General features: G+C 60.7%; 50 protein-coding genes (1 of these 50 only partly in view). 21 read left to right on the forward strand and 29 right to left on the reverse strand.

Annotated elements, in window-relative coordinates; genetic code table 11:
* The first annotated feature begins 25 nt into the window (after positions 1-25).
* The gene (locus JFT66_RS01605) at positions 26-292 is read left to right on the forward strand and encodes a DUF4404 family protein (RefSeq protein ID WP_103733543.1); all 267 of its coding nucleotides are present in this window, start codon (positions 26-28) and stop codon (positions 290-292) included.
* 138 nt (positions 293-430) lie between these two features.
* On the opposite strand, the gene queF is transcribed toward JFT66_RS01605, so the two are convergent.
* A complete protein-coding gene (gene queF / locus JFT66_RS01610; RefSeq protein ID WP_034118706.1) occupies positions 431-1,261 on the reverse strand; it encodes an NADPH-dependent 7-cyano-7-deazaguanine reductase QueF in 831 nt (276 codons plus the stop codon).
* 66 nt (positions 1,262-1,327) lie between these two features.
* Positions 1,328-1,849, reverse strand: a complete 522-nt coding sequence (copI, locus tag JFT66_RS01615; RefSeq protein ID WP_034118705.1) for a copper-resistant cuproprotein CopI — start codon at positions 1,847-1,849, stop codon at positions 1,328-1,330.
* A 156-nt stretch (positions 1,850-2,005) separates the two neighbouring features.
* Between copI and JFT66_RS01620 the strand changes: the two genes are divergently transcribed.
* Both JFT66_RS01620 and JFT66_RS01625 read left to right on the forward strand, forming a co-directional pair.
* Complete coding sequence (locus JFT66_RS01620; RefSeq protein WP_034118704.1) at positions 2,006-2,686, forward strand: heavy metal response regulator transcription factor; 681 nt, start codon at positions 2,006-2,008, stop codon at positions 2,684-2,686.
* The gene (locus JFT66_RS01625) at positions 2,683-4,038 is read left to right on the forward strand and encodes a heavy metal sensor histidine kinase (RefSeq protein ID WP_198858685.1); all 1,356 of its coding nucleotides are present in this window, start codon (positions 2,683-2,685) and stop codon (positions 4,036-4,038) included. Before JFT66_RS01620 ends, JFT66_RS01625 begins: the two co-directional genes overlap by 4 nt.
* A 99-nt stretch (positions 4,039-4,137) precedes the next feature.
* Here the strand turns inward: JFT66_RS01625 and JFT66_RS01630 are convergent, their stop codons facing one another.
* The 3 genes from JFT66_RS01630 to JFT66_RS01640 all read right to left on the reverse strand — a co-directional run bounded on the left by JFT66_RS01630 (position 4,138) and on the right by JFT66_RS01640 (position 7,386).
* Positions 4,138-5,382: a lipoprotein-releasing ABC transporter permease subunit gene (locus tag JFT66_RS01630; RefSeq protein WP_014717521.1), complete on the reverse strand. Its 1,245-nt coding sequence runs from the start codon at positions 5,380-5,382 to the stop codon at positions 4,138-4,140.
* A gap of 62 nt (positions 5,383-5,444) precedes the next feature.
* Positions 5,445-6,128 (reverse strand): lipoprotein-releasing ABC transporter ATP-binding protein LolD, encoded by a 684-nt coding sequence (gene lolD, locus JFT66_RS01635; protein ID WP_019818240.1) that lies wholly within the window; start codon positions 6,126-6,128, stop codon positions 5,445-5,447.
* 7 nt (positions 6,129-6,135) lie between these two features.
* Positions 6,136-7,386 carry a lipoprotein-releasing ABC transporter permease subunit gene (locus tag JFT66_RS01640; RefSeq protein ID WP_153837750.1) on the reverse strand — a complete coding sequence of 417 codons (1,251 nt, stop codon included), beginning with the start codon at positions 7,384-7,386 and terminating at the stop codon, positions 6,136-6,138.
* 94 nt (positions 7,387-7,480) lie between these two features.
* On the opposite strand from JFT66_RS01640, the gene JFT66_RS01645 reads away from it, so the two are divergent.
* Together JFT66_RS01645 and JFT66_RS01650 are read left to right on the forward strand one after the other, a co-directional pair.
* Positions 7,481-8,065 carry a PilZ domain-containing protein gene (locus JFT66_RS01645; RefSeq protein ID WP_153837749.1) on the forward strand — a complete coding sequence of 195 codons (585 nt, stop codon included), beginning with the start codon at positions 7,481-7,483 and terminating at the stop codon, positions 8,063-8,065.
* A gap of 43 nt (positions 8,066-8,108) precedes the next feature.
* A complete protein-coding gene (locus tag JFT66_RS01650; RefSeq protein WP_003172585.1) occupies positions 8,109-8,831 on the forward strand; it encodes a glycerophosphodiester phosphodiesterase in 723 nt (240 codons plus the stop codon).
* 42 nt (positions 8,832-8,873) lie between these two features.
* Here the strand turns inward: JFT66_RS01650 and sthA are convergent, their stop codons facing one another.
* On the reverse strand, positions 8,874-10,268 hold the full coding sequence (sthA, locus tag JFT66_RS01655) for a Si-specific NAD(P)(+) transhydrogenase (protein ID WP_005786183.1): 1,395 nt from the start codon (positions 10,266-10,268) through the stop codon (positions 8,874-8,876).
* Between the two features lie 213 nt (positions 10,269-10,481).
* Here sthA and JFT66_RS01660 point away from each other — a divergent pair, with 213 nt between their 5' ends.
* Positions 10,482-11,015, forward strand: a complete 534-nt coding sequence (locus tag JFT66_RS01660; RefSeq protein WP_034118700.1) for a chalcone isomerase family protein — start codon at positions 10,482-10,484, stop codon at positions 11,013-11,015.
* A gap of 179 nt (positions 11,016-11,194) precedes the next feature.
* Here the strand turns inward: JFT66_RS01660 and JFT66_RS01665 are convergent, their stop codons facing one another.
* The gene (locus JFT66_RS01665; RefSeq protein WP_153837748.1) at positions 11,195-12,658 is read right to left on the reverse strand and encodes a glyceraldehyde-3-phosphate dehydrogenase; all 1,464 of its coding nucleotides are present in this window, start codon (positions 12,656-12,658) and stop codon (positions 11,195-11,197) included.
* Positions 12,659-12,998: 340 nt separating this feature from the next.
* Between JFT66_RS01665 and mfd the strand changes: the two genes are divergently transcribed.
* Genes mfd through JFT66_RS01680 form a run of 3 tightly spaced genes read left to right on the forward strand, consistent with a single transcriptional unit; the run spans position 12,999 to position 19,729 of the window.
* Entirely contained in the window at positions 12,999-16,448 is a 3,450-nt protein-coding gene (mfd, locus tag JFT66_RS01670) for a transcription-repair coupling factor (protein ID WP_162524824.1), read from the forward strand.
* 11 nt (positions 16,449-16,459) lie between these two features.
* On the forward strand, positions 16,460-17,026 hold the full coding sequence (locus JFT66_RS01675) for a CsiV family protein (protein WP_153837747.1): 567 nt from the start codon (positions 16,460-16,462) through the stop codon (positions 17,024-17,026).
* A gap of 9 nt (positions 17,027-17,035) precedes the next feature.
* Positions 17,036-19,729, forward strand: coding sequence for a DEAD/DEAH box helicase (locus JFT66_RS01680; protein ID WP_034118696.1), 2,694 nt, complete (start codon positions 17,036-17,038; stop codon positions 19,727-19,729).
* A gap of 105 nt (positions 19,730-19,834) precedes the next feature.
* On the opposite strand, the gene nagZ is transcribed toward JFT66_RS01680, so the two are convergent.
* Together nagZ and JFT66_RS01690 are read right to left on the reverse strand one after the other, a co-directional pair.
* Positions 19,835-20,833 carry a beta-N-acetylhexosaminidase gene (gene nagZ, locus JFT66_RS01685; protein ID WP_198858686.1) on the reverse strand — a complete coding sequence of 333 codons (999 nt, stop codon included), beginning with the start codon at positions 20,831-20,833 and terminating at the stop codon, positions 19,835-19,837.
* A 148-nt stretch (positions 20,834-20,981) separates the two neighbouring features.
* Positions 20,982-21,686, reverse strand: coding sequence for a TetR/AcrR family transcriptional regulator (locus JFT66_RS01690; protein WP_034118694.1), 705 nt, complete (start codon positions 21,684-21,686; stop codon positions 20,982-20,984).
* 263 nt (positions 21,687-21,949) lie between these two features.
* On the opposite strand from JFT66_RS01690, the gene lexA reads away from it, so the two are divergent.
* Together lexA and sulA are read left to right on the forward strand one after the other, a co-directional pair.
* Complete coding sequence (gene lexA / locus JFT66_RS01695) at positions 21,950-22,558, forward strand: transcriptional repressor LexA (protein ID WP_003172575.1); 609 nt, start codon at positions 21,950-21,952, stop codon at positions 22,556-22,558.
* Between the two features lie 10 nt (positions 22,559-22,568).
* Positions 22,569-23,042, forward strand: coding sequence for an SOS-induced cell division inhibitor SulA (gene sulA / locus JFT66_RS01700; RefSeq protein ID WP_034118693.1), 474 nt, complete (start codon positions 22,569-22,571; stop codon positions 23,040-23,042).
* A gap of 51 nt (positions 23,043-23,093) precedes the next feature.
* Here sulA and JFT66_RS01705 read toward each other — a convergent pair whose 3' ends face one another.
* The 7 genes from JFT66_RS01705 to JFT66_RS01735 form a co-directional block, all read right to left on the reverse strand.
* The gene (locus JFT66_RS01705) at positions 23,094-23,327 is read right to left on the reverse strand and encodes a hypothetical protein (protein ID WP_005786160.1); all 234 of its coding nucleotides are present in this window, start codon (positions 23,325-23,327) and stop codon (positions 23,094-23,096) included.
* 119 nt (positions 23,328-23,446) lie between these two features.
* Positions 23,447-23,968 (reverse strand): DUF6586 family protein, encoded by a 522-nt coding sequence (locus JFT66_RS01710; RefSeq protein ID WP_198858640.1) that lies wholly within the window; start codon positions 23,966-23,968, stop codon positions 23,447-23,449.
* 193 nt (positions 23,969-24,161) lie between these two features.
* Complete coding sequence (gene topA, locus JFT66_RS01715; RefSeq protein ID WP_198858641.1) at positions 24,162-26,780, reverse strand: type I DNA topoisomerase; 2,619 nt, start codon at positions 26,778-26,780, stop codon at positions 24,162-24,164.
* 114 nt (positions 26,781-26,894) lie between these two features.
* A complete protein-coding gene (locus JFT66_RS01720) occupies positions 26,895-27,131 on the reverse strand; it encodes a DUF1653 domain-containing protein (RefSeq protein WP_034118825.1) in 237 nt (78 codons plus the stop codon).
* Positions 27,132-27,229: 98 nt separating this feature from the next.
* Positions 27,230-28,405 (reverse strand): acetyl-CoA C-acyltransferase FadA, encoded by a 1,176-nt coding sequence (fadA, locus tag JFT66_RS01725; protein WP_016975260.1) that lies wholly within the window; start codon positions 28,403-28,405, stop codon positions 27,230-27,232.
* A 29-nt stretch (positions 28,406-28,434) separates the two neighbouring features.
* A complete protein-coding gene (gene fadB / locus JFT66_RS01730) occupies positions 28,435-30,582 on the reverse strand; it encodes a fatty acid oxidation complex subunit alpha FadB (RefSeq protein WP_034118690.1) in 2,148 nt (715 codons plus the stop codon).
* Between the two features lie 478 nt (positions 30,583-31,060).
* Positions 31,061-31,498: a type II secretion system protein gene (locus JFT66_RS01735; protein WP_153837745.1), complete on the reverse strand. Its 438-nt coding sequence runs from the start codon at positions 31,496-31,498 to the stop codon at positions 31,061-31,063.
* 106 nt (positions 31,499-31,604) lie between these two features.
* On the opposite strand from JFT66_RS01735, the gene JFT66_RS01740 reads away from it, so the two are divergent.
* Positions 31,605-32,045 (forward strand): universal stress protein, encoded by a 441-nt coding sequence (locus JFT66_RS01740; protein WP_049709433.1) that lies wholly within the window; start codon positions 31,605-31,607, stop codon positions 32,043-32,045.
* Between the two features lie 80 nt (positions 32,046-32,125).
* Here the strand turns inward: JFT66_RS01740 and JFT66_RS01745 are convergent, their stop codons facing one another.
* On the reverse strand, positions 32,126-34,045 hold the full coding sequence (locus tag JFT66_RS01745) for an ATP-binding cassette domain-containing protein (RefSeq protein ID WP_034118687.1): 1,920 nt from the start codon (positions 34,043-34,045) through the stop codon (positions 32,126-32,128).
* Between the two features lie 213 nt (positions 34,046-34,258).
* Here JFT66_RS01745 and JFT66_RS01750 point away from each other — a divergent pair, with 213 nt between their 5' ends.
* On the forward strand, positions 34,259-36,187 hold the full coding sequence (locus JFT66_RS01750; protein WP_198858642.1) for a transglycosylase SLT domain-containing protein: 1,929 nt from the start codon (positions 34,259-34,261) through the stop codon (positions 36,185-36,187).
* Between the two features lie 87 nt (positions 36,188-36,274).
* Here JFT66_RS01750 and JFT66_RS01755 read toward each other — a convergent pair whose 3' ends face one another.
* Positions 36,275-38,044 carry an ABC transporter transmembrane domain-containing protein gene (locus JFT66_RS01755; protein ID WP_233096982.1) on the reverse strand — a complete coding sequence of 590 codons (1,770 nt, stop codon included), beginning with the start codon at positions 38,042-38,044 and terminating at the stop codon, positions 36,275-36,277.
* Between the two features lie 245 nt (positions 38,045-38,289).
* Between JFT66_RS01755 and JFT66_RS01760 the strand changes: the two genes are divergently transcribed.
* Positions 38,290-38,463, forward strand: coding sequence for a PA1571 family protein (locus tag JFT66_RS01760; protein ID WP_043047507.1), 174 nt, complete (start codon positions 38,290-38,292; stop codon positions 38,461-38,463).
* A gap of 54 nt (positions 38,464-38,517) precedes the next feature.
* On the opposite strand, the gene pdxB is transcribed toward JFT66_RS01760, so the two are convergent.
* Positions 38,518-39,660, reverse strand: coding sequence for a 4-phosphoerythronate dehydrogenase PdxB (pdxB, locus tag JFT66_RS01765; protein ID WP_153837743.1), 1,143 nt, complete (start codon positions 39,658-39,660; stop codon positions 38,518-38,520).
* Positions 39,661-39,831: 171 nt separating this feature from the next.
* Here pdxB and JFT66_RS01770 point away from each other — a divergent pair, with 171 nt between their 5' ends.
* On the forward strand, positions 39,832-41,226 hold the full coding sequence (locus JFT66_RS01770) for an MATE family efflux transporter (RefSeq protein ID WP_034118682.1): 1,395 nt from the start codon (positions 39,832-39,834) through the stop codon (positions 41,224-41,226).
* Here JFT66_RS01770 and tusA read toward each other — a convergent pair.
* Together tusA and rlmM are read right to left on the reverse strand one after the other, a co-directional pair.
* On the reverse strand, positions 41,223-41,468 hold the full coding sequence (gene tusA / locus JFT66_RS01775) for a sulfurtransferase TusA (protein WP_153837742.1): 246 nt from the start codon (positions 41,466-41,468) through the stop codon (positions 41,223-41,225). The genes JFT66_RS01770 and tusA overlap by 4 nt on opposite strands.
* Positions 41,469-41,597: 129 nt before the next feature.
* Positions 41,598-42,674 carry a 23S rRNA (cytidine(2498)-2'-O)-methyltransferase RlmM gene (gene rlmM, locus JFT66_RS01780; protein ID WP_034118680.1) on the reverse strand — a complete coding sequence of 359 codons (1,077 nt, stop codon included), beginning with the start codon at positions 42,672-42,674 and terminating at the stop codon, positions 41,598-41,600.
* A gap of 196 nt (positions 42,675-42,870) precedes the next feature.
* Between rlmM and acnA the strand changes: the two genes are divergently transcribed.
* Positions 42,871-45,612 (forward strand): aconitate hydratase AcnA, encoded by a 2,742-nt coding sequence (gene acnA / locus JFT66_RS01785; protein ID WP_034118679.1) that lies wholly within the window; start codon positions 42,871-42,873, stop codon positions 45,610-45,612.
* 126 nt (positions 45,613-45,738) lie between these two features.
* Here the strand turns inward: acnA and JFT66_RS01790 are convergent, their stop codons facing one another.
* Together JFT66_RS01790 and cysK are read right to left on the reverse strand one after the other, a co-directional pair.
* Positions 45,739-46,677: an aspartyl/asparaginyl beta-hydroxylase domain-containing protein gene (locus JFT66_RS01790; RefSeq protein WP_034118678.1), complete on the reverse strand. Its 939-nt coding sequence runs from the start codon at positions 46,675-46,677 to the stop codon at positions 45,739-45,741.
* Between the two features lie 170 nt (positions 46,678-46,847).
* Complete coding sequence (cysK, locus tag JFT66_RS01795) at positions 46,848-47,822, reverse strand: cysteine synthase A (protein WP_034118677.1); 975 nt, start codon at positions 47,820-47,822, stop codon at positions 46,848-46,850.
* Positions 47,823-47,948: 126 nt separating this feature from the next.
* Here cysK and JFT66_RS01800 point away from each other — a divergent pair, with 126 nt between their 5' ends.
* The 3 genes from JFT66_RS01800 (at position 47,949) to JFT66_RS01810 (ending at position 51,197) form a co-directional block, all read left to right on the forward strand.
* Positions 47,949-49,025: a DUF748 domain-containing protein gene (locus tag JFT66_RS01800; RefSeq protein ID WP_034118676.1), complete on the forward strand. Its 1,077-nt coding sequence runs from the start codon at positions 47,949-47,951 to the stop codon at positions 49,023-49,025.
* 148 nt (positions 49,026-49,173) lie between these two features.
* The gene (locus tag JFT66_RS01805; RefSeq protein ID WP_034118675.1) at positions 49,174-50,019 is read left to right on the forward strand and encodes an AAA family ATPase; all 846 of its coding nucleotides are present in this window, start codon (positions 49,174-49,176) and stop codon (positions 50,017-50,019) included.
* Positions 50,019-51,197 carry a vWA domain-containing protein gene (locus JFT66_RS01810; RefSeq protein WP_153870473.1) on the forward strand — a complete coding sequence of 393 codons (1,179 nt, stop codon included), beginning with the start codon at positions 50,019-50,021 and terminating at the stop codon, positions 51,195-51,197. Before JFT66_RS01805 ends, JFT66_RS01810 begins: the two co-directional genes overlap by 1 nt.
* Before the next feature lie 108 nt (positions 51,198-51,305).
* On the opposite strand, the gene JFT66_RS01815 is transcribed toward JFT66_RS01810, so the two are convergent.
* Genes JFT66_RS01815 through JFT66_RS01825 form a run of 3 tightly spaced genes read right to left on the reverse strand, consistent with a single transcriptional unit; the run spans position 51,306 to position 53,658 of the window.
* Positions 51,306-52,220 (reverse strand): biotin-dependent carboxyltransferase family protein, encoded by a 915-nt coding sequence (locus JFT66_RS01815; protein WP_198858643.1) that lies wholly within the window; start codon positions 52,218-52,220, stop codon positions 51,306-51,308.
* Positions 52,217-52,921, reverse strand: coding sequence for a 5-oxoprolinase subunit B family protein (locus JFT66_RS01820; RefSeq protein ID WP_198858644.1), 705 nt, complete (start codon positions 52,919-52,921; stop codon positions 52,217-52,219). The genes JFT66_RS01815 and JFT66_RS01820 overlap by 4 nt, the downstream gene beginning before the upstream one ends.
* Complete coding sequence (locus tag JFT66_RS01825) at positions 52,918-53,658, reverse strand: 5-oxoprolinase subunit PxpA (RefSeq protein ID WP_198858645.1); 741 nt, start codon at positions 53,656-53,658, stop codon at positions 52,918-52,920. The genes JFT66_RS01820 and JFT66_RS01825 overlap by 4 nt, the downstream gene beginning before the upstream one ends.
* A 175-nt stretch (positions 53,659-53,833) precedes the next feature.
* Between JFT66_RS01825 and JFT66_RS01830 the strand changes: the two genes are divergently transcribed.
* On the forward strand, positions 53,834-54,748 hold the full coding sequence (locus tag JFT66_RS01830; RefSeq protein WP_034118670.1) for a LysR family transcriptional regulator: 915 nt from the start codon (positions 53,834-53,836) through the stop codon (positions 54,746-54,748).
* Between the two features lie 137 nt (positions 54,749-54,885).
* On the opposite strand, the gene JFT66_RS01835 is transcribed toward JFT66_RS01830, so the two are convergent.
* From JFT66_RS01835 to JFT66_RS01845, 3 genes are read right to left on the reverse strand one after another with little or no spacing between them, the layout of a single operon-like run.
* Positions 54,886-55,428 carry a DUF2937 family protein gene (locus JFT66_RS01835; protein WP_153837738.1) on the reverse strand — a complete coding sequence of 181 codons (543 nt, stop codon included), beginning with the start codon at positions 55,426-55,428 and terminating at the stop codon, positions 54,886-54,888.
* Positions 55,429-55,439: 11 nt separating this feature from the next.
* The gene (locus JFT66_RS01840; protein ID WP_003189615.1) at positions 55,440-56,216 is read right to left on the reverse strand and encodes a class II glutamine amidotransferase; all 777 of its coding nucleotides are present in this window, start codon (positions 56,214-56,216) and stop codon (positions 55,440-55,442) included.
* Between the two features lie 30 nt (positions 56,217-56,246).
* On the reverse strand, positions 56,247-56,774 hold the full coding sequence (locus JFT66_RS01845) for a hypothetical protein (RefSeq protein WP_034118668.1): 528 nt from the start codon (positions 56,772-56,774) through the stop codon (positions 56,247-56,249).
* Positions 56,775-56,798: 24 nt separating this feature from the next.
* On the opposite strand from JFT66_RS01845, the gene JFT66_RS01850 reads away from it, so the two are divergent.
* Positions 56,799-57,671, forward strand: the beginning of a protein-coding gene (locus JFT66_RS01850; protein ID WP_198858646.1) for a S9 family peptidase. 1,170 nt of this gene lie beyond the right edge of the window; only the first 873 of its 2,043 coding nucleotides appear in the window; it begins with the start codon at positions 56,799-56,801; its stop codon lies beyond the right edge, outside the window.

The raw sequence follows: 57,671 nt of genomic DNA on the forward strand, positions 1-57,671 counted from the left end.
ACTATCGATAAAAGGAAAGAACGTCATGCCTGATCGCAAAAAGCTGGAAGAACAGGTCGAGATCCTGCGCGGGCAGTTGGAACAGGACCCGCCGCTGTCGGAAGAGAAACGTGAAGCGCTGGAAGCCTTGATTGCCAAGTTTGAATTACAACTTGAACTTGAACCGGCGACTCAGACGCCCAGTATTTCCGACGATGTGAATCAAGCGGCCATAGAGTTCGATGCCGAACACCCAGTCATTTCCGGGACATTGCGCAATATCATGATCACCCTGGGCAATATCGGGATCTAACCTGCCCGCAAGCCAAGCACGAAACCAAAATGTGGGAGGGGGCTTGCCCCCGATAGCAGAGGTTCAGACACAGTTGCTGTGACTGACACTCCGCTATCGGGAGCAAGCCCCCTCCCACATTTGGTTTTGCGTGCAGGCTTACTGACGCGCCAGCCGCACGTTCAGAAACTGCGTGTTCTCAGTGCTGCGATACGGGTTGATATCCAACCCACCCCGGCGCACATACCGCGCATACACGGTCAACTTCTCCGGTTTGAGCAAGCGCTGCAAGTCCAGGAAGATCCGCTCCACACACTGCTCATGGAAGTCCGAGTGCTGGCGAAAGCTCACGATGTATTCCAGCAGGCTGGCATGATCCAGTGCCGCACCACGGTACTCCACCACCACACTGCCCCAGTCTGGCTGGCTGGTCACCGGGCAGTTGGATTTAAGCAGGTGGCTGTGCACGCTCTCCTCCACGACACGCGAGTCATCGCAACGCAGCAGTTCCGGGCGCGGGTGTTCGTAATTGCTGACGCTGATATCCAGGCCGTCAATGCACGCACCCGGCAACGCCATCACGCCTTCGGCCTCGATGTCGGCCAGGCTGCGGATGCGCACGTCCACCGGTTTGCCGGCGGCGGCGCTGAGGTCGGCACGCAGGGTGGCTTCCAGGCTGGGTGTATCGACAAACGCGGTCTGGTTCAGCGAATTGAGGTACAGCTTGAAGGACTTGGACTCGATGATGTTCGGCGAGTCGGCCGGAATGCTGAATTCACCGATGGCCACCACCGGCTTGCCCGAGGGCAGCAACCAGGACAATTCGAAGCAGTTCCAGAAATCCACGCCCTTGTACGGCAGGGTTTCGGCGCTCAGGCCCAGTTCGGCCCACTTGGCGGCGCGCGGAATCGGGAACAGCAACGATGGGGTATAGGTGGATATGTATTCACTGGACTTGCCCAGCGGCGAATGTTCGGCTGCGGGATGCATGGCGGAAACCTGGCTAAATAAACCGCGCCAGTCTACCAGCCTTTGCCCCCGCCCTTAACAAACGCCTCACTCAACGGTCAGTTTGCCGACCATGCCCGCCTGGTAATGGCCGGGAAGGTTGCAGGCGAACTCCAGGCCCGTGGCCTTGGTAAAGGTCCAGGTCAGTTCGGCAGTCTTGCCCGGTTCCACCAATACACTGTTGGGATCGTCGTGCTTCATGCCGCCCATATCACCGTGCCCCATGGCGCTGTGGTCCATCTTGCCCATGCCGGTGGCGGTGAGCATGCCGCTGGCTTGCATCTGCAACATCTCTTTCTGGTGCGCCGCATGCATCGCCGCGTCGCCCAGGTTGAATTCGTGGAGCAACTGGCCTTTGTTGACCAGTACAAAACGCACGGTTTCACCGGCCTTTACGTCCAGGGACTTGGGCGTAAAGGCAATGTCCTGCAGCGTGACTTCCACGGTACGCGTGGCTTTTTCAGCCGGTGCCGGTTGGCCGAACGCGTAAGTGTGAGCTGCATCCGCCAGTGCATTGAAACTCAACGCCAACAAACAGCCCGCTAATAACAGGGGGGTACGCAATGCCATCTCTTACTCTCCAAAAATAGGTGACCCGCTTGGGGCGCACTTTAAGATAGCCTCGCTGCCAGCCAACTGACTGCTAGATTACAACTTTGTCAGCTTGCGCCCCTACCCTGGCAGCCACGGTATAAAGGCCAGCGTCCCCTTTGCCAAGAGCCCTACATGAAACTGCTGATCGTCGAAGACCAACCGAAAACCGGCCAATACCTGCGCCAGGGCCTGAGCGAGGCGGGCTTCACCACCGAGTTGGTGGCCGACGGCACGACTGGGCAGCATCAGGCATTGACCGGCGATTACGACCTGCTGATCCTCGACGTAATGCTCCCCGGCCGCGACGGCTGGCAAATTCTCCAAGCGGTGCGCAGCGCAGGCCTGGATATCCCGGTGCTGTTTCTCACGGCTCGCGATGCAGTAGAAGACCGTGTACATGGCCTGGAACTGGGCGCCGATGATTACTTGGTCAAGCCGTTTGCCTTTTCCGAATTGCTGGCGCGCGTGCGTAGCCTATTGCGTCGTGGCGGCAGCACACCGCAGGAAACCACACTGCAACTGGCCGACCTGCGCCTGGACCTCGTCCGTCGCCGCGTAGAGCGCGACGGCCAGCGCATCGACCTCACCGCCAAGGAGTTCTCTTTGCTGGAATTGCTGCTGCGCCGCCAGGGCGAGGTGCTGCCCAAGTCGCTGATCGCCTCCCAGGTGTGGGACATGAACTTCGACAGCGATACCAATATCATCGAAGTAGCGATTCGCCGCTTGCGTCTTAAAGTCGATGACAGCTTCACCAACAAGCTGATTCACACCGTGCGCGGCATGGGCTATGTGCTGGAGGAACGGTGCAATTGATCAAGCGGCTCTCCCTCACCAGCCGCCTGGCGTTGCTGTTCGCTGCTTGCACCGCAGTGGTGTCACTGGTCGCAGGCGTGCTGTTCAACCGCGCCAGCGAGGCGCACTTCATTGAGTTGGACCAGCAGCAGCTCGACAGCAAATTAGTGGCGCTGCGCAGCACCTTGCAGGGTATCGACTCACGGGAAGCCTTCCTCCAGCGAACACCACAGCTGCGCGCCGACCTGGGTCACCAGCCCGACCTCACTTTACGCGTCAGCGCTGCCGGCCAGCGCTGGCTGGACGGCGCGCCGAACGTCACCTTGCCCGAAGCACCCGGCCTGCACAGCCTGCAAAACGCAGGCACCGAGTACCGCGTGTACAACGCACCGTTGGCGCCCGGCCAACCCGGTTCGCCACAGCTGAGCCTGGTACTCGACATCACGCACCACCAACACTTTCTGGAGCGTATGCAGCGCTTGATCTGGCTGACCGTCGGCCTCTCGGCCCTGGCTACCGCCCTGCTCGGTGCCTGGGCTGCGCGCAGTGGCTTACGACCGTTGCGACGCATGGGCGAAGTGGCCGCCGGGGTATCCGCCCACTCCCTGACGCAACGCTTGCCCCATACACAAATGCCGGCGGAACTGGCAGAACTGGCTCAAGCGTTCAACGCCATGCTGGGGCGCCTGGGCGATGCGTTCCAGCGCCTCTCTGCCTTCTCCGCCGATATCGCCCACGAACTGCGCACGCCGTTGTCGAACCTGCTGACCCAGACCCAAGTCATCCTCACCCAGCCGCGCCCGCTGGAAGATTATCGCGAGGCGCTGCATAGCAACCTGGAAGAGTTGCAGTGGATGGCGCAACTGGTCAACGACATGCTTTATCTGGCCAAGGCGGATCACGGTTTACTGATGCCCACGCGTGAACCCTTGGACCTGGCTCTCGAAGTAGAAGCGCTGTTGGAGTTTTTCACCCTGGTGGCGGAAGACGCGCAGGTCACGCTGGTGCGCGAGGGTAATGCCCACACGGCGGGAGATCGCGGCATGCTGCGCCGGGCCGTGTCGAACCTGCTGGATAACGCGTTGCGGTTCACCCCATCAGGCGGCGAAGTGCGGGTGCGCATCTTGCAAGGCACAGAGGGCGTGAAGCTGACGGTGGAGAACAACGGGGAAGGCATTCCGGCGCGGTTATTACCGCGGCTGTTTGACCGTTTCTACCGGGCTGATCCGGCACGGCATGAGGGCAGCAGTGAGCATGCAGGGCTGGGGTTGGCGATCACCCAGTCGATTGTGCGGGCCCATGGGGGGAAGATTTATTGTGAGTCGAAGGCGGGCTGGACAAGGTTTGTGATTGAGTTGCCGAAGGGAGATTGATGCAAGCCGGGCCGGCCCTATCGAGGGCAAGCCCCCTCCCACACTTGAAACGCGGTTGAAATGTGGGAGGGGGCTTGCCCCCGATAGCGGTCTAAAGCCTTACGAATATCTCAGCGCATGCGCCGGCTCAATCTTCGCCGCCCGATACGCCGGGTAAATGGTCGCCAGGAAGCTCAGCACAAACCCCGCCGAGCAAATCAGCAACACGTCCCCGCCTTGCAGCTCCGAAGGCAGGTTGCTGACGAAGTACACGTCCGAACTGAAGATATGCTGCCCGCTGACCCGCTCCAGCCAGCCCACCAGTTCACTGACGTTCAGCGCGGCAATCACCCCCAGCACACCGCCGATCAGGGTACCGACTACGCCGATCACCGTGCCCTGCACCATGAAGATCGCCATGATCTGCCGAGGCGTGGCGCCGATGGTGCGCAGGATCGCGATGTCCGCGCCCTTGTCGTTCACCACCATGATCAAGGTGGCGATGATGTTGAACGCGGCCACAGCGACGATCATCAGCAGCAACAGGCCGATCATGGTCTTTTCCATTTTCATCGCGCTGAACAGGCTGCCCTGGGTGTGGGTCCAGTCATCGGGCTTGTAGGCTGCACCCAGGCTGGCGGCGATATCCGCCGACACTTTCGGCGCCGCGTACAAATCCTTTACCGCCAGGCGCACGCTTTGCACCTGGTTGGGCTGCCAATGCTGGATTTCTGCTGCGTCGGCCATGTGGATCAGCGCCATGGAGCCATCCAGCTCGGCGCCCACCTTGAAGATGCCCACCACGTTCAGCCGCTGCATGCGCGGGGTAATGCCACCTGGGGCGCTGCTGAGTTCCGGAACGATCAGGGTCAGCTTGTCACCCACATTCAGGCGGAAGCGGCGCGCCGTGATATCACCGACCACTACGCCGAACTCACCGGGTTTCAGATCGTCGAGTTTGCCGCGTACGATGTGCTGGGCCACGATGGACACCTTGCCTTCCTGGGCCGGGTCGACGCCGCTGATCTCAATCGGCTGCATGGCCCCCTTGTAGGAGAACATGCCGTCCATCTGCGTGAAGGGTACGGCCGCAGTGACTTGCGGATTCTTCATCGCGGCAGCGGCTACTGGCTGCCAATCATCAATCGGCTTCACGCCAACGATGGTGGCGTGGGGCACCATGCCCAGAATGCGCGAGCTCATTTCGCGCTGGAAGCCATTCATCACCGACAGCACCACGATCATGGCCAATACGCCCAGGGCGAGGCCGATCATCGAGGTCATCGAGATAAACGAGACAAAACGGTTGCGGCGCTTGGCGCGGGTATAGCGCGTGCCGATGAAAATGGATAACGGTCTGAACATTCGCGTACACCGCCTGAAAAAATGAAAAAGCCCAGCGTCAACAACGCCGGGCTTGAAGCAGGTCAGATGGCGACCAGGTGACCTTCCTGCAGGTGCAACACGCGGTCCATCTGCCGGGCCATGCTCATGTCATGGGTCACCACCAGGAACGCGGTGCGCATCTGGGTGCTCAGTTCCAGCATCAAGTCCTTGATGCCCTGGGCGGTGTGGGAGTCGAGGTTGCCGGTCGGCTCGTCGAGCATCACCAGGCCCGGGTTGTTCACCAGGGCGCGGGCAATCGCCACACGCTGGCGCTCACCGCCGGACAGTTCGGCCGGCTTGTGCTCCAGGCGATGGCCGAGGCCGACGCGCTCCAGCAAGGCTGTAGCACGCTGGCGCGCTTCGGGAATCGCGGTCTTGCCGATCAGCAACGGCATGCACACGTTTTCCAGGGCGGTGAATTCCGGCAACAAGTGGTGGAACTGGTACACAAAACCCAACGAACGGTTGCGCAGTTGGCCACGGGCCTTTTCATTCAAGGCCGACAGTTCTTCACCGGCCAGCCACACGCTGCCCTGGGACGGGGTATCGAGGCCGCCCAACAGGTTGAGCAAGGTACTTTTGCCGGAACCGGAACTGCCGACGATCGCCACGCGTTCGCCCGGGTGCAGTTCGAGCTGCAGGTTGGACAACACCACCACCGATTCCGGGCCTTCCTCGTAGGATTTGCCCAGGTTGCGGCAGCTCAGGATTGCTTTTTCACTCATGCCCGATTCACTCATAACGTAATGCCTGTGCTGGCTGGGTACGTGCCGCGCGCCAGGCTGGATACAGGGTGGCAAGGAAGCTCAGGACCAACGCAGCGCCGCCCACCATCAGCACGTCCTGGGTTTGCACCTGGGACGGCAAGTAATCGATGAAGTAGACGTCGGCGTTGAGAAACTTGTGGCCGATCAGGGTTTCGAGGCCGGCGATGGCGGCGCTGACATTCAGTGCGGCGAGGATGCCCACCGCCGTGCCGATCAAGGTGCCAACCACGCCGATCACGGTGCCCTGCACCATGAAGATCGCCATGATCTGCCCCGGCGTGGCGCCCAGGGTACGCAGAATGGCGATATCGCCCTTCTTGTCGTTCACCACCATCACCAGTGTGGAAATGATGTTGAAAGCAGCGACAGCGACGATCAGCAGCAACAGCAGGCCGATCATGGCTTTTTCCATGCGGATGGCCTGGTACAGGTTGCCGTGGGTGCGAGTCCAGTCGCGGGCGTAATACTGCGACTCGCCCAGGTGCTGGGCGATTTCCCAGGCACCACGCGGCGCATCGAACAAGTCATTGAACTTGAGCCGCAGGCCCTGCACCTGATCCGGCTGCCAGCGATGCAGGCGGGCCAGGTCGGTGAGGTTGGTCAGGCCGAGGTAGCCGTCGATCTCGCCGGCGCCGACGTGGAAGGTGCCGACCACGGTAAAGCGCTTCATGCGCGGGAACATGCCGGCCGGGGTCACAGTGACTTCCGGGGCGACAAACGTCAGCTTGTCGCCGACCCCCACGCCGAGCTTGGCTGCGGCCTTGTCGCCAATCACGATGCCGAAGCTACCGGGCGCCAGGTCATCGAGCTTACCCTGCAACATGAACTGGTCGATGATCGAGACGTTGCGCTCCTGGGCCGGGTCGATGGCATTGAGCAGGATCTTCTGCACCTTGCCGTCGTTGGTCAGCAACCCCTGCATCTGGGTAAACGGCGCGACGGCCACCACCTTGGGGTTCTGCTTGACCTTGGCAGCCAGGCTTTGCCAGTCATTGATGGGCGCATCGCCCTCGATGGTCGCGTGGGGCACCATGCCCAGCACGCGGGTGCGCATCTCATGATCGAAGCCGTTCATCACCGACAGCACCACGATCATCACGACCACGCCCAGGGCGAGACCGATCATCGAGGTCAAGGAAATGAACGACACAAAATGATTGCGACGCTTTGCACGGGTATAACGCGTGCCGATAAATACGAAGAGAGGTCTGAACATGTCGGGGCTTGTTCGGAGGAAAAGAAGACGTCCCGGTGGCGGGGTCTGGTAAGCAGCTTTACACTCAGACCATTACCGTTACCTGGGGTTCGCCATGTCGACATTAGATGAAGAAGAGCGTCGCGAATACTACCGTATCGACGACATGATCGCACTTCAAATCAGCACATTGTCTGGCCCCGAAGCGGCGAGCAAGGAAGTGTTGCTGGATGATTCGCCGCTGTTCAATCTCCTCAGCGAACTGCACTTGAGCGAATTCGAAGCCCAGCACCTGCTACGCCAGATCAGCGAGAAAGATCGCAGCCTGGCAGCGTTCCTCAAAGTGCAGAACAAACGCCTGGAACTCCTCAGCCAGATCATGGCCCGCGGCCTGCTGAACGAAGTTGGGGCGCCGCAACCGGTGATCATTTCCGAGGGCGGCATCGACTTCCAGCACCCTACCCCGCTGGCGCCCGACACTCACCTGGCGGTCAAGCTGGTGCTGATGCCCCAGGCGCTCGGCCTGTTGCTGCGCGCACGGGTGACCCATTGCGACCCCAAGGGCGCCGGCTTTGATGTCGGCACGGAATTCGAATCCATGACCGATGCCCAACGCCAGTTGCTGGCGCGCTACATCCTGCAGAAACAGGCACAGGAACGGCGCCTGGCGCGGGAACAAAGCGACGCCCAAGACACCTGAATTCGTATTATCCCGCCAGACCACCTGGCGCAAAGGAGCAACTGTGACCCTGATCTACGGCCACCGCGGTGCCAAAGGCGAAGCACCGGAAAACACCCTGACCAGCTTTCAGGAGTGCCTCAAGCACGGCGTACGCCGTTGCGAACTGGATTTGCACCTGTCCATGGACGGCGAGCTGATGGTCATTCACGACCCGACCCTCAAGCGCACCGCCGACCGGCGTGGCAAAGTCGTCGAGTATTCGGCGGCCGACCTGGTGAAAATGGACGCACGCAAAGGCGGCCCAGGCTGGGTCAGCCCCTGCCCGATCCCGCGCCTGGAGGAGCTGTTCGAAAAGTGCGACTTCGACCACTGGCAGCTGGAAGTCAAAAGCGCCTCGCGCACCCGCGCGGCGACCACCGTGCTGGCAATCCGCGAAATGGCCGTACGCTTTGGCCTGATGGACAAGGTCACCGTGACGTCAAGCTCGCGGGAAGTGCTCAAGGCAGCCGTCGAACTCACCCCGGACCTGTCACGCGGCCTGGTCGCCGAATACGCCTGGCTCGACCCGCTGAAGGTCGCGCAGAACTACGGCTGTGAATACTTGGCGTTGAACTGGACATTGTGCACCCCTGAGCGGCTGGAAAAAGCCCAGCGCCAGGGCCTGCACGTGTCCGTGTGGACAGTCAACGAACCCGCGCTGATGCGCAGGCTCGCCGACTTCGGCGTAGATAGCCTGATTACAGACTTTCCCGGTTTGGCCACTGCCACCCTCGGGAATTACTGAAATCGGTCTCCCCGGCCGGCTCAGGCCACCGGCCGGAGCCGCTCAAAAAAGCCGGTTGAGGCCATCGTAGGCGGCAACCCGGTAGGCTTCGGCCATGGTCGGGTAGTTGAAGGTGGTGTTGACGAAATACTTGAGGGTATTTTGCTCGCCCGGCTGGTTCATGATCGCCTGGCCGATGTGCACGATCTCCGAAGCCTGGTAGCCGAAGCAATGCACGCCGAGGACTTCCAGGGTTTCACGGTGGAACAGGATCTTCAGCATGCCTTGCGGCTCACCGGCAATCTGCGCACGCGCCATGCTCTTGAAGAACGCCTTGCCCACTTCGTAAGGCACCTTGGCCTTGGTCAGCTCGTGTTCGTTCTTGCCGATGGAGCTGATCTCGGGAATCGTGTAGATCCCGGTGGGCACGTCGTTCACATAGCGCCAGCTGCCATTGTCGACAATGCTGCCGGCGGCCGAGCGGCCCTGGTCATGGGCGGCACTGGCCAGGCTTGGCCAGCCAATCACGTCACCAGCCCCGTAGATGTTGGTCACGCAGGTACGGTAGTTCTCGTCCACTTCGATCTGGCCACGGCTGTTGACCTTGACCCCGATGTTTTCCATGCCCAGCTTGTCGGTGTTGCCGGTACGGCCATTGCACCACAGCAAGGCGTCGGCCTTGATCTTCTTGCCGGACTTGAGGTGCAGGATCACCCCGTTGTCCAGGCCTTCGACCCGCTCATACTCTTCGTTATGGCGCACAGTGATGTTGTTGTTGCTGAAGTGGTAGCTCAACGCCTGGGAGATTTCCGAGTCGAGGAAGCTGAGCAACTGGTCGCGGTTATCCACCAGCTCCACCAATACACCCAGGCCGCTGAAGATCGAGGCGTATTCACAGCCGATCACGCCGGCGCCGTAGATGATCAGTTTGCGCGGGGTGTGGCCCAGGCTGAGAATAGTGTCGCTATCGTAGATACGCGGGTGGTGGAAATCGATATCCGCCGGGCGATACGGGCGCGAGCCGGTGGCGATGATGATGTGCTTGGCCACCAGCTTCTCGACCACGCCATTGGCGCAGACCACTTCGACGGTTTGCTCGTCGGCGAAACTGCCGGTGCCGAAGAACAGGTCAACACGGTTACGGGCGTAGTAGCCGGTGCGCGAGGCGACTTGCTTGGAGATGACTTTTTCGGCGCTTTTCAACACGTCCGGGAACGAGAACCAGCGCGGCTCACCAATGGCCCGGAACATCGGGTTGGTGTTGAACTGCATGATCTGCCGCACCGAGTGACGCAACGCCTTGGACGGGATGGTACCCAGGTGGGTGCAGTTACCGCCGACCTGGCGACGGCTATCGACCATCGCCACCTTGCGCCCTGCTTTGGCAGCGTTCATCGCCGCACCTTCTCCAGCTGGGCCGGAACCCAGTACCACCACGTCGTAGTTGTAGACAGCCATGCGTACTCCTCAGAACAGGCCAGGCGTACGGTTGGACGCCGGGCTAAATCATGCCGCGGCCAGCGGTCATGAAGGACAATTTGGCTCAAGTGTGTGAACCGGGGCACAGTCTATAGAAGGCTCAACGCCGCGAACATTAACCCTTGGTCGCGTCGTAGGCCAGTGTTGCCATACTACAGGACGCAAATCAGCGCCGATTTGAGGATGAGCCTTATGCGACAACTATTTTTTTGTTTAATGCTGATGGTGTCGATCACGGCGCATGCCAATGAAGCGCAGCGACTCAAGCAGGCTGACTTCCCGGCACAGTCCCAGGCATTGATGCTGAAAAACCAGGCGGTGCTCACTTACCTCTGGGCGGATGTGTATGCGGCCGCGCTGTATGCCCCACCGGATCTAAACGCCAAGCAGGCCTGGGACCAACAGCAAGCGCTGCGCCTGACGCTGTATTACTTTCGCGACATCGACCGCAACGACGTGATCAAGGCCGCCACCGCCACCCTGGAACGCCAGCAAATCAGCGCCGGTTTGAATCCGGGGATAGCCAGGCTGCACGCCCGCTTCCGGGATATTCGCAGCGGTGACCGCTATGCCCTGGACTTTCGACCGGGCCGGGGCTTGAACCTGGAGATCAATGGCCAGGTGGTGTTCAGCAGCCCAGACGCTGAATTAGCGAAGGCCTACATGGGTATTTGGCTGGGGCCCAAAGGGCTGTCGGACAGTTTGCGCGGCCGGTTGCTGAACTGAGGATTTTCGGCGGCTGACGCAGAGCTATCGGGAGCAAGCCCCCTCCCACCTTTGAATGTATTCACAAACCAAAATGTGGGAGGGGGCTTGCTCCCGATGAGGCCGTTCCAGACACCACGACACTCACAGCCATAAAAAAGCCCCGAACCAGTCGGGGCTTTTTCATTCAACGCAAATGCTTAGCGCGGAAACGCAGGAGGGTTGACCCCAGCCATGTCTTCCATCACGCGAACCACCTGGCAGCTGTAGCCGAACTCGTTGTCGTACCACACGTACAGCACAACACGGTTGTCCTGAGTGATGGTCGCTTCGGCGTCCACCACACCGGCGTGGCGCGAGCCGACGAAGTCGGTGGAGACCACTTCCTGGGAATTGACGAAGTCGATTTGCTTATGCAGATCGGAGTGCAGCGCCATGTAGCGCAGGTACTCGTTCATCTCTTCACGGGTGGCGGCTTTCTCAAGGTTCAGGTTGAGGATGGCCATCGACACGTTCGGCGTCGGCACGCGGATCGCGTTACCGGTCAGCTTGCCGGCCAGTTCAGGCAGTGCCTTGGCAGCAGCGGTGGCAGCACCGGTCTCGGTGATCACCATGTTCAACGCGGCGCTACGGCCGCGGCGATCGCCCTTGTGGAAGTTGTCGATCAGGTTCTGGTCGTTGGTGTACGAGTGAACGGTTTCAACGTGGCCGTTAACGATGCCGAACTTGTCATTCACAGCCTTGAGCACCGGCACAATGGCGTTGGTGGTGCAGGAAGCGGCGGACACGATCTTGTCGTCAGCGGTGATTTCAGCGTGGTTGATACCGTGCACGATGTTCTTGAGCTTGCCTTTGCCAGGCGCGGTCAGGACAACGCGATCGATACCCGGGCAAGCCAGGTGCTGGCCCAGGCCCTCGGCATCACGCCATACGCCGGTGTTGTCCACCAGCAGGGCGTCCTTGATACCGTACTGGGTGTAATCCACCTCAGACGGGCTCTTCGCGTAGATCACCTGGATCAGGTTACCGTTGGCGGTGATGGTGTTGTTTTCTTCATCAATGACGATGGTGCCGTTGAACGGACCGTGTACCGAGTCGCGACGCAGCAGGCTGGCGCGCTTGGTCAGGTCGTTCTCGGCGCCTTTGCGCACCACGATGGCACGCAGGCGCAGGCCGTCGCCGCCACCGGTTTTCTCGATCAGGATGCGCGCCAACAGGCGGCCGATACGACCGAAGCCGTACAGCACGACGTCGGTGCCCTTGCGGGCCGCGGCGTTTTGCTGGCCAACCACTTCGGCCATTTCTTCACGCACGAACTGCTCGGCGCTACGGCCGGTGCCTTCCTTGCGGAACTTGTAGGCCAACTTGCCCAGGTCTACCGAGGCCGCGCCGAGCTTGAGCTCGCTCATGGCCTTGAGCAGTGGGAATGTTTCGTGGACGGAGAGTTCGCTGTCGTCGGCAGAGCGATGGCGCGCAAAGCGGTGCGCCTTGAGAATCGCGATGACAGACTGGTTGATCAGGCTGCGGCCATAGATCGAGCTCACCACATTGTTATTGCGGTACAGCTGGCCGATAAGCGGAATCATCGCTTCTGCGAGTGCTTCACGGTCGATCCATTCACCAAGACACTGGTCGGGCTTCTGAGTCACGGGAACCTTCCACATGTAGGGGCAGAAAAAAGGGGCTACATTATGTCGCCCGACTGCACGATGAGCAATGCGCGAGGGGCAACAAAAAGCCCTTGCAAAAAAATACCACCGCGCTACAGCCCAGGAAATACGCGGGTTCCAGAAGGCCACTAGTCGAGCGCAGAGGCTGACTTGTCCGTAACCCTCCTAAACATTCGCGCATTTTGGCACTACATATTAAGTCAAAACCCACCATTGTTTGTCTTAGCCACTACATTTCCTACAAACCGTAATAGGCACAGTCAGCAACTGACAGGCGGCACCTCGGGCCGTTACAATTACCGACTTTGTCGCAACGCTTGGAGCTCAACCTTCCGTGCCCGTTCTGCGTCTACCGCTTCTCCCTGCCGCGGCAGGTAAACAGCACTGGGGCAACCTGCCCGGTGCCGCCCTGAGCCTGGCCATTGCCGAGGCTGCCAGCGCAGCCAAGCGCTTTACCCTGCTGCTGACCGCCGACAGCCAAAGTGCCGAACGGCTGGAGCAGGAGCTGAGCTTCTTCGCCCCCGATTTGCCGGTGCTGCATTTTCCCGACTGGGAAACCCTGCCCTACGACCTGTTCTCGCCGCACCAGGACATCATTTCCCAGCGCATCGCCAGCCTGTACCGCCTGCCGGAACTGGTCCACGGCGTGCTGGTGGTGCCGATCACCACGGCCTTGCACCGCCTGGCGCCGACCAAGTTCCTGCTGGGCAGCAGCCTGGTGCTGGACATCGGCCAGAAGCTCGACGTAGAGCAAATGCGCACGCGCCTGGAGGCCAGCGGCTACCGCTGCGTCGACACGGTGTACGAGCACGGTGAATTCGCGGTGCGTGGGGCGCTGATCGACCTGTTCCCGATGGGCAGCAAGTTGCCGTATCGCATCGACCTGTTCGATGACGAAATCGAAACGCTGCGCACCTTTGATCCGGAAAACCAGCGCTCCATCGACAAGGTCGATTCGATCAAGCTGCTGCCGGCGCGGGAATTCCCGCTGCAAAAGGACGCGGTCACGCGTTTCAAGGCGCGCTTTCGTGAACGCTTCGACGTGGACTTCCGCCGCTGCCCGATCTTCCAGGACTTGAGCAGCGGGATTACACCAGCGGGTATCGAGTACTACCTGCCGTTGTTCTTCGACGAAACCTCCACCCTCTTCGACTACTTGCCCCAGGACACCCAGGTGTTCTCGCTGCCGGGCATCGAACAGGCGGCGGAAAACTTCTGGAACGACGTGCGTAACCGCTATGAAGAGCGCCGCGTCGATCCGTCCCGGCCTTTATTGCCGCCCGCCGAACTGTTCCTGCCGGTGGAAGACTGCTTCGCCCGCTTGAAAAACTGGCCGCGCGTGGTCGCCAGCCAGCAGGACGTGGATGCCGGCAGTGGCCGCGAGCGTTTCCCAGCAGGGACGCTGCCGGACCTGGCAATCCAGGCCAAGGCCACGCAACCGCTGGAAGCACTGTCCAACTTCCTCGGTGACTTCCCCGGCCGCGTGCTGTTTACCGCCGAATCCGCCGGGCGTCGCGAAGTGCTGCTGGAGCTGCTGGAACGCCTGAAGCTGCGCCCGAAAACCGTCGACAGCTGGCCGGACTTTGTCGCCAGCAAAGAGCGCCTGGCGATTACCATCGCGCCGTTGGACGAAGGGCTGCTGCTGGATGACCCGGCGCTTGCACTGATCGCCGAGAGCCCGCTGTTCGGTCAACGCGTGATGCAGCGCCGCCGCCGGGAAAAACGTGCCGATGCCAACAATGACGCGGTGATCAAGAACCTCACCGAGCTGCGCGAAGGCGCGCCGGTGGTGCATATCGACCACGGCGTCGGCCGCTACCTCGGCCTGCAGACCCTGGAGATCGACAACCAGGCCGCCGAATTCCTCACCATGGAATATGCCGAGGGCGCCAAGCTCTACGTGCCGGTGGCCAGCCTGCACTTGATTGCCCGCTATACCGGTAGCGACGATGCCCTGGCACCGTTGCACCGCCTGGGCTCCGAGACCTGGCAGAAAGCCAAGCGCAAGGCCGCCGAACAAGTGCGCGACGTGGCAGCCGAGTTGCTCGACATCTATGCCCGCCGTGCGGCCCGCGAAGGCTACGCGTTCGCCGACCCCAAAGCCGACTACGCCACCTTCAGCGCCGGCTTCGCCTTCGAAGAAACCCCGGACCAGCAAACCACCATCGAAGCGGTGCGCGCCGACATGCTTGCGCCCAAGCCGATGGACCGCCTGGTGTGTGGCGACGTGGGCTTCGGCAAGACCGAAGTGGCGATGCGCGCAGCCTTTATTGCGGTACACGGCGGTCGCCAGGTGGCGATCCTGGTGCCCACTACCCTGCTCGCCCAGCAGCACTACAACAGTTTCCGCGACCGCTTTGCCGACTGGCCGGTAACCGTGGAGGTGATGAGCCGTTTCAAGTCCGCCAAGGAAGTGAATGCCGCCATCGCCGACCTGGCCGAGGGCAAGATCGATATCGTCATCGGTACCCACAAGCTGTTGTCGGACGATGTGAAGATCAAAAACCTGGGCCTGGTGATCATCGACGAAGAACACCGCTTCGGTGTGCGTCAGAAAGAACAGCTCAAGGCCCTGCGCAGCGAAGTCGACATCCTCACCCTCACCGCTACGCCGATTCCGCGCACGCTGAACATGGCGGTGTCGGGCATGCGTGACCTGTCGATCATCGCCACCCCGCCGGCGCGCCGCCTGTCGGTGCGTACGTTCGTGATGGAGCAGAACAAGAGCACGGTCAAGGAAGCGCTGCTGCGCGAACTGCTGCGCGGCGGCCAGGTGTATTACCTGCATAACGATGTGAAGACCATCGAGAAATGCGCCGCCGACCTCGCCGAACTGGTGCCAGAAGCGCGTATCGCCATAGGCCATGGGCAGATGCGCGAGCGCGAACTCGAACAGGTGATGAGCGACTTCTACCACAAGCGCTTCAACGTGTTGATCGCCTCGACCATCATCGAGACCGGCATCGACGTGCCGAGCGCCAACACCATCATCATCGAGCGCGCCGACAAGTTCGGCCTGGCCCAGTTGCACCAACTGCGCGGCCGTGTCGGGCGCAGTCACCACCAGGCGTATGCCTATCTGCTTACACCGCCGCGCCAGCAAATCACCAGCGACGCGGAAAAGCGCCTGGAAGCCATCGCCAACACCCAGGACCTCGGCGCCGGCTTCGTGCTGGCGACCAACGACCTGGAAATCCGTGGCGCTGGTGAGCTGCTCGGCGATGGCCAGAGCGGCCAGATCCAGGCAGTCGGCTTCACCCTGTACATGGAGATGCTCGAACGCGCAGTGAAAGCCATCCGCAAAGGCGAGCAACCGAACCTCGACCAACCGTTGGGCGGCGGCCCGGAGATCAACCTGCGCCTACCAGCGTTGATTCCCGAAGACTACCTGCCGGATGTGCATGCGCGGCTGATCCTCTACAAGCGCATTGCCTCGGCCACCGACGAAGAGGGCCTCAAGGACCTGCAAGTGGAGATGATCGACCGCTTCGGCCTGCTGCCGGAACCGACCAAGAACCTGGTGCGCCTGACCCTGCTCAAATTGCAGGCCGAGCAGTTGGGTATCAAGAAAGTCGACGCCGGGCCGCAGGGTGGCCGCATCGAATTCGAAGCGCAGACGCCCGTAGACCCGTTGGTGCTGATCAAGCTGATCCAGGGCCAGCCCAACCGCTACAAGTTCGAAGGGGCTACGCTGTTCAAGTTCATGGTACCGATGGAACGTGCCGAAGAACGCTTCAATACCTTGGAGGCGCTGTTCGAGCGCCTCATCCCGAAATCCGCTTGAAGGACGCCGCCATGCGCCTGTTCCGCATTCTGAGCCTGTTGTTGGTGGTAATCGCGCCTTCGGCATTCGCCGACGGCCTGTACCAGGTGGAAATGATCCTGGTGCGCCAGAATGCCGAGCCGGTGATCAACAGCCGCGCCGCACCCGAAAACTGGGATGCGGGCGCACCACGCCTGGGCGAGCGGATGAGCCCGCCGCGCCTGGGCAATATCGTCGACAAGCTCAGCGCCGACGCCAACTATACGGTGCTCGCCCACAAGGCCTGGGAACAGAACCTGGGCGAGCAGCCGGTCAAAGTCGCGATCACCGACGGCCAGGAGCAATTCGGCCAGTTCCCCATCGAAGGTGTGTTGAGCCTGCAACTGGGGCGTTTTACCGATATCGACGCGGACTTCTGGATCAACCAGTTCGACAGCAACGGCAGCGTGATTGCCAGCGAGCATTTGAGCCAGAAAGACGTGCGCACCAAGAACAACCAGCTCAACTACCTGGATGGTGGTCACCTGGCGTTGCTGATCAAGATCACCTCGCTGACCGCCAAGCCACCCAGTGCACCACCGCCCGACCTTCAGGACTGATCCCGCGCCATGCCCCTGACGTCGTCGCTGACCAAACCCCTGGCCCCTTCGTGGGCCAATCGCTTTAAAGAGCAAAGCCTTGAGCGCGGGCGGCGCTACGCCCTGGAAAACCGCGTGCGCATCGTCGAGTCCGGCGACAGCACCATCATTGCCAGTTGCGAAGGTTCGGGCGGCAACGTTTACCGGCAGACCATCTCGCTGCGCGAATCAGCCAAGGGCACGCTGATCCTGGTGGACAGCCGCTGCACGTGCCCGGTGCACACCAATTGCAAGCACATCGCGGCGGTGCTGCTCAAGGTCCAGGAAACCCTGGCCTACCCGGCAGCGGCCCAGGATGCCGAACTGCTCGAAAAACTCCAGGCGGTGCTGGATAACCGCGTGGTGTTGCCACAGGTGGTGATGGACGATGTACAGCCCGTACCGCGCTTGTGGCTGGCCAGTGTGGAGTTCAGCGCATTCGAGCCGCGCAACGGCAAGATGCAACGGTATATCCAGCACCGTGCGGCGCTGTCGTTCAACTACCTGGGCAACTATGTCAGCGGGCAGAAAAATGCCGACATCATCGTGCGCCAGGAAACCCAGAGCCTGCGCATCAAGCGCCATCCCGAGCGGGAACAGCCCTTTCGCGAACAACTGCGCCTGCTCGGGTTCAAGATCGCCACACGCCAGAGCAAGGCCCTGCCGGAAAGTGCCGGCGAGCTGTTCGAGATGGTCAACGACAGCGCCTGGCTGAACTTCACCCTCAATGCGTCGCCGACCTTGCGCGCCGAGGGCTGGGAGCTGCAGATCGATGAAGACTTCGGCTTTGACCTGAGCACCGTCGATGACTGGTATGCCACGGTCGATGAAGGGCCGGAACGCGATTGGTTCGACCTGGAACTGGGCATTATCGTCAATGGCGAACGCTTGAGCCTGCTGCCGATCCTGTTGAACCTGATGCGCTCCCACACCGAGATCCTCAACCCGGAGAAACTGGCGCGGCGCCGCGATGATGAGCTGATCCTGGTGAACATCCCCGGCCTGCCCAATGGCGGCCATGGCCCATTGCAAGTGGCACTGCCCTACGGTCGCTTGAAGCCGGTGCTGGCGACCCTCGGCGAGTTCTACCTACAAGAAGCCGGCACGACCACGCTACGCCTGGCCAAAGCCGATGCGATCCGCCTCAACCCGCTGGAAGACCTGCCGCTGCAATGGGAAGGTGGCGAAAAAATCCGCAACTTCGCCCAACGCCTGCGCGACATCAAGGGCTTCACCTGCGTGGCGCCTGAGGGCCTGAACGCGACCTTGCGCCCTTATCAGTTGGAAGGCTTGAGCTGGATGCAGTCTCTGCGCCAATTGGAGGTGGGCGGGATTCTTGCGGATGACATGGGCCTGGGCAAAACCCTGCAAACCCTGGCGCATATCCTTACTGAAAAAATCGCAGGGCGCCTGGATAGGCCGTGCATGGTGGTGATGCCCACCAGCCTGATCCCGAACTGGCTCGATGAAGCTGCACACTTCACCCCGCAGCTCAGGGTGTTGGCTTTGTATGGCGCGGGGCGTAAGAAACATTTTGCCAACCTTCAGGACTACGACCTGCTGCTGACCACCTACGCCCTGCTGCCCAAGGACATTGAGCAACTCGCCGCCCTACCCCTGCATGTGTTGATCCTCGACGAGGCGCAGTACATCAAGAACCCTTCCAGCAAGGCCGCCCAAGCCGCACGCGAACTGAATGCGCGCCAGCGCCTGTGCCTGAGCGGCACGCCATTGGAAAACCACCTGGGCGAGCTGTGGTCGCTGTTCCACTTCCTGCTGCCAGGCTGGCTGGGCGACGTGAAAAGCTTCAATCGCGATTACCGCGTGCCGATTGAAAAGCGCGCCAGTGAAGTGCGATTGCAGCACCTCAACGGTCGGATCAAGCCGTTCCTGCTACGCCGCACCAAGGAACAGGTGGCGACGGAATTGCCGCCCAAGACCGAGATCATCCACTGGGTCGACCTCAACGAGGCCCAACGCGATGTGTACGAAACTATGCGCCTGGCCATGGATAAAAAGGTCCGCGACGAAATCACCCGCAAGGGCGTGGCACGCAGCCAGATCATCATCCTTGAAGCGCTGCTGAAACTGCGCCAGGTGTGCTGCGACCTGCGCCTGGTCAACGACGCCAGCCTGCCAACGCGTGGCAGCAGCTCGGGCAAGCTCGACAGCCTGATGGAAATGCTCGAAGAGCTGTTTGCCGAGGACCGGCGAATCCTACTGTTTTCCCAGTTCACCTCGATGCTGAGCTTGATCGAAGCCGAGCTGAAAAAACGCGGCATTGCCTACGCATTGCTGACCGGTCAGACCCGTGACCGGCGCACACCGGTGAAGGATTTCCAGAGCGGCAAGCTACAGATATTCCTGATCAGTTTGAAGGCCGGTGGCGTGGGTTTGAACCTGACCGAAGCCGACACGGTGATCCACTACGACCCGTGGTGGAACCCGGCCACGGAAAACCAGGCCACCGACCGCGCCTATCGCATCGGGCAGGAAAAACCGGTGTTCGTATACAAGATGATTGCCCGGGGCACGGTGGAGGAGAAAATCCAGCATCTGCAGAAGGAGAAATCCGACCTGGCGGCGGGTGTGCTGGATGGGCGCACTACGGGGGACTGGCAATTGGGCAATGAGGATATCGAGGCGCTCTTCGCACCACTGCCGAATAAGCAAGAAAAGCGCTGAACGTTAGATCGCCTTCGCGAGCAAGCCCGCTCCCACACTTGAATGTATTCACATATCAAAATGTAGGAGCTGGCTTGCCTGCGATGGACGCGACGCGGTATTCGATCAGTCGATCAGTTGCGCATCGCGCAAGGCCGTGAGGGCCACCAACCAGCGCGGATCCTGCTTGTAATCAGTCGACGCAATCGCCTGGCCGCGCATACGTGCAATCCGCTCCGACGGTGTGACCTTCATCCGCTGCGCCGCACTCAGCGCCAGCTCGGCAGCCGCGCGGTCATTGCAAACCAGCCCCATGTCACAACCCGCAGTCAGCGCCGCCTCGATTCGACTGGCCGCATCACCGACCACATGGGCGCCCGCCATGGACAGGTCATCACTGAAAATCACCCCATCGAACTGCAACTCACCGCGCAGGATGTCCTGCAACCAGCGGCGCGAAAAGCCGGCGGGCTGGGCGTCCACCTGCGGGTAGATCACGTGCGCGGGCATCACGGCGGCCAATTGCTTGCTCAAGCGTGCGAAAGGCACCAGGTCATTGGCGCGAATCTGTTCCAGGCTGCGTTCGTCATTGGGAATGGCGACGTGGGAATCGGCCTCAGCCCAACCGTGACCCGGGAAGTGTTTGCCGGTGGCGGCCATGCCAGCGCTGTTCATGCCACGAATAAAGGCGCCGGCGAGCAGGGCAGCGCGCTCGGGGTCGCCTTCGAAGGCGCGGGTGCCGACCACGGCGCTGCGTTGATAGTCGAGGTCCAGTACCGGAGCGAAACTCAGGTCGAGGCCCACGGCCAGTACTTCGGTGGCCATGATCCAGCCACACTGCTCAGCCAGGTATTCAGCGTTGGGGTTGTCCGCCAGCGCACGCATGGCCGGCAGGCGCACAAAGCCTTGGCGCAGGCGCTGTACGCGGCCACCTTCCTGGTCGACGGCCAATAGCAAATCAGGACGCACCGCTCGAATCGCCGCGCTCAACTCGCGAACCTGGCGCGGGTGCTCGATATTGCGCGCAAAAATGATCAGGCCGCCCACTTCCGGTTGGCGCAACAGATGACGGTCCTCGGCCGTCAGCCAGGTACCGGCAACGTCGACCATCAAAGAACCTTGCAGGGCAGCAGTCATAAACCTTCCTTAAATAACGCACACAACCCGTCGTGCTCACCAGGCACGGTAAGCACGACGGGTTACGAGTAAATAGCTGAAATCGGCATGGCGGCTAGCTTAGCGGATGCAAGCGGTCGCGCACACCCGGGGGCGGTCAAACCTTGGCGATTGGCGCGGTTTTGCTGCGGGGGCGCAACTGGGCGGCGGCCATAGATGGGTCGGTGACGCCGGTCTCGGCGCGCATGCCGGCTGCCAGGAACGGCACCATCAGGCGCATCACCTGCTCGATGGAGGTGTTTACACCGAAGTCGGTCTCGGCAATCGCCCGCAAAGCCTTGATCCCGGACATGCTGAATGCCGCAGCACCGAGCATGAAATGCACGCGCCAGAACAGTTCGATAGGTGGAATACGCGGGGCGGCTTCGTTGACCAGCAGCATATAGCGGCGGAATACCTTGCCGTACATGTCTTCCAGGTAGCGGCGCAGGTGGCCCTGGCTCTGGCTGAACGCCAGGCCCAGCAGGCGCATGAAGATCGACAGGTCGTTGCCGCTGCGCGGCTGCACGACCAACGCTTGCTCAACAAGGATTTCCAGCAGGTCTTCCAGGCTTGGCTTGTGATCGGCCTTGGCCTGGCGACGCTCCAGCTCACGGTCAAGGCTGGCGCAGAACGGCCCCAGGAAACGCGAGAATACTGCCTGGATCAGGGCTTTTTTCGAGCCGAAATGGTAGTTCACGGCGGCAAGGTTGACCCCAGCCTTACTGGTGATCAGCCGCAATGAAGTTTCAGCAAATCCTTTTTCCGCGAACAATTGCTCGGCAGCATCGAGAATGCGTTCAACGGTTTCCGACTGGGCCATGGCTACTCCGCCTGACAAACACTTGTTTGAAACATACGTTTCAGAGTGTGTCTTGTCAAGCCTGCGGGTTCGCTTTCTGGCTAGGCAGTCATCTGTTTCAGCGCTATTAAATCACATCCCTACCGCCCTGTAGGCAGCGCCCTCTCTACGCTGTAGGAAGGATGAAGAATGACCGTCCAGCGGAGTCGTTGAAAAGGATGATTGCCAAGCGCAGTTCACTGTATATAATCCCAGTCACTGTATAAAAAAACAGAGCGATCAACATGCTAAAACTGACGCCACGCCAAGCTGAGATTCTGGCTTTTATCAAGCGCTGCCTTGATGACAATGGTTACCCGCCGACCCGTGCGGAGATTGCCCTGGAACTGGGGTTCAAGTCCCCCAACGCCGCCGAAGAGCACCTCAAGGCCCTCGCTCGCAAGGGCGCAATCGAGATGACTCCAGGTGCCTCGCGGGGTATTCGCATCCCTGGCTTCGAGGCCAAGGCCGACGAATCGACACTGCCGATCATCGGCCGTGTTGCCGCCGGTGCGCCGATCCTGGCGCAGCAGCACGTCGAGGAATCCTGCAACATCAACCCGACCTTCTTCCATCCTCGCGCCGACTATCTATTGCGCGTGCACGGCATGAGCATGAAGGACGTGGGCATCTTCGACGGCGATCTGCTGGCCGTCCACACCACCCGTGAAGCTCGCAATGGCCAGATCGTCGTCGCCCGTATCGGCGATGAAGTCACCGTCAAACGCTTCAAACGTGAAGGCAGCAAGGTCTGGCTCCTGGCCGAGAACCCTGAGTTCGCCCCGATTGAAGTCAACCTGAAAGATCAGGACCTGGTGATCGAAGGCTTGAGTGTCGGCGTCATTCGCCGCTAAAGGAGGCATCATGCAGCTCGTGCACACCCCACAACACACCCAACTGTCGCTGTTCGAGGCCTTCATGGCCCAACCCCTTGCGCCCATCCTCAAGGAAACGGTCGAGGCCCCCTGGGGCAGCGAACCTGAGGCGTTCAGTGAATTGTCGTTGCGCGGTGCGGCTGAGAGCTGCCTGAACCTGCTGGCACCTATCCTGCGCGAATTGAGCGAAGACAAGGACGCACGCTGGCTGACCCTGATCGCCCCACCCGCCAGCCTGACCCAGGCCTGGCTACGGGAGGCTGGCCTCAACCGTGAGCGTATCCTGCTGCTGCAACCACGCGGCACGCAGAGCGCCCAGCAGTTGACCTGCGAAGCCTTGCGCCTGGGCCGTAGTCATACGGTGGTGAGTTGGTTGAATCCGTTGAATGCTGCGGCCAAGCAGCAATTGATCAGTGCCGCACGTACGGGCGATGCACAGAGCTTGAATATTCGCTTGGGATAATAAGCCCTGTGGATGGACTCGCTCGCCACAGAAACGCCTTCACCACCAGACTCAGTGAAGAACCCGCGGGCCGTCGTCTTTTTCAGGCTCGCCTTCCGCCAAGCGACCTGCCATCTGCACACCCACGCTCAACATGGCTTTAGCCACTTCCACGTGTTGGCCCTGCAGGAACACCTTGGCATCTTCGGAAAAATCCAGAATAACCAGAGAACCCTCGTCCTCCGCCCGGCGCAATTCGATTCGGCCGTCAGGCAGTTCAACAATTTCCAGAAAGGACGTTGGCATAAAAGTCTGTTCTCCACGAAAGGCCGGGATTATATCAGTCATCCACCCAGCCTCGCAGAGGATCTGGGCAGGTTTCTTTACCGCTTGATGAATGGTACCGGGCTAACTCGCTCCCACCCTCAGCACTCGTTCAACCCTTCACGAAAACGCAGTGCCATTTTTTTCAGCTCCTGGCGCCAACCTTCCAACTCTTCGCGGCTCAAGGGCTTGGGCTCATCTGCCTCCAACGCCACGGCGACGATCAACGGCTGGGTGACATCGCCCTTGGGCACGTGGGGAACACGCGGTGGCTGGAAAATGTCCGCATGGGCCTTGAGTAGCCGCGCCACCCAGCTGTCAGGGCTCTGGGCCATTTCCACAAGCTCGGTCAACTCAGGAATCGCCATGGAATCCAGCACTTCACGGTTCATGATCATTTCCGCCCGGGGCGCTCCGGCCTGGGGCAAGCGGTAGAACCCGGCGATTTCATGGCACAGCCCCAGCAAGGCGCCGTACAGATGGAACAAGGCTGCTTCGCGCCCTGCCTGCACCAGCGCGATGGCATTCATCTCCTTCCCTTCCTCGGCACGCCCAAGGGCTTCCAGAGATAAACCCGCGAAGTAAATTTTCTGGTTAGTACGGGTATAGAGTTCGTTGGCCATGACGGCAATCTCCACAACGAATAGGCGGGATGCTGGCTGAACAGTGTCACGGAACGGCCGGGCGTACCGCAAGTGCAAATGTGGGAGGGGGCTTGCTCCCGATGGCGGCGGGTCAGTTACAGATGTATCAACTGACCCACCGCCATCGGGAGCAAGCCCCCTCCCACATTGCATCTTCAGCGCATCCGATGGATCAAGCGCCCTGGCGCTTGTCCTCGACCTTCCACTTGCCGCCGTCGTAGAACGCTTTCCAGCCGGTAGGCTTGCCGTCCACTTCGGTCTGCACGTACTGCTCCTTGGTCTTGCGGCTGTAGCGGATCACGGCTGGGCGACCATCCGGGTCCTTCTTCGGCGCTTCACACAGGAAGTGGTACTTCGGATCAATTTCATCCTTGTGCGGCACGATCTCCAACACCAGTGGTGCACGGGTCTCGCGGTTTTTCGGGAACTGGCTGGCAGCCAGGAACAGGCCCGAAGCACCGTCACGCAGGATGTAGGTGTCGTTGACCTTCTCGCACTTGAGCTCAGGCATCTTCACCGGGTCCATCTTCGGCGGCGCCGCATCACCGCTTTTCAGCAGTTTGCGGGTGTTCTTGCAAGTCGGGTTGGTGCAGCCGAAGAACTTGCCGAAACGTCCGGTCTTGAGCTGCATCTCACTGCCGCACTTGTCGCATTCCAGGCTTGGGCCTTCATAGCCCTTGATGCGGTAAGTGCCCTCTTCGATCTCGTAGCCATTGCAATCCGGGTTGTTACCGCAGATGTGCAACTTGTGCTTCTCGTCCAGCAGGTAGGCGTCCATTGCCGTGCTGCAGATCGGGCAGCGGTGCTTGCCGCGCAGTACCAGCGACTCGGATTCACCCTCGTCATCGGCGGCGATCTCATCGCCCGGCACCAGATTGACGGTGGCCTTGCAGCGCTCTTTCGGCGGCAGGCTATAGCCCGAGCAACCGAGGAACACGCCAGTGGAGGCGGTACGAATTTGCATCGGACGGCCACAGGTCAGGCACGGGATGTCGGTCATCACCGGCTGGTTGGCACGCATGCCGCTCTCAGGGCTTTCAGCCACTTCGAGTTTTTTCTTGAAATCGCCGTAGAACTCGTCGAGCACGTTTTTCCAGTCGCGCTGACCCTGGGCCACGTCATCGAGATTCTCTTCCATGCCGGCAGTGAAGCCGTAGTCCATCAGGTTGGAGAAGCTCTCGGACAGACGTTCGGTGACGATGTCGCCCATCTTTTCCGAATAGAAACGACGGTTGTGCAGCGCCACGTAGCCACGGTCCTGGATGGTGGAGATGATCGCCGCATAGGTCGACGGACGACCGATACCGCGCTTCTCCATCTCTTTCACCAGGCTGGCTTCCGAATAACGCGCCGGCGGCTTGGTGAAGTGCTGGGACGGGTCGAGCTTGATCAGCTTCAACGTGTCGCCCTGGGCCATGTCCGGCAGTACGTCGTCATCGCCAGGCTTGGCGATTTGCGGCATGACGCGGGTGTAGCCGTCGAACTTGAGGATACGGCCCTTGGCACGCAGCTCGAAGTCACCAGCACCCACGCTGACGGTAGTGGACAGGTATTGCGCTGGCAGCATCTGGCAAGCCAGGAACTGGCGCCAGATCAGCTCGTAGAGGCGCTCAGCGTCGCGCTCCATGCCACTGAGCTGGCTCGGCTCGGTGTTGGCGTCGGAAGGACGAATCGCTTCGTGAGCCTCCTGTGCGCCTTCCTTGCTGCTGTAGACGTTCGGCTTCTCCGGCAGGTATTTCTTGCCGAACTCGCTTTCAATATAAGTACGCGCCATCGCGACCGCGTCCACCGAGAGGTTGGTGGAGTCGGTACGCATATAGGTGATATAGCCGGCTTCATACAGACGCTGGGCCATCATCATGGTCTTCTTCACCCCGAAGCCCAGGCGGTTGCTCGCGGCTTGTTGCAGGGTGGAGGTGATGAACGGCGCCGACGGCTTGCTGCTGGTCGGTTTGTCTTCGCGCTTGACGATGCTGTAACTGGAAGCCTTGAGCTTTTCCAGCGCGGCCATGGCCTGGGCTTCGTTCAGCGGCTTGAAGGCTTCGCCTTTCTCACGGGCCACTTCAAAGCGCACGTTGGCGCCCTTGGCGGTGCCGAGGTCAGCGTGGACCTCCCAGTATTCTTCGGGGTTGAACGCACGGATCTCGCGCTCACGCTCTACCACCAGCTTTACCGCAACCGACTGCACACGGCCGGCAGACAGGCCACGGGCGATCTTGGCCCACAGCAGTGGCGAGACCATGTAGCCCACGACGCGGTCGAGAAAACGACGGGCCTGCTGGGCGTTGACGCGGTCGATGTCCAGTTCACCCGGTTTGGAGAAGGCTTCCTGGATGGCTTTCTTGGTGATTTCGTTGAACACCACGCGCTTGTAGCGGCTGTCATCACCGCCGATGGCTTCGCGCAGGTGCCAGGCAATGGCTTCCCCTTCGCGGTCCAAGTCCGTCGCGAGATAGATGGTGTCAGCATCCTTGGCGAGCCGGCGCAGCTCTTCGATGACCTTTTCCTTGCCCGGAAGGATTTCGTACTTGGCCTTCCAGCCATGATCCGGATCCACACCCATGCGCGAGACCAGCTGCTTGCGCGCTTTCTCTTTAGGCGAGAGCACCGGACCTTCGCCCGCAGCCGCCTTGCCGCGCTTGGCAGGCTCCTTGCTGGCGCTAGCCGAACCGCTGGTGGGCAGGTCTCGGATATGGCCGATACTCGACTTCACCACGTACTCGTTGCCCAAGTACTTGTTGATGGTCTTGGCCTTAGCCGGGGATTCCACAATGACCAGCGATTTGCCCATGGATCGGAAAATTCCTGAATTCGAGAAGTGAAAGGCAGTTGGCGCCTGTCGCGGCAACGCTATATATAGTGGCAACAAGGTGAGGTCAAGCGCAGCATTCTGCGCGACCTGCCGTTATTGCCCTGAAAAAAGACTGGGTTCGGTCTTGACCAAAGCAAAGCGCGGGACCTGCTCGCCGTCAACTTCGACGGTCTCCACGAACATGCTCAAGGGGCGCACCCAAAAGCCGTATTCGCCATACAGCGCTTGGTAAAACACCACTTCTTCTTCGGTTTCGGAGTGCCGTGCCACGCTGAAAACGCGGTACTGCGGCCCCTTATAATGTTGGTAGAGCCCTGGTTCGACTTTCATGCTCTGGCCCTCTTGCAAAATTTGTTGAAAAAAAATATTAAAAAGTTCCAAAAAACAAAAACCGGGGCACTGGGCCCCGGCTTCCATCAACGCAACGCTTAAACGCGTTCGAAGACGGTAGAAATGCCTTGGCCGAGACCAATGCACATGGTTGCAACCCCAAGGTTGCCGCCATTTTGCTTCATCACGTTAAGCAAAGTGCCGGAGATACGTGCGCCGGAGCAACCGAATGGGTGGCCCAGGGCAATCGCACCGCCGTGCAGGTTAACCTTCTCATTCATCTTGTCGAGCACTTTCAAATCTTTCAGCACTGGCAGGGCCTGTGCGGCGAAAGCTTCGTTGAGCTCGAAGAAGTCGATATCGTTGATGGTCAGGCCTGCGCGCTTCAAGGCTTTTTGTGTGGCCGGTACTGGACCATAGCCCATGATCGCCGGGTCCACACCCGCTACGGCCATGGAACGGATCACCGCGAGAGGCTGGATGCCCAGGTCCTGGGCACGCTGGGCCGACATCACGATCATGCACGAAGCACCATCGGTGATCTGCGACGACGTACCGGCTGTCACGGTGCCGCCCTTTGGATTGAACGCCGGCTTCAAGGCCGCCAGGCTTTCCAGGGTGGTGTCCGGACGAATGGTTTCGTCGTAGTCGAACAGTTTCAGGAAACCGTTCTCGTCGTAGCCGTTCATCGGGATGATTTCATCCTTGAACTTGCCTTCCACGGTGGCCTTGTGCGCCAGTTGGTGGGAACGCAGGCCAAACGCATCCTGGGCCTCGCGGGTAATGCCGTGCATTTTGCCAAGCATTTCTGCGGTCAGGCCCATCATGCCCGAGGCTTTCGCTGCGTACAGCGACATGTGCGGGTTAGGGTCCACGCCGTGCATCATGCTGACGTGGCCCATGTGCTCCACGCCACCGACCACGAACACATCACCATTGCCGGTCATGATCGCCTGGGCAGCAGTGTGCAGCGCGCTCATCGATGAACCACACAGGCGGCTGACGGTCTGGCCGGCAGCGGTGTGCGGGATCTGGGTCATCAGCGAGGCCATGCGTGCGATGTTCCAGCCCTGCTCCAGGGTCTGGTTGACGCAGCCCCAGATCACGTCTTCGACTTCGTTCGGGTCAACCTTGACGTTGCGCTCCAGCAGCTTGCTGATCAGGTGCGCCGACATGTCTTCGGCACGGGTATTGCGGTGCATGCCGCCCTTGGAGCGGCCCATCGGAGTACGACCGAAGTCGACAATCACGACGTCTCTTGGATTCAAGCTCATAAATATTCTCGCTCTAGTCGTCTGGGCACTTAACCGAAGAAGCTCTGGCCATTCTTGGCCATTTCGCGCAGCTTCGCGGTCGGGTGGTACAGCGGGCCCAAATCAGCGTATTTGTCAGCCAGGGCAACGAACTCAGCCACACCGATCGAATCGATGTAACGCAGCGCACCACCACGGAATGGAGGGAAACCAATACCGTACACCAAGCCCATATCGGCCTCGGCGGCGGTCTCGACGATGCCGTCTTCCAGGCAACGCACAGTTTCCAGGCACAGGGCGATCATCATCCAGTTGATGATGTCCTCGTCGGACACCTCACGCTGTTCGTAGATGACCGGAGCCAGCACTTCGTGTACCGAAGGGTCGGCCACTTTCTTCTGCTTGCCCTTCTTGTCGGTCTCGTAGGCGTAGAAGCCCTTGCCGTTCTTCTGACCCAGGCGCTTGGCCTCGTACAGCGCGTCGATCGCCGAGCGGCGGTCGTCTTTCATGCGGTCCGGGAAGCCTTCAGCCATGACGTCGCGACCATGGTGGCCAGTGTCGATACCGACCACGTCCATCAGGTACGCCGGGCCCATTGGCCAGCCGAATTTTTCCATGACCTTGTCGATGCGTACGAAGTCCACACCCGCGCTGACCAGCTTGGCGAAACCGCCGAAGTACGGGAACAGCACGCGGTTGACCAGGAAGCCCGGGCAGTCGTTGACCACGATCGGGTTCTTGCCCATTTTCTTGGCGTAGGCAACGGTGGTGGCCACCGCCAGCTCGCTGGACTTCTCGCCACGGATCACTTCCACCAGCGGCATCATGTGCACCGGGTTGAAGAAGTGCATGCCGACGAAGTTTTCCGGACGCTTGAGGGCCTTGGCCAACAGCGAGATGGAAATGGTCGAGGTATTGGACGCCAGGATAGTGTCGTCTTTGACCTGGGCTTCAACTTCAGCCAATACCGCCTGCTTGACCTTCGGGTTCTCGACAACCGCTTCGACCACCAGGTCGACATGGCCGAAATCGCCGTAGGACAGCGTAGGACGAATGCCGTTAAGCACTTCAGCCATCTTCGCAGCGGTCATGCGACCTTTATCAACGCGGCCGACCAGCAACTTGGCGGCTTCCGCCAGGCCTTGCTCGATACCGTGCTCGTTGATGTCTTTCATCAGGATCGGCGTGCCTTTGGACGCCGACTGATAGGCGATACCGCCACCCATGATACCGGCGCCGAGTACGGCAGCCTGTTTCACGTCCTTGGCGATTTCGTCGTAGGCCTTGGCCTTTTTCTTCAGCTCCTGATCGTTCAGGAACAGGCCGATGAGGCTCTGGGCAGCTGAGGTTTTCGCCAGTTTGACGAAGCCGGCAGCTTCCACTTCCAGGGCCTTGTCGCGACCGAAGTTCGCGGCCTTCTGGATGGTCTTGATCGCTTCAACCGGCGCCGGGTAGTTCGGGCCGGCCTGGCCCGCCACGAAACCTTTGGCGGTTTCGAACGACATCATTTGCTCGATGGCGTTGAGCTTGAGTTTTTCCAGCTTCGGCTGACGCTTGGCCTTGTAGTCAAACTCGCCGCTGATGGCGCCCTTGATCAGGTTCAGCGCAGCTTCGGCCAGTTTCTCCGGAGCAACGACAGCGTCGACAGCACCGACTTTCAATGCGTCTTCGGCTTTGTTTTCCTTACCGGCGGCGATCCATTCGATGGCGTTGTCGGCACCGATCAGGCGCGGCAGACGCACGGTGCCGCCGAAGCCTGGGTAGATGCCCAGCTTGACTTCCGGCAGGCCGATCTTGGCGGTCGCGGACATGACGCGGAAATCTGCCGCCAGGCACATCTCCAGGCCGCCGCCCAAGGCGATGCCATTGATCGCGGCAACGGTCGGCACGTTGAGGTCTTCGAAATCGCTGAAGATCTTGTTGGCTTCGAGGTTGCCAGCCACCAGCTCGGCATCGGGCAGCTTGAAGTTGTCGACGAATTCGGTGATGTCAGCGCCGACGATAAACACGTCCTTGCCGCTGGAGACGATCACGCCCTTGACCGAAGCATCTGCTTTGATGGTGTCTACGGCCTGACGCAGTTCGTTCAGGGTTAGACGGTTGAACTTGTTGACGGACTCACCCTTGAGATCGAACTTCAGTTCGACGATGCCACTTTCAAGAGCCTTAACCGTGATGGCTTTACCTTCGTAAATCATCAACTGATCTCCACGATATGGAAGCTGAACAGTACACACTGGACGCTGGTCTCTGGTTTGACATTGACAGTTGCATCAATGCTCACGCCAGTCAGCCAGGCACACCCGCCAGTGCGATAGTCGGGGTTCTGTATGAGCCGTCTGACAGACAAACGCTCAATTCATACGCCCGTTTGATTTGGGTACGCCACCTTCATCCAATTCCAAGCAATTGTCAATCGCTCCAAAGGCTAGTAAAAACGCGACTTTCCAGTCATTTCAGAACCCCGCCCCCAAGGCGCGGCCTCGCCAATATTCAAATATTCACGAAATCAATAAGGCAAAAGATGTGGGAAACGGCTGTACAGAATGGGATATGCCGCTAGGCTTGCGACAAACCTTGGCGCGAGCGGATGAACATCCGCCGCGGGAACCACAGAATTACCGGCCTGCCTGGCCAACTCCAGCCCGATGATGATGTCGGGCTTTTTATTGCCCGTCAGGCCAAAGCCTTGAGCAGTGCATCAATATCCTTCAATACGCTCATCTCGCCCTTCTCGCCCCAATACAAAGCGATCATCTGCTTGTCGGCCTCGACCTTGTAGACGTTCGCCGGCAGCGTTGCAAAATGCGGCAACAACTTTTCATCCACACACACTTCGCGCCATTGATTGACCCAAACCCCCGGCTCCAGCTGCCAGTAACTCCAGATCGCCGGGGTGCTGCCACGCCGGGGGCGACAATATTGCGCGCATGGGCTCGGCGGCTCCTGCTTGAGCCAATGCGGCCATTCCTGGGGCGCCAACTGCATCGCCAGGCCGATGCGGCGTGCCTCCATGCGCAGGGCCATGCGCCCGCTCTGCTGGCGCGACGGGCGCAGCCATGCCAGGGGGCTTAAAACCACCGCAAGGATTGACACCACTATCAAGACCGTCATATGTGTACTCCCGAATTTCTAGATGAGCGGATTTGACCTGACGCAACCCCATCCGCTTGAAAGCCAGCCATACTGAACGTATTGCAGTCCCTTGGAGGAACGCCTCATGCCCTACAAACATATTCTGGTCGCTGTCGATCTGACCGAAGAGTGCGATCCGGTGATCAAGCGCGCACAGGAGTCTGCATTGGCCAATGGCGCCATACTGTCGCTGGTGCATATCGTCGAGCCCATGGCCATGGCCTTTGGCGGTGACGTGCCGATGGACCTTTCCCAGTTGCAGCAACAACAATTTGACCAGGCCAAGGAGCGCCTGGACCGTTTGATTCTCAAATACCCGCACCTGAAAAAGGAAGACTGCCACCTGACATACGGCCAACCGCGCCAGGAAATCCACCACTTGGCCAAGGAAAAGGCTTGCGACTTGATCGTAGTGGGTAGCCATGGTCGTCACGGCTTGGCGTTGTTGCTCGGTTCTACTGCCAATGATGTACTGCACGGCGCGCCGTGCGATGTACTGGCGGTAAAACTGGTGAAGAGTTCCTAAGAACATTTGAACCGTATTTCATATGAAAAACCCGGTGCTCATGAAAATGAGCACCGGGTTTTTTAATGCCCTGGAATCACTCAGGCATCCAACTCGGCCCAACGCTCAACCAACGCTTCCAACTCCTGGTTCAACGTCTCCAGCGAAGCGATGACCGCTGCGGTTTCCGCCGCCGGGCGCAGGTAGAAGCCCGCGTCGGCCATTTGCGCTTCTACCGCAGCAATCTGCTGTTCCTTGGCGTCGATATCACCCGGCAAAGCTTCCAGCTCACGCTGAAGCTTGTAGCTGAGTTTCTTCTTGGCCGCTGGTGCAGCTTCCTGAGCCGGTGCAACAGCTTCCACAGGAGCAACCACCGCCGAGGCCAAGTCAGCCTTGCCGGACTTGCTCTCGGTCACGCCCAGAAGACGCGGCGAGCCGCCCTGGCGCAGCCAGTCCTGGTAACCACCCACGTACTCGCGCACCTTGCCTTCACCTTCGAAGACCAGGGTGCTGGTGACCACGTTGTCGAGGAATGCCCGGTCGTGACTGACCATCAGCACAGTGCCGTTGAAGGTCAGCAAGACCTCTTCCAGCAGCTCCAGGGTTTCCACATCGAGATCGTTGGTCGGTTCATCGAGTACCAGCAGGTTGGCCGGCTTGCTGAACAGCTTGGCCAGCAGCAAACGCGCACGCTCACCACCGGACAAGGCCTTGACCGGCGTACGCGCACGTTGCGGGCTGAACAGGAAGTCGCCCAGGTAGCTGAGTACATGGCGGCTCTGGCCGTCGATGTCGATAAAGTCGCGGCCTTCGGCAACGTTGTCGATCACGGTTTTTTCCAGGTCCAACTGGTGGCGCAACTGGTCGAAGTAGGCAACGTCGATGCGCGTGCCCTCTTCCACGGTGCCACTGGTCGGTTGCAGACCGCTGAGCATCAGCTTGAGCAAGGTGGTCTTGCCGGTACCGTTGGCGCCCAGCAGGCCGATACGGTCGCCGCGCTGCAGGACCATGGAGAAGTCCTTGATCAGGAACGGGCCGTCCGGGTGATGGAAGCTGACGTTCTCCAGCACCATCACTTGCTTGCCTGACTTGTCGGCGGTATCCAGCTGGATGTTGGCCTTGCCGGTACGCTCGCGGCGTTCGCTGCGCTCGACGCGCAAGGCTTTCAAGGCACGCACACGGCCTTCGTTACGGGTGCGGCGCGCCTTGATGCCCTGGCGGATCCAGACTTCTTCCTGGGCCAGTTTCTTGTCGAACAGCGCGTTGGCGGTCTCTTCAGCAGACAGTGCGGCCTCTTTGTGCACCAGGAAGCTGGCATAGTCGCCGTTCCAGTCGATCAGGCCGCCACGGTCCAGTTCGAGAATGCGCGTGGCCAGACTCTGCAGGAAGGCACGGTCGTGCGTGATAAACAGCACGGCGCCCTGGAAATCCTTGATGGCTTCTTCGAGCCAGGCGATGGCGCCGATGTCCAGGTGGTTGGTTGGTTCGTCGAGCAGCAGCAGGTCCGGCTCGGACACCAGAGCCTGGGCCAGCAGCACGCGACGACGCCAGCCGCCGGACAATTCGGCGAGGGTCTTGTCGGCCGGCAGTTGCAGGCGGCTCAGGGTGCTGTCTACCAGTTGCTGCAAACGCCAGCCGTCACGGGCTTCGAGGTCTTGCTGGACGTGCATCAGCTTGTCCAGGTCTTCTTCGGTGACGCAGTTCTGCGCCAGGTGATGGTATTGCGCGAGCAACTCGCCAACACCGTCCAGGCCTTCGGCAACCACGTCGAACACTGTCCGTCCGTCGGCCACCGGCAATTCTTGCGGCAATTCGCCGATCTTGAGGCCAGGGGCACGCCAGACAGAGCCGTCATCGGGCTTCTGGTCGCCTTTTACCAGCTTCATCATGCTGGATTTGCCGGTGCCGTTGCGGCCGATGATGCACACCCGCTCACCACGGGCGATCTGCCAGGACACCTTGTCCAACAACGGCATGGCGCCGAAAGCAAGGGACACATCGCTGAATTTGAGCAGGGTCATACGCTTCTCCAAAAACTGGGCGCGCATTCTACCTGACTTGAGGGTGGGATGCGGTCGGCATTTTCTCTATCGACACGTTCCGTAGGACATTTCCGGCGAACTTGATCGAACCTGTCGGCAAAGCTTTCGCGGGCCGCTGGCAAAAGGCTAAGCTAGGGGCAATCAGTGTCGGCAGTGCCGGCGCTAGTCGTGATTTCTTTGCACGGACGTCTCATGCGCAGTCGCCTTTTCAACTTTTTATCTTGTCTGCTTCTTTCCGCCACTGCCGTTCAATCCGCCCAGGCAGTGGACCTCACCACCCAACGTCAGTATTACGACCAAGCCAAACGTGCCCTGGCCAAGGGTGACAGCGGCCCCTACATGCAATACAGCCAGGCCCTGGCCGACTACCCGCTCACGCCGTACCTGGCTTATGACGAGCTGACCGCACGCCTGAAAACCGCGAGCAACGAGGAAATCGAACAGTTCCTCGCCAAACACGGCGACCTGCCCCAAGCCAACTGGATGAAACTGCGTTGGCTGCGCTGGCTGGCCGAACGTGGCGATTGGCAGACGTTTGAAAAGTACTACGACGCCAAGCTCAATTTCGTCGAACTGGACTGCCTGCATGGCCAATACCAGCTCAGCCACAATCTGAAGGCTGAAGGCTACAAGACCGCCGAAACATTGTGGATGACCGGCAAATCCCAGCCGGCCGCCTGTGATGCCACTTTCGGCCAATGGGCCGCCGCCGGCCAGTTGACCGAACAGAAGATCTGGGACCGCGCCAAGCTCGCTGCCGAAGCGCGTAACTACGCGCTGGCCAACAGCCTGGTGAAAACCCTGCCAACCCTCGGCGCCCAAGGCCGCCTGATGGTGGACGTGGCGCAGAAGCCCGACATGCTCAGCGACCCGTCACGCTTCCTGCCGGCCACCGAGGCAATGTCCGACGCCGTGGGCCTGGGCCTGCGTCGCCTGGCGCGCCAGGACCCGGACAAGGCCATGGCCCTGCTCGACGGTTACGCCAGCAGCATGCACTTCTCCCGTGACGAAAAAGTGTCGATTGCCCGCGAGATCGGCCTGACCCTGGCCAAGCGCTTCGACCCGCGCGCGCTTGAAGTAATGACCAAGTACGACCCCGAGCTGCGCGACAACACCGTCTCCGAATGGCGCCTGCGCCTGCTGCTGCGCCTGGCGCGCTGGGAAGACGCCTACCAGTTGACCCGCAAGCTTCCACAAGACCTGGCCACCACCAACCGCTGGCGCTACTGGCAAGCGCGCAGCCTGGAACTGGCCGAGCCGAAAAACCCGCAAGCCCTGGTGCTGTACAAAAACGTGGCCAAGGAGCGGGATTTCTATGGATTCCTCGCTGCTGACCGCTCCAAAGCTCCCTATCAGTTGAATAACAAGCCGCTGGTGATGAGCCAGACGCTGGTCAACAAGGTCCGCAACACCCCTGGCGTGCGCCGTGCCCTGGAATTCTACGCCCGTGGCCAGATCGTGGACGGCCGTCGCGAGTGGTACCACGTCAGCCGGCACTTCAACCGTGACGAGATGGTCGCCCAAGCCAAGCTGGCCTACGACATGAAGTGGTACTTCCCGGCCATCCGCACCATCAGTCAGGCGCAGTACTGGGACGACCTGGACATCCGCTTCCCGATGGCCCACCGCGACACCCTGGTGCGCGAAGCCAAGGTACGTGGCCTGCACTCGAGTTGGGTGTTCGCCATCACGCGCCAGGAAAGTGCCTTCATGGACGACGCCCGTTCCGGCGTCGGCGCCAGCGGCCTGATGCAACTGATGCCCGGTACCGCCAAGGAAACTGCGCGCAAATTCAGCATCCCCCTGGCCTCCCCGGCCCAGGTGCTGGACCCGGACAAAAATATCCAGCTCGGCGCCGCCTACCTGAGCCAGGTACACAGCCAGTTCAACGGCAACCGCGTGCTCGCCTCCGCCGCCTACAACGCAGGCCCTGGCCGCGTGCGTCAATGGCTGCGCGGTGCAGACCACCTGAGTTTCGACGTCTGGGTGGAAAGCATCCCCTTCGACGAAACCCGCCAGTATGTGCAGAACGTGCTGTCTTATTCGGTGATCTACGGGCAGAAGCTCAATTCACCGCAACCGTTGGTGGATTGGCATGAGCGGTATTTTGATGATCAGTAAGAAGAGCAGCTTCGAGCGGTAAGTTTGAAGCTTCAAGAAATGCCCGCATTGAGAGGTGCGGGCATTTTTTATGCGCGGGATTTAGCGTTAAGCGTGCTCTTGCACCCCATCACTGAACTGCAACGCCGCCAACCGCGCATACAGCGGATTGCTCGCAATCAACTGCTGATGCGTCCCCACTGCCACCAGCTTGCCCTGGTCCATCACGGCAATGCGGTCAGCGTTCTTTACCGTGGCAAGACGATGGGCGATCACCAATGTGGTACGCCCTTGCATCAGTTGCGGCAGCGCTTGCTGGATTAAGTGTTCACTCTGGGCATCGAGGGCGCTGGTGGCTTCGTCCAGCAGCAGGATCGGTGCATCTACCAGCAAGGCCCGGGCGATGGCCAGGCGTTGGCGCTGGCCGCCGGACAGGCCCATGCCGCCGTCGCCGAGGTGGGTCTGGTAACCGTCTGGCATTTGCAGGATGAAGTCGTGGGCATGGGCGATGCGGGCGGCAGCTTCGACCTGGGCCATGGTGGCGGACGGGTTGCCATAGCGGATGTTTTCCTCAACGCTGCCGAAAAACAGCGCCGGGCTCTGGGACACCAACGCAAAGTGGCGGCGCAGGTCCAGGGGATCAAGCTCGGTCAACGGGCGGCCTTCGAGCAGGATACGGCCCTGCTGCGGGTCGTAAAAACGCAGCAACAGGTCGAAAATCGTCGATTTACCCGCACCGGACGGCCCTACCAGGGCCAGGGTTTCACCGGGGTTGATGGTCAGGTTCAAGCCATCGATGGCGTAGCTATCCGGTCGCGAAGGGTAGGAAAAGCGCAGGTCTTGCAGCTCCATGCGGCCACTGACCCGCTCTGGCAAGCGTTCGCTGCCATTGGCCGGCGCCTTGATATCGTTGCTCGACTGCAACAGTTCACCGATGCGCTCAGCCGCACCGGCGGCACGCTGCAATTCGCCGAGCACTTCGCTCAGGGTGCCAACGGCGCTGCCGACAATCAGGCTGTAGAACACAAACGCCGCCAGCTCGCCGCCAGAAATGCTCCCGCTGATCACGTCCATGCCGCCTACCCACAGCATCACACCCACGGCGCCGAGCACCAGCATGATCACCAGAGTGATCAGCCAGGAGCGCTGCAAGATGCGTTTACGTGCGGTGGTGAAGGCGTCTTCCACGGTCACCGCGAAACGCTGCTCGTCCTGCACCTGGTGGTTATAGGCCTGCACGGTCTTGATCTGGCCCAAAGTCTCGGCGACATAGCTGCCGACGTCAGCGATACGATCCTGGCTCAGACGCGACAGGCTGCGCACCCGGCGCCCGAAGATCAGGATCGGCGCCAGCACCAGTGGCAGCGCCACCACGACGATGCTGGTGAGTTTGGGGTTGGTGATGAACAGCAGCACGATACCGCCGATGACCATCAGGGCATTGCGCAGGAACAATGACAGCGAGGAGCCGATCACCGATTGCAGCAGGGTGGTGTCGGTGGTCAGTCGCGATTGGATTTCCGAACTGCGGTTGTTTTCGTAGAAGCCGGGGTGCAGGTAGATCAGGTGGTTGAACACTTGCCGACGAATATCCGCCACCACCCGTTCGCCAATCCACGACACCAGGTAAAACCGCGTGAAGGTGCCCACGGCCAGGCCCAGCACCAGCACCATGAACAGGCCGATGGATTGGTTGAGCAGGTGCGGCGATTGGGTCATGAAGCCCTGGTCCACCAGCAGGCGGATACCCTGCCCCATGGACAAGGTAATACCAGCGGTGACGATCAGCGCCAACAGGGCACCCAGCGCCTGCCAGCGATAGGGCGCAATAAAGCGGCTGGCCAGGCGAATCGCACGGCGTTGACGGATCGAGAACATGGAAGGCACCACCAATGAGGAGTCTGTACTGCAACATTGGGGGAACTTGCCCGAATAACAATGAGTCAGGTTAATTATGCCCGCCGATGCAGGCCTCTAGAGGCTATCGGTCTAAGACGCATCTGGAAATATGTACCGGTTTCTGGTGGACTGGGTGTTCGAACCGATGATCGTGCAGGGAGCTGTAACAGCGCGGTCACGCGGGGGATTTAAAGTAGGTACACAACCTGATGAGGAGACAGGCCATGACCTTGCAAGACAGCAGCAATGCCAAAATTGAAGTGATCCGCCAGCCGCAGCAGTTGCCTTGCTCGTACATCGATGCCAAGGGCCGCGAAGTGCAGATTACCGAAGAGATGATCCAGCAAGCGTGCAGCGAGCTGGAACAGCGACTGGTCAAACCTGCCCAGCAAGGCTGATACGCCCGCGCTCTTTCAAACCCGGCCCAGGTGGCCGGGTTTTTTTATCGGTGTTTACAGGGCTTCAGCGCCCAGGGCCGAAACGATAGCGGACAACGCCGCCGACTCACCATCGATCCGCACCTTCAAGCCGTCAATCTCACGCCGCTGCGGGTAGTGCTTGCGCAGCAGGTCGAATGCCTTGCGCTGCTCTTGCACGGTTCCCACCAAGCTGCGACGGAAATCCGCATCATCCCGGCGCGGGTCGTAGACACTGCGGCACAGGGTCGCCAGCGCCCAGGCTGGATCAGTGGCAGCGTTCAGGTGCACTTCGGCCAGCCACGGCGCTGGCAGCAAGTCACTCAGTTGGGTGCTCGGCTCCTGGCCCAGGTGCGCGCAAAACGCCTGGTAGATCTGCGCCGTGCCGCGCTGTTTGCCATCGAGGCTGTAGCCGGCGATGTGCGGCGTGGCCAGCACACACAGGTCAGCCAGGTCGACATCCACCTCGGGCTCACCTTCCCACACATCCAACACGGCTTGCAGGTCTTCACGCGCCAGCAACACCTCGCGCAGGGCGGCGTTGTCCACCACCGCGCCACGGCTGGCGTTGATCAGCCATGTACCGGGCTTGAGCTGTTCCAGGCGCTGGCGATCCAACAAGTGCCAGGTAGAGCCATTGCCGGACTTGGTCAGCGGCGTGTGCAAGCTGATCACGTCGCACTGCTCGATGATCTGCTGCAGGCTGACGTAGTCGCCGTCTTCGGCGATCTGGCGCGGCGGGTCGCAGACCAGCACGTTCCAGCCCAGGCCCTTGAGCACCTTGACCAGCCGCCCGCCGACTTCACCGGCACCGACGACGCCATAGGTGCGCTGCCCAAGCTCGACACCTTCGATTTCGGCCAGGGTCTGCAAGCTGCCAAGCACGTAGTCCACCACCCCACGCGCATTGCAGCCGGGCGCGCTGGACCACTGGATACCGGCCTGCTTGAAGTAGTCGAGGTCCAGGTGGTCGGTGCCGATGGTGCAGGTGCCAACAAAGCGCACGTTACTGCCCTCGAGCAGGGCACGGTTGACGTTGGTCACCGAACGCACCAGCAGCACGTCGGCCTGCTCGACGGTGGCGCGGTCGATGGACCGGCCGGGCACGCGGTGTATCTGGCCAAACCCTTCGAAGAATGCATCGAGCAGCGGGATATTTTCGTCGGCAACAATCAGCATGGCAGGCTCCTTTGGCGGTTCAGCAGTGTACAGGCTTGTGGGGATCCAATGTGGGAGGGGGCTGCCTGCGCGGTCGCATTACAAATCAGCAACACAGGTTTTTTCCTGACCGGTGCGTCAAAGCGTAGAATCCGCCGTCCTTGCGACTGCCTTTTGATTGGACACCTGTACGTGAACACTGCCACCGCTACCCTAACCCGCCCCGCCCGCATCAGCCGGGAAGTGCGCGGCCTGCTGACACTGGCCTTGCCGATCATGATCGGCCAACTGGCAACCACGGCGATGAGCTTTGTCGATGCGGTGATGGCCGGGCGTGTCAGCCCGCAGGACCTGGCGGCGGTCGGCCTGGGTAACTCGATCTGGATTCCGGTGTACCTGTTGATGACCGGCACCTTACTGGCCACCACGCCGAAAGTTGCCGAGCGTTATGGCGCAGGCAAACTGACCGAGATCGGGCCGTTGGTGCGCCAATCGTTGTGGTTGGCCGTGGTGGTCGGCCTCTGCGGCGCGCTGCTGCTGCTGTGCGCCGAACCGATTCTGCATGCGATGAAGGTCGAGCCCGACCTGATCGAACCGTCCATGGGCTACCTGCATGGCATCGCTGCGGGCATGCCAGCGATTGCGCTGTATTACGTGCTGCGCTGTTTCAGTGACGGCCTGGGCCGCACGCGGCCGAGCATGGTCATGGGCCTTTGCGGCCTGGCGCTGAATATTCCGTTGAACTACATCTTCATCTACGGCCACCTCGGCCTGCCGGCCATGGGCGGTGTGGGTTGCGGCTGGGCCACGGCGATTGCAATGTGGGTAATGATGCTCGGCCTGGCCGGCTGGACGCGCTGGGGCCCGGCTTACCAGAGCAGCGAGTTGTTCAAGCGTTTCGACTGGCCAAAATGGACGGTGATCAAGCGCATATTGGGCATCGGCCTGCCGATTGGTGTGGCGATCTTCGCCGAGTCGAGCATTTTCGCGGTGATTGCCCTGTTGCTGGGTAGCCTGGGCGCTACCGTGGTTTCCGGCCATCAGATCGCGCTCAACGTCAGTTCCTTGGTGTTCATGATCCCCTACTCCCTGAGCATGGCCGTCACCGTGCGCGTAGGCCAAGCCCTGGGCCGTGGCGAACCCCGTGAAGCGCGCTTCGCTGCCGGGGTCGGCATGGGCACCGCATTGGCCTATGCATGCCTGTCTTGCAGCCTGATGCTGCTGTTTCGTGAGCAGATCGCAGCGATCTATACGCCGGACCCCGTAGTGATCCACCTGGCATCGATGCTGATTGTGTTCTCGGCGCTGTTCCAGTTCTCCGACTCGATCCAGGTCACCGCCGCCGGCGCACTGCGCGGCTACCAGGACACCCGGGTGACCATGGTGCTGACCTTGTTTGCGTATTGGGGCGTGGGGTTGCCGGTGGGTTACGCCCTGGGCCTGACCAACTGGCTTGGCGAGCCCAGCGGCCCGAGCGGCTTGTGGCAAGGGCTGATCGTCGGCTTGAGCTGTGCGGCGGGGATGTTGCTGGTGCGCCTGGCGCGCAGTGCACGCCGACGCATTCGCGCAGACAAGGCGCAGGGTTAATCGAGCTTCTTGCGGATCCAGTACAGGTAGGTACCGGCCTGCTCCTGCTGGTCCACCAGTTCGTGGTCAAGGAACACGCAGAACTTGGGGATGTCACGGCGGGTCGACGGGTCGGTGGCGATCACCTTGAGCAGGCCGCCCGCCCGCAGGTCACGGATGTGCTGGTGCAGCATCATCACCGGTTCCGGACAGTTGAGGCCGGTGGCGTCGAGGGTGCCGTCTACGGGCAAATCAACTCTCATACTTCACTCCTGAAACTGGCTCCGCTCAAAAATGTGGGAGCGGGCTTGCTCGCGAAGACGCGGGCACATTCACCATAAATTTCGACTGTTATACCGCTTTCGCGAGCAAGCCCGCTCCCACATTCGGTCTCATCGGCCTTTAGATTTCTTCACATCCACCAGCCGACGCAAGTGGCAGGTCACTTCTTCACGGTCGTGGTACAGCTGCTTGCAGCCGATTTCCACGCGAATGCCGCGCTCCTTGAAACCGTCCTCGATCCGCTCCAGCAGGCGCTTCACCTCGGCGTAACGCTGTTTCATCGGCAGCTTCAGGTTGACCACCGCCTCGCGGCAATGCCCCTCGCCGATCCAGGTTTCCAGCAACGCCGCGTTGCGCGCGGGCTTCTCGACGATGTCGCAGACCATCCAGTCCACCGGTTGCTTGGGCACGAAGGTGAAGCCGTCGGCCATCAAGTGCTGCACCAGGCCGGTGTCCATCAGGCTTTCAGCCATAGGGCCGTTGTCGATGGCGGTCACCAGCATGCCACGGTTGACCAGTTGCCAGGTCCAGCCGCCCGGCGCAGCACCGAGGTCGACGCCAGTCATGTCGCCGTGCAGGCGCTCGTCCCACTGGTCACGGGGGATGAAGTGATGCCAGGCCTCTTCCAGCTTCAGGGTCGAGCGGCTGGGCGCGTCACGCGGGAACTTCAGGCGCGGGATGCCCATCGGCCACATTGCCGAGTTGTTCGACTCGGCCAGGCCCATGAACACTTCGCGGCCGCTCTTGAAGGTCAGCAGCAGGCGCGGCTTGCTCGGGTCGTCCACCAGCTTGCCAGCGTTGAGCAACGCTTTGCGCAGGTGCACTTCGAATTTCTTGCAGAAATTCGACAGTTCCTTGCCGTCGTTGGTGTCGACCATCTCCAACCACAGGCTGCCGCACACCGGGAATTCGCGCAGGTGGGCGAGGATCACGCTGATGCGGTCGGTTTCCGGCAGGTCGATAAATACCCCGCGCGCCCACTGCCTTGGGAAGATCAGCTCGGCAAAGCGCTGGCCGTGCATCAGGCGCTGGGCGCCGTCTTCTTCGGTGCAGACAAATTCGGCGCAGGCGCTGCCGGTCTTGGCTTTGGCGTAGCCGGAAACGTTCAGGCGCGCGGCGTGTTCCGCGATCTCGGAACAGACTTCGCCTTCAAAACCCGGGCGGCAGTGCATAAAAAGGGTGTTCATCAACTCTCCTGGTGAATCAACTGACCTTGCGCTATCGCAATGCCTGTCATGAAAACGCGCGCATGATAGCCGAGTTCGGAACCTTGGGCTCGGCGATAGAGTCCAGTTATTAGCTTGCTATTGAAAACAGCGCTAACGTGATAGCTCTGTTCGTCCCGTCAGGTCCGTAGCCGTGCGGACCATAAGGAGTCATGTAATGTCATCCCTTGATAGCCTGAGAACCCTTAAAACCCTGGAAATAGACAGTAAGACCTACCACTACTTCAGCTTGCCCGAAGCCGCCAAGAGCCTGGGCGACCTGGATAAGTTGCCGATGTCCCTCAAGGTGCTGCTGGAAAACCTGCTGCGCTGGGAAGATGACAAGACCGTCACCGGCACCGACCTCAAGGCCATCGCCGCCTGGCTCAAAGAGCGCCAGTCTGACCGCGAGATCCAGTATCGCCCCGCCCGCGTGCTGATGCAGGACTTTACCGGGGTGCCCGCCGTGGTCGACCTGGCCGCCATGCGCGCCGCCATGGCCAAGGCCGGCGGTGACCCGCAGCGCATCAACCCGCTGTCGCCGGTGGACCTGGTGATCGACCACTCGGTGATGGTCGACAAGTTCGGCACCACCAGCGCCTTTGAGCAGAACGTCGACATCGAGATGCAGCGCAACGGCGAACGTTACGCCTTCCTGCGCTGGGGCCAGAGCGCCTTCGACAACTTCAGCGTGGTACCGCCGGGCACCGGCATCTGCCATCAGGTCAACCTCGAATACCTGGGCCGCACGGTGTGGACCAAGGATGAAGACGGCCGCACCTACGCCTTCCCCGACACCCTGGTCGGCACCGACTCCCACACCACCATGATCAACGGCCTCGGCGTACTCGGCTGGGGCGTGGGCGGGATCGAAGCCGAAGCGGCAATGCTCGGCCAACCGGTGTCGATGCTGATCCCGGAAGTGATCGGCTTCAAGCTCACCGGCAAACTCAAGGAAGGCATCACCGCCACCGACCTGGTGCTGACCGTCACGCAAATGCTGCGCAAGAAAGGCGTGGTGGGTAAATTCGTCGAGTTCTATGGCGACGGCCTCGCCGATCTGCCACTGGCCGACCGCGCCACCATCGCCAACATGGCCCCGGAGTACGGCGCCACCTGCGGTTTTTTCCCGGTAGATGAGGTGACCCTGGACTACCTGCGCCTGTCCGGCCGCCCGGCGGAAACGGTCAAACTGGTGGAGGCCTACACCAAGGCCCAGGGCCTGTGGCGCAACGCCGGCCAGGAGCCTGTGTTCACCGACACCCTGGCCCTGGACATGGGCAGCGTCGAAGCCAGCCTCGCCGGGCCCAAACGCCCGCAAGACCGTGTATCCCTGCCGAATGTCGGCCAAGCGTTCAGTGACTTCCTCGACCTGCAATTCAAACCCACCAGCAAGGAAGAGGGACGCCTGGAAAGCGAAGGCGGTGGCGGTGTCGCCGTGGGCAATGCCGATCTGGTCGGTGAAACGGACTATGAGTACGACGGCCAAACCTACCGCCTGAAAAACGGCGCCGTGGTGATCGCCGCGATTACTTCCTGCACCAATACCTCCAACCCCAGCGTGATGATGGCTGCCGGGCTGGTGGCGAAAAAAGCCGTAGAAAAAGGCCTGACCCGCAAGCCGTGGGTGAAAACCTCCCTGGCTCCAGGCTCCAAGGTGGTCACCGACTATTACAAAGCCGCGGGCCTCACCCAGTACCTGGACAAGCTCGGCTTCGACCTGGTGGGCTATGGCTGCACCACCTGTATCGGTAACTCCGGGCCGTTGCCCGAACCTATCGAAAAAGCCATCCAGAAGGCCGACCTCGCCGTGGCCTCGGTGCTGTCGGGTAACCGCAACTTCGAAGGCCGCGTGCACCCACTGGTGAAAACCAACTGGCTGGCTTCGCCGCCCCTGGTCGTCGCTTACGCGTTGGCCGGCACCGTGCGCATCGACATCAGCAGCGAGCCGCTGGGCAACGACCAGCACGGCAAGCCGGTGTACCTGAAGGACATCTGGCCCAGCAGCCAGGAAATCGCCGACGCGGTGGCGCAGGTCAGCACCAGCATGTTCCACAAGGAATACGCCGAGGTGTTTGCCGGTGACGAGCAGTGGCAGGCGATCGAAGTGCCGCAGGCCGCGACTTACGTGTGGCAGAAGGACTCCACCTATATTCAACACCCACCGTTCTTCGACGACATTTCCGGCCCACTGCCGGTGATCAAGGACGTCAACGGCGCCAACGTGCTGGCCCTGCTGGGGGATTCGGTAACCACCGACCACATCTCCCCTGCCGGCAATATCAAGACCGACAGCCCGGCCGGGCGCTACCTGCGCGAGCAGGGCGTAGAGCCGCGTGACTTTAACTCCTACGGCTCGCGCCGGGGCAACCATGAAGTGATGATGCGCGGCACCTTCGCCAATATCCGTATCCGCAATGAAATGCTCGGCGGCGAGGAAGGCGGCAACACGCTGTATATCCCCACCGGCGAGAAGATGGCGATCTACGATGCATCGATGAAGTATCAGGCTTCAGGCACGCCGCTAGTGGTAGTCGCCGGCCAGGAATACGGCACCGGCTCCAGCCGCGACTGGGCGGCCAAGGGCACCAACCTGCTGGGGGTCAAGGCGGTGATCGCCGAGAGTTTCGAGCGTATCCACCGCTCCAACCTGGTGGGCATGGGCGTGTTGCCGCTGCAGTTCAAGCTGGACCAGAACCGCAAGACGCTCAAGCTCACCGGTAAGGAGAAGATCGATATCCTCGGGCTGACCGATGCCGAGATCGAACCGCGGATGAACCTGACGCTGGTGATTACCCGCGAAGATGGCAGCAGCGAGAAGGTTGAGGTGCTGTGCCGGATTGATACTTTGAATGAAGTGGAATACTTCAAGGCGGGCGGGATTCTGCACTACGTGCTGCGCCAACTGATCGCGTCATAAGCAACACTGCAAAACCAATGTGGGAGGGGGCTTGCTCCCGATGGCGGTGGATCAGGTAAAGATGTTCAACCTGACACACCGCCATCGGGAGCAAGCCCCCTCCCACAGTTTTGACCGCATTTCAAATCAGCCGAACAACCACTTCCACAGCAGTACCAAGACGACTACCGCCAGCACCGGCCGCGCAATGCGGTAAGCCTTGGGATGCTTGCGCTTCCACTGCTTGACCTTGCCACTGAACTTGTCGCTGAAGGTCTTGCTCCAGGCATACGCCTGGTTGATGCCGCCCACGCGTTCGTCGTCAAGGTTCTGCGGCGCAGTAGCGCGCCCCAGTTGCTTGCTGACCCAGCGGTTGATACGGGTCATCACGCGGTTGCTCAACGGGCGCTCGATGTCGCAGAACAGGATCACACGGGTGTGCTCGGTTTCGTTCTTCACCCAATGCACGTAGGTTTCGTCGAACATCACGTCTTCACCGTCGCGCCAGGCGTAGACCTGGCCGTCGACGAAGATACGGCAGTCGTCGGAGTTCGGCGTAGACAGCCCCAGGTGATAACGCAGGGAACCGGCAAACGGATCGCGGTGCGGGTTGAGGTGGCTGCCGCCCGGCAACAGCGCGAACATCGCGCCCTTGACGTTAGGGATGCTGCTCACCAGGGCCACGGTCTTGGGGCACAGGGCCTCGGCCGATGGCAGCGGCTTGTCGTACCACTTGAGGTAGAAGCGCTTCCAGCCCTTCTTGAAGAACGAACCGAAGCCGGCGTCGTTGTTCTTTTCGGCAGCGCGGATGTAACCCTCGTCGAACAGGTGCATGGCCTCTTCGCGGATCACTTCCCAGTTGTCCTTGAGCACGTCCAGTTCCGGGAACTTGCTGCGGTCCAGGTACGGCTTGGACGGTACCGCGGAGAACAGGTACATCAAGGCGTTATACGGGGCGAACAGCGCCGAATGGTTGACGAACTGGCGCAGCATCGGCAAACGGGCCTTGCCACGCAGGTGCACATACAGGGTGCTGCCGATAAACAGCAGCAACACCGACAGTTTGGCGGCCAAAGAAAAGGTCATGCAGCAACTCCTGGAAATAAGCGCCTGGCCAGCAAACTTCCGTCGACGGGAAACCAGACGTAACAGCCGGCCATGATAAACACTTGGAGCATTATGCAGAAGGCCTACGCCGTCCGGCTGACCTACATCAAGTCTTGAGGCGAGGAAGCTTGCTCTCTCGCCACAGAACGTCAGGCCTGGTTTTCCTGGTCGGTGAACAGGTCACTGAACAACATACTCGACAGGTAACGCTCACCGGAATCCGGCAGGATCACCACGATGGTCTTGCCCTGCATTTCCGGCTTTTCGGCCAGACGCACCGCCACGGCCATGGCGGCCCCGCAGGAGATACCGCACAAAATGCCCTCTTCCTGCATCAGCCGCAGGGCCATGGCCTTGGATTCTTCGTCGGTCGCCAGCTCCACGCGGTCAACCATCGACAAGTCGAGGTTCTTCGGCACAAAACCGGCGCCGATGCCCTGGATCTTGTGCGGGCTGGGCTTGATCTCTTCACCGGCCAACGCCTGGGTGATCACCGGGGACACCATCGGCTCGACGGCCACCGACAGGATCGGCTTGCCCGCCGTGTTCTTGATATAACGCGAAACACCAGTGATCGTGCCGCCGGTGCCCACGCCCGCTACTAGCACGTCCACAGCGCCATCGGTGTCGTTCCAGATTTCCGGGCCGGTGGTTTTCTCGTGGATCGCAGGGTTTGCCGGGTTATCAAACTGGGCCGGCATAAAGTAAGTGGCCGGGTCGCTGGCGGCGATTTCACCGGCCTTGTCGATGGCGCCCTTCATGCCCTTGGCCGGCTCGGTCAGCACCATCTCGGCGCCGAGGGCCTTGAGCACTTTACGGCGCTCGAGGCTCATGGACGCCGGCATGGTCAATAGCAATTTATAGCCACGGGCAGCGGCGACAAACGCCAGGCCGATCCCGGTATTGCCGGAAGTAGGCTCGACGATTGTCATGCCCGGCTTGAGCTTACCGCTGCTTTCCGCATCCCAGATCATGCTCGCACCAATACGGCACTTCACCGAATAGCTGGGGTTACGCCCTTCGATCTTGGCCAGGATAGTCACGCCACGCGGTGCGATGCGATTGATCTGAACCAGGGGCGTGTTACCGATGGAATGCGCGTTGTCTGCGAAAATACGGCTCATGACGGATCCTATTTCGAGGCTTTTGGAAAGGCCCCAAGGGTATGCCTCGTACTCCTAGGCGTCCAGACAGTGGAACGTTGCGTTCATCAGAACAGTCAATTTCCTACAAGCAAGGAGGACTGCCCCATGAAACGTCGTTACAGTTGGCCGTTATGGACCATCGCCGGGCTGGTGGTGCTGCTGGTTGCCCTGGATCTGGCCCTGCCCTACCTGGTGCGTAACTACCTCAATGACAAGCTCGCCGACATGGGCGACTACCGTGGCCAAGTCACGGACGTGGACCTGGCCCTGTGGCGCGGCGCCTATAAGATCAATGGCCTGCAGATCGTCAAGGTGGACGGCAAAGTGCCGGTACCGTTCGTCAAGGCGCCGCTGATCGACCTGTCGGTAAGCTGGCACTCGCTGTGGTACGACCATGCGGTGGTGGCCGAGGTGCAATTCATCCAGCCCGAACTGAACTTCGTCGACGGCGGCGCCAACAAACAGGCCTCCCAGACTGGTAAGGGCACCGACTGGCGGGCCCAGTTGAGCAAGCTGCTGCCGATCACCCTGAACGAAGTACGTATCCAGGACGGCAAGATCGCGTTCCACAACTTCAGCTCCAAGCCGCCGGTCAATATCAAGGCGACCTCCGTCAACGCCAGCCTCTACAACCTGACCAACGTGGTCGATGTCAAAGGCAAGCGCGACGCCAGCTTTGAAGGCAAAGCCCTGCTGCAGGGGCAGGCACCGCTGGAGGCCACCGCGACCTTTGATCCGCTGAGCAATTTCGAGGACTTCGAATTCCGCTTCCGTGCCAAAGACTTGCAGCTCAAACGCATGAATGATTTCGCCTCTGCCTATGGCAAGTTCGACTTCAAGGCCGGCACCGGCGATGTGGTGATCGAAGCCCAGGCTGAAAAAGGCCAATTGCGCGGTTACATCAAACCGCTGCTGCGTGACGTGGAAGTCTTCGACTGGCAGCAGGACGTTGAAAATAAAGATAAAAATATCTTCCGCTCGATCTGGGAAGCGGTGGTCGGTGCCAGCGAGACCGTGCTGAAAAACCAGAACAAAAACCAGTTTGCGACCCGCGTGGAACTCAGTGGCAGTGTGCATCAGCAAGATATCAGCGCGTTCTCCGCGTTTTTGGCGATTCTGCGCAATGGCTTCATCCAGGCCTTTAATGCAAGGTACGAACAACCCAAGCCCAGCGCAGATTAAAAAATGTGGGAGGGGGCTTGCTCCCACATGTACTGCACTGGTCAACGGGAAGTGACCGGCCATTCAGAGACTGAATAACCCGTCTGCGTTCACAGTCGCCGGGGCTGCGCGGTATAGTCCGGACATTGATGAATTCGAGGAATGACCGATGAAGTTCGAAGGCACCCAGGCCTATGTGGCTACCGATGACCTGAAACTGGCCGTCAACGCCGCCATCACCCTGGAGCGGCCGCTGCTGGTCAAGGGCGAACCGGGCACCGGCAAGACCATGCTCGCCGAGCAACTGGCCGAATCCTTCGGCGCCCGGCTGATCACCTGGCACATCAAGTCCACCACCAAGGCGCATCAGGGCCTGTACGAGTACGATGCGGTCAGCCGCTTGCGCGACTCGCAGCTGGGTGTGGACAAGGTCCACGATGTGCGCAACTACCTGAAAAAGGGCAAGCTCTGGGAAGCCTTCGAGTCCGAAGAGCGGGTCATCCTGCTGATCGATGAAATCGACAAGGCCGACATCGAGTTCCCCAACGACCTGTTGCAAGAGCTCGACAAGATGGAGTTCTACGTCTACGAAATCGACGAGACCATCAAGGCCAAGAAACGCCCGATCATCATCATTACCTCCAACAACGAAAAAGAGCTGCCGGACGCGTTCCTGCGTCGCTGCTTCTTCCACTACATCGCCTTCCCCGACCGCCCTACCCTGCAAAAAATCGTGGATGTGCACTACCCGGACATCAAGAAGGACCTGGTCAGCGAAGCGCTGGATGTATTCTTCGACGTGCGCAAAGTGCCGGGCCTGAAGAAAAAGCCTTCCACCTCCGAGCTCGTCGACTGGCTCAAGCTGCTGATGGCCGACAATATCGGCGAAGCGGTGTTGCGCGAACGCGACCCGACCAAGGCCATCCCACCGTTGGCCGGGGCCTTGGTGAAGAACGAGCAAGACGTGCAACTGCTGGAACGTCTGGCATTCATGAGCCGTCGCGGTAATCGATAATGTTGCTCAACCTGTTCAATGAAATGCGTGCAGCCAAGGTGCCGGTGTCGGTGCGCGAACTGCTCGACCTGATCAATGCGTTGAAACAGCGCGTGACCTTCGCCGACATGGACGAGTTCTACTACTTGGCCAGGGCGATTCTGGTCAAGGACGAGCGGCATTTCGACAAGTTCGACCGCGCCTTCGGTGCCTATTTCAACGGCCTGGAAAAGCTCGACGACCACTTGCAGGCGCTGATCCCCGAAGACTGGTTGCGCAAGGAATTCGAACGCTCCCTGAGCGATGAAGAACGTGCGCAGATCCAATCCCTCGGCGGCCTCGACAAGTTGATCGAGGAATTCAAGAAACGCCTGGAAGAACAGAAAGAACGTCATGCCGGCGGCAACAAGTGGATCGGCACCGGTGGCACCAGCCCGTTTGGTTCCGGCGGCTACAACCCGGAAGGCATCCGTGTGGGTGATGCCGGTAAGCGCCAGGGCAAGGCAGTGAAAGTCTGGGACCAACGCGAGTACAAGAACCTCGACGACCAAGTGGAACTGGGCACGCGCAATATCAAGATCGCTCTGCGTCGCCTGCGCAAGTTCGCGCGCCAGGGTGCGGCCGAAGAGCTGGATATCGACGGCACCATCGACCACACCGCCCGCGATGCCGGGTTGCTGAATATCCAGATGCGCCCCGAGCGCCGCAACACCATCAAGTTGTTGTTGCTGTTCGATATCGGCGGCTCGATGGACGCCCATGTGAAGATCTGCGAAGAGCTGTTCTCAGCGTGCAAGACCGAGTTCAAGCACCTGGAGTATTTCTACTTCCATAACTTCGTGTACGAGTCGGTGTGGAAGAACAACCAGCGTCGCACCTCGGAACGCACCTCCACCCAGGACCTGCTGCACAAATACGGCGCCGACTACAAAGTGATTTTTATCGGCGATGCGGCCATGGCACCCTACGAAATCACCCAGGCCGGCGGCAGCGTCGAGCATTGGAACGAAGAGCCTGGCTATGTGTGGATGCAGCGCTTCATGGCCAAGTACAAGAAGCTGATCTGGATTAACCCGTATCCCAAGGACACTTGGGGGTATACGGCGTCGACGGGGATTGTGCGCGAGCTGGTAGAGGATCAGATGTATCCGCTGACGTTGCGCGGGTTGGAAGAAGGCATGCGCTTTCTCTCGAAATAGGCGGTGTCCTGGCCGGCCTCATCGCAGGCAAGCCAGCTCCCACATTTTGACTGCATTTCAAAGTTGGAATGCACTCCTCTGTGGAAGCGGGCTTGCCTGCGATGCTTTTTAGCGATCGGCAAACCGCTGCAAAAGCTTGATGTGCTGCCGATGCGCCGTCTCTTGCACTACCGGCGCCAATCTGACTTTCTCCCCCGGCAAACACTGCGCCAGGCGCGCCAGCGCCAACGGCGTCAACGCACCCAAACGTGGATAACCACCGATGGTCTGCCGGTCATTGAGCAACACAATCGGCTGCCCGTCCGGCGGCACCTGGATTGCGCCCAACGGAATGCCTTCCGAAATCAACGACGGCCCCTGGTACTGCAACGGCGTGCCCAGTAAGCGCATGCCCATGCGATCAGCGCGACTGTCCAGAGCCCACTCGGTGTTGAAGGCGTCGAATAAACTCTGCCCGCTGAACTGGCCGATCTGCGCACCGATGATCACGTCCAGCGGTGCAGCAGATTGCAAATCCGGGTCAGCCAGCACTTTCATCGCGCCGCCCGTGCCGGAATAGGCCAACCGCTCGCCTTCAGCCAATGCCTTGCCGAAACCGTCTACGCCGCCCAACTCTTCACGCACCACCGTGGCACAACTGCCGAGCACCGCCGGCGCGTCAAACCCGCCAGGCGCGGCCAGATAAGCCCGTGCACCACTGAACGGTTGGGTAAAGCGCAGGCGCTGGCCCTTTTGCAGGATAAAACTGCGCCCGGGGCTGATGGCGCGCTCATCGATATACGCACCCAGGTCCGCACCGGCCAAGGCCAACAGGCAATAGTCCTCGGCCAGCACAGTAAAGCCGCCCAGGGTGATTTCCACTACCGGCGCATCCAGGGCATTGCCCAGCAGCCAGTTGGCCCAGGACATCGACACCCAATCCAACGCGCCGCCCTGGGTCACGCCGAGGTGGCGCACGCCAAAACGCCCGGCGTCCTGCAACAGGCACAGCGGCGTGCTGGCCTCGATGGTCAAGCGGCTCATGCCTGCGCCTCCAACGGCGTGTCATCACCATCCAGGTTGATAAATTCGGCGTGGCCAACCGGCTCGAAGCGCACCGTATCGCCGGGCTGCATCAGGCTGTAGCCGTCGCGCTCACGGTCGAACAGTTTGGCTGGGGTGCGGCCGATCAGGTTCCAGCCGCCCGGGGACACCACCGGGTAAGCAGCGGTTTGCCGTTCGGCAATGCCGACGCTGCCGGCCGCCACGCGTTTGCGCGGCGTGTTGAGGCGCGGCGTGGCGAGGGCTTCGTCCACCAGCCCCATAAAGGCAAAGCCCGGAGCAAAGCCCAGAGCAAACACCTGGTATGGGTGGGCGCTGTGGCGACGGATCACTTCCTCCACAGCCAGCCCGCTACGCTGGGACAGCAAGGCCAATTCCGGGCCGACACTCAGGTCGTACCACACCGGCAGCACATGGCACTGGCCACTGCCCTGGGCCTGGGGCTGCAGGTCAGTTAGGGCGTGATCGATCAATTCCCGGGCCTGGGCCGGGGTCAACGCAGTGAGATCGTAATGCACCATCAAGGTGGTATAGGACGGCACCATGTCCACTAACGCTGCGCCGAACCCGCTGCGCAGGCGCTGGGTGGCGGCGAGCATCCACGGCATGTTGGCTTCGGCAATCACGTCAAACAGGCGCACCATCAGGCAGTCGATGGCCACCACTTCGATCCGTGGCTTCATGCTGTCTTCAGCGCTTGGCGAATACGCTGCACCGCGGCGACCGAACTGGCATTGTCGCCATGCACGCATAAGGTATTGGCCTGCAACACCAGCGCGCTGCCGTCACTGGCGACCAGCGGCTCGCCACGGGAAATGGTCAGTGCCTGCTGGACGATAGTCTCGCAGTCGTGGTGCACCGCACCCGGCAACTGGCGGGAAACCAGATGGCCCTTGGTGTCATAGGCACGGTCGGCGAAGGCTTCGAACCACAGGGTCACGCCATATTCGTCGCCCAATGCCTGGGCCGCGCTGTTGTCGCGGGTGGCCAGCAGCATCAGTGGCAGGTCGCCATAGGCCGCCACGGCCTGGACCACCGCACGCAACTGCGCGGGGTTGGCCATCATGTCGTTGTACATCGCACCGTGGGGCTTCACGTACCTGACGCGACCGCCCTGAGCACGACAGATGCCTTCCAGCGCGCCGATCTGGTAGTGCAACAGGTCCTGGATTTCCTGCGGCGTGTAGTGCATGGAACGCCGACCGAAGCCCTGCAGATCCTGGTAGGCCGGGTGGGCGCCCACTTGCACGCCATGTTTGAACGCCAGGCTGACGGTCTTGCGCATGATACTGGGGTCGCCGGCATGGAAGCCGCAGGCCACGTTGGCGCAATCAATGAACGGCATGACTTCGGCGTCCAGACCCATGGTCCAGTTACCAAAGCTTTCGCCGATGTCACAGTTCAAAAGCAGGCGGCTCACGGTGGTCGCTCCTGTAGGCTTTGTTTTTTTGTAGTGTGGGATTTATTACACAGAACTCGCAACTTGTCCTGGCACCCCTACGACGCTTATCGTGGAACAGCTCGATTTTTGGCGTTTGCCCGGTGCGACGTCCAACTAATAAAAACCGATCCATGCATAAGAAAAAGTTGATCCCATGAATTTGAAGTTCCTCGAAACCTTCGTCTGGGTGGCCAAGCTCAAGAGCTTTCGCCTGACCGCCGAGAAGCTGTTCACCACCCAGGCCTCGATCTCCAGCCGCATCGCGGTGCTGGAAAGCGAGTTGGGGGTGAAGCTGTTCCTGCGTGACTCCCGTGGCGTAAGCCTGACCCCGGAAGGCTTGAAGGTGCTCGATTATGCCGAACAGATGATGGTGACCATGCAGGGCTTGAAGCAGTCCCTGGAGACCACCAGCAGCAAGGTCGGGCGCATTCGGATCGGCGCGATGGACACGGTGATCCATACATGGCTAAGCCCGCTGGTCGCCGAATTGATGGACCATTTCCCTCTGGTGGAAATCGAGTTGGTCGCCGATACCGCGCTGAACCTCAGCGATCAACTGCAAAAAGGCTTCCTCGACCTGATCCTGCAAACCGACCTGCTGCGCCTGGAAACCGTACGCAGCCTGGAACTGGCCAGCCACCCCATGGCCTGGATCGTCGCCAGCCAATCGATCTATAACCGCGACTACGCCTCCCTCGCTGAGCTGGCCCAGGAGCGCATCATCACCTACTCGAAAAACTCCCACCCCCATCAGGACGTGATCAGCCTGATGCAGGCCAACGGCGTGGCCGCGCCACGGATGAACTGTGTGAACTCGGTGTCGGCGATCACCCGGTTGCTGCGCGACGGCTTCGGCATTGGCGCGCTGCCGCCGGTGCTGGTCAGCGAAGAACTGGCGCGGGGAGAGTTGGTGATGCTGCCAATGGCGCAGCGCCTGCCGAACTTGCAAGTGGTGGTGTCGTGGCGCGTGGGGGTGGAGTTGGTGGAGGAGATTGTCGGGTTGTGCCAGAAGGTGGTGGCCAGGTATGCCGAGGAAGTCGGCGAAGAACGGATGCTGCTGAGCCTTTGAAGAAACACAATCCAAATGTGGGAGGGGCGGTGCGACGATTCGACTTGCTCCCGATAGCGGTGGGTCAGCTAAAAATAGGCTGGCTGACACCCTGCTATCGGGAGCAAGCCCCCTCCCACATTTGACCGAGTTGGGCGTTAGAGACCTTTAAGGTCGCGCTCTTCAATCGGCCGGCTCTGGCGCAAGCGTCTGCCGCCCAACACCACCCAGTCGATCAGGCGGAACAGGCATTCGATGCCGAACGACAGCAGCATCGCCCCGCCCAGGCCCCAGCCCATGGCCTCCGGTGTAAGCAAGATCTGGTAGCTGTAGCCATTCCAGGTCTCCAGGCGGATATCCGGGTCGGCGGCCACCGCCACTTGCAGGACGCGGATGTACCAAGGGCCTTGCATGGCCTGGAATTGCTTGTCCAATGCCACCTGGCGGTCAAGCATTGCGCCCAGGCTGCTGGCGTCGCTCTGGAATACCGGATCGTCACTGGCGCGGTAGTGGGCGACCAGCGCCTGCAAGTCACCGTTGAAGAACTGCTGCGCCGTGGATTCAAAGCCGCGCAGGCCTGTCTGGGCCTCGATCAGGTGGGCCTCGACGCGCTTGGCGTAGTCGTTGACAAACCCCGGCACTTGCACGCCGACCAACAAGCCAATGGCAAACAGCACCAACCGCAGATAGCTAAGCAACATGGTCGATATCCTTACTCGGTAACGCCCTGGCTGACGCATTCACCGCGTCGCCACAGGCTCCATTGGCCCGGTTCGTAGCGGGTCCAGTTTTCGTTGTCGGTCAAGGGCTCGGTGGCGATCACCGTCACCACATCATTGGGGGTGGTTTCGGCCTGGAAATCGACGATCACGTCGACATCTTTCAAGCGCGCCGGGCCAAAGGGTGCACGCCGGGTAATCTGCGCCAGTTTGGTCGAGCAGTAGCAGAACAGCCAGTCACCGTCGCTGAGCAGGCAGTTGAACACACCTTTGCTGCGGTATTCGGCGCAGGCGGCGATCAGGTCCGGCAGCACTTGCTCGATATCCACCGGCTCGGGGAAGGCTTCACGCACACGGTTGAGCAGGTCGCAGAAGGCCGCTTCGCTGTCGGTATCACCCACAGGGCGGTAGAACGTGGCGCGTGGGTTGAAGTCCGCCAGTTGGCCGTTGTGGGCAAAACACCAGTTACGGCCCCACAGCTCGCGCACGAACGGATGGGTATTGGCCAGGCTCACCTTGCCGACGTTAGCCTGGCGGATATGGCCGATTACCACTTCACTCTTGATGGGATAACGCTGTACCAGCAACGCGACTTCCGACTCGCTGCTCGCGGCCGGGTCCTGGAACAGGCGCAGGCCACGGCCTTCGTAGAAGGCGATGCCCCAACCGTCGCGGTGTGGGCCGGTGCGCCCGCCGCGCTGCATCAGCCCGGTAAAGCTGAACACGATATCGGTGGGGACGTTGGCACTCATGCCCAATAATTCACACATGCCAGGGCTCTCGCTGCAGGGCGGACAACGTTAAAGGCGCGGTTCGACCCGCATACCGCCGACAGGCGCAGGGCGACGGAACGGCTCATCATCGTCCGGCTCGGCGGCCAAGGCAGCATCCGCAGCGGCCTTGCGCTCACGGCGGGCATTGGCGGCACGCTCGATGGGCCAGCGGATCAGCACAAACACGATGTACAGGGCAAACACGATCATGGTGTACATGAACAGATCGGAAATCGCCCGCCAGGCGTTGTTGCCGACCTTGAGCACCAGGTCCAGGGCGGTAATCGCCACGGCCGGCGCAAATTGGGTCTTGACCGGGTCGACGATGGTCGGGCTCAGCAACAGCACTGCCATCAGCAATTGCAGCGGCTCGCGCAGCCAGCGCCAGATCCATCGGGTCATGCGCCACCACACCAACAGGCAGCCCAAAGCGGCGAAGGCGTAAAGGCCCCAAGCGGTCAGATAGTCGTTCTCGGTCATGGTGTCCATGGCAAGGTAGGCAAACAGGCGGCTATGATAACGGCTTTTGCGTGTCGCGGCTGCAATGCCTGCCACCTTCCGCCAGACAGAGAGTGATCCATGACGTCATCGACCGCCCCGATTGCCCGCAAGGCCCCAGGCCAAGACCCGTACGCCTGGCTGCAAGCGCGGGACACCCCTGAGGTGCTCGACTACCTCAAGGCCGAAAACGCCTGGCAGGAAGCCCAATTGGCCGATCAGCAGGCGCTGCGCGAGACCCTGTTCGAAGAGATCAAGGGCCGCATCCTCGAAACCGATCTGTCCCTGCCCTCCCCTTGGGGCCCGTACCTGTACTACACGCGCACCACCGCCGGTGACGAATACGCACGCCACTACCGCTGCCGACGCTCGGCCGATGACAGTAACCAGGTGGACGACAGCAGCGAAGAACTGCTGCTGGACCCGAACGTATTGGCCAATGGCGGCTTTTTCTCTCTGGGTGCGTTCAGCATCAGCCCCGACCATCAGCGCCTGGCCTACAGCCTCGACACCAGCGGCGAAGAGATCTACACCCTGTTCGTGAAGGAATTGGCCAACGGCAAGGTCAGCGAACTGGCATTCGAGAACTGCGACGGCAGCATGACCTGGGCCAATGACAGCCTGACCCTGTTCTTCGGTGAGCTGGACGACACCCATCGCCCGCACAAGCTGTATCGCTATCGCCTGGATGGCACGGCGGCGCAGGAAGTGTTCCACGAGCCCGACGGCCGTTTCTTCCTGCATTGCTACCGCTCAAGCTCCGAGCGCCAACTGCTGCTGGCCCTGGGCAGCAAGACCACCAGCGAAATCTGGGCGCTGGACGCCGAGCAGCCGCACCTGGCCTTTACCTGCCTGGCGGCGCGGGTCGAAGACCATGAATACGATGTCGACCATGGCAAGCGTAATGGCGAGTGGACCTGGTTTATTCGCAGCAACCGCGATGGGATCAACTAC

This window comes from Pseudomonas sp. MF6755, assembly GCF_016405635.1.
Lineage (GTDB): Bacteria > Pseudomonadota > Gammaproteobacteria > Pseudomonadales > Pseudomonadaceae > Aquipseudomonas > Aquipseudomonas haemolytica.

Coding starts and splice junctions, on each gene's coding strand:
- JFT66_RS01605 (WP_103733543.1), top strand. CDS start 26: ATGCCTGATCGCAAAAAGCTGGAAGAACAGGTCGAGATCCTGCGCGGG.
- queF (WP_034118706.1), bottom strand. CDS start 1,261: ATGCATCCCGCAGCCGAACATTCGCCGCTGGGCAAGTCCAGTGAATAC.
- copI (WP_034118705.1), bottom strand. CDS start 1,849: ATGGCATTGCGTACCCCCCTGTTATTAGCGGGCTGTTTGTTGGCGTTG.
- JFT66_RS01620 (WP_034118704.1), top strand. CDS start 2,006: ATGAAACTGCTGATCGTCGAAGACCAACCGAAAACCGGCCAATACCTG.
- JFT66_RS01630 (WP_014717521.1), bottom strand. CDS start 5,382: ATGTTCAGACCGTTATCCATTTTCATCGGCACGCGCTATACCCGCGCC.
- lolD (WP_019818240.1), bottom strand. CDS start 6,128: ATGAGTGAAAAAGCAATCCTGAGCTGCCGCAACCTGGGCAAATCCTAC.
- JFT66_RS01640 (WP_153837750.1), bottom strand. CDS start 7,386: ATGTTCAGACCTCTCTTCGTATTTATCGGCACGCGTTATACCCGTGCA.
- JFT66_RS01645 (WP_153837749.1), top strand. CDS start 7,481: ATGTCGACATTAGATGAAGAAGAGCGTCGCGAATACTACCGTATCGAC.
- sthA (WP_005786183.1), bottom strand. CDS start 10,268: ATGGCTGTCTACAACTACGACGTGGTGGTACTGGGTTCCGGCCCAGCT.
- JFT66_RS01660 (WP_034118700.1), top strand. CDS start 10,482: ATGCGACAACTATTTTTTTGTTTAATGCTGATGGTGTCGATCACGGCG.
- JFT66_RS01665 (WP_153837748.1), bottom strand. CDS start 12,658: ATGTGGAAGGTTCCCGTGACTCAGAAGCCCGACCAGTGTCTTGGTGAA.
- JFT66_RS01675 (WP_153837747.1), top strand. CDS start 16,460: ATGCGCCTGTTCCGCATTCTGAGCCTGTTGTTGGTGGTAATCGCGCCT.
- JFT66_RS01680 (WP_034118696.1), top strand. CDS start 17,036: ATGCCCCTGACGTCGTCGCTGACCAAACCCCTGGCCCCTTCGTGGGCC.
- JFT66_RS01690 (WP_034118694.1), bottom strand. CDS start 21,686: ATGGCCCAGTCGGAAACCGTTGAACGCATTCTCGATGCTGCCGAGCAA.
- lexA (WP_003172575.1), top strand. CDS start 21,950: ATGCTAAAACTGACGCCACGCCAAGCTGAGATTCTGGCTTTTATCAAG.
- sulA (WP_034118693.1), top strand. CDS start 22,569: ATGCAGCTCGTGCACACCCCACAACACACCCAACTGTCGCTGTTCGAG.
- JFT66_RS01705 (WP_005786160.1), bottom strand. CDS start 23,327: ATGCCAACGTCCTTTCTGGAAATTGTTGAACTGCCTGACGGCCGAATC.
- JFT66_RS01710 (WP_198858640.1), bottom strand. CDS start 23,968: ATGGCCAACGAACTCTATACCCGTACTAACCAGAAAATTTACTTCGCG.
- topA (WP_198858641.1), bottom strand. CDS start 26,780: ATGGGCAAATCGCTGGTCATTGTGGAATCCCCGGCTAAGGCCAAGACC.
- JFT66_RS01720 (WP_034118825.1), bottom strand. CDS start 27,131: ATGAAAGTCGAACCAGGGCTCTACCAACATTATAAGGGGCCGCAGTAC.
- fadA (WP_016975260.1), bottom strand. CDS start 28,405: ATGAGCTTGAATCCAAGAGACGTCGTGATTGTCGACTTCGGTCGTACT.
- fadB (WP_034118690.1), bottom strand. CDS start 30,582: ATGATTTACGAAGGTAAAGCCATCACGGTTAAGGCTCTTGAAAGTGGC.
- JFT66_RS01735 (WP_153837745.1), bottom strand. CDS start 31,498: ATGACGGTCTTGATAGTGGTGTCAATCCTTGCGGTGGTTTTAAGCCCC.
- JFT66_RS01740 (WP_049709433.1), top strand. CDS start 31,605: ATGCCCTACAAACATATTCTGGTCGCTGTCGATCTGACCGAAGAGTGC.
- JFT66_RS01745 (WP_034118687.1), bottom strand. CDS start 34,045: ATGACCCTGCTCAAATTCAGCGATGTGTCCCTTGCTTTCGGCGCCATG.
- JFT66_RS01750 (WP_198858642.1), top strand. CDS start 34,259: ATGCGCAGTCGCCTTTTCAACTTTTTATCTTGTCTGCTTCTTTCCGCC.
- JFT66_RS01755 (WP_233096982.1), bottom strand. CDS start 38,044: ATGTTCTCGATCCGTCAACGCCGTGCGATTCGCCTGGCCAGCCGCTTT.
- JFT66_RS01760 (WP_043047507.1), top strand. CDS start 38,290: ATGACCTTGCAAGACAGCAGCAATGCCAAAATTGAAGTGATCCGCCAG.
- pdxB (WP_153837743.1), bottom strand. CDS start 39,660: ATGCTGATTGTTGCCGACGAAAATATCCCGCTGCTCGATGCATTCTTC.
- tusA (WP_153837742.1), bottom strand. CDS start 41,468: ATGAGAGTTGATTTGCCCGTAGACGGCACCCTCGACGCCACCGGCCTC.
- rlmM (WP_034118680.1), bottom strand. CDS start 42,674: ATGAACACCCTTTTTATGCACTGCCGCCCGGGTTTTGAAGGCGAAGTC.
- acnA (WP_034118679.1), top strand. CDS start 42,871: ATGTCATCCCTTGATAGCCTGAGAACCCTTAAAACCCTGGAAATAGAC.
- JFT66_RS01790 (WP_034118678.1), bottom strand. CDS start 46,677: ATGACCTTTTCTTTGGCCGCCAAACTGTCGGTGTTGCTGCTGTTTATC.
- cysK (WP_034118677.1), bottom strand. CDS start 47,822: ATGAGCCGTATTTTCGCAGACAACGCGCATTCCATCGGTAACACGCCC.
- JFT66_RS01800 (WP_034118676.1), top strand. CDS start 47,949: ATGAAACGTCGTTACAGTTGGCCGTTATGGACCATCGCCGGGCTGGTG.
- JFT66_RS01805 (WP_034118675.1), top strand. CDS start 49,174: ATGAAGTTCGAAGGCACCCAGGCCTATGTGGCTACCGATGACCTGAAA.
- JFT66_RS01810 (WP_153870473.1), top strand. CDS start 50,019: ATGTTGCTCAACCTGTTCAATGAAATGCGTGCAGCCAAGGTGCCGGTG.
- JFT66_RS01815 (WP_198858643.1), bottom strand. CDS start 52,220: ATGAGCCGCTTGACCATCGAGGCCAGCACGCCGCTGTGCCTGTTGCAG.
- JFT66_RS01820 (WP_198858644.1), bottom strand. CDS start 52,921: ATGAAGCCACGGATCGAAGTGGTGGCCATCGACTGCCTGATGGTGCGC.
- JFT66_RS01830 (WP_034118670.1), top strand. CDS start 53,834: ATGAATTTGAAGTTCCTCGAAACCTTCGTCTGGGTGGCCAAGCTCAAG.
- JFT66_RS01835 (WP_153837738.1), bottom strand. CDS start 55,428: ATGTTGCTTAGCTATCTGCGGTTGGTGCTGTTTGCCATTGGCTTGTTG.
- JFT66_RS01840 (WP_003189615.1), bottom strand. CDS start 56,216: ATGTGTGAATTATTGGGCATGAGTGCCAACGTCCCCACCGATATCGTG.